The sequence below is a fragment of the Stenotrophomonas sp. STEN014 genome, from assembly GCF_056760315.1.
In genome coordinates, this window is sequence record NZ_JBRREN010000004.1 from 1 (window position 1) to 54417 (window position 54417).

The window sequence follows — 54417 nt, forward strand, 5'->3', positions numbered from 1 at the left end:
GGCGGCGTGCGGCGGCGCGGGCGGCGGCGCCGCCCCCCCCCCCCCCCCCCCCCTCCCCCACCACCACCAACCCCCGCCCCCCCCCCCCCTACCCCCCCCCCCCGCCCCCCCACCCCGGTTTTGTTCCCCACATCGACACCACGCTGAAGGAACCGCGCGCCACCGTGCTGATTCCCGGCAGCCGCGTGCGCTACCTGGCCGAGATCGCCGAGCAGGGCCGCAGCATCAACGCCCGCATCGATTCGCAGGCCGAGATCGCCGAGCGCGCGCAAAGCTGCTGGCAAGCGCTGAAGGAACTGGGCGATGCCGCACTGCCGGCCGCGCTGGATCTGTACGCCGCCGACGCCCTTGTAGGAGCGACATCAGTCGCGACCGGCAGCACCCCGCACGATCAGGTCGCGGCTCACGCCGCTCCTACAGTAAGCGTCGACCGCTCGCTGCTGACCCTGCGCCAGCGCTACAACGATGCGGTGCAGTCACTGGATTCCGAAGCGCTGCGGCTGCTGCGCGAATGGCCGGCGCGGCTGAAATCCATCACCGATGACGTCACCGAATACCAGGTGCGCGGCAAGGCCATCCGCGTGGAGAACTACCGCGAATCGCTGTCCCACCAGCGCATCCCCAAGATCGCCGCGCCCACCTACCGCAGCTGGGGCGAGCTGCTGGTGTTCCTGCAGAAGGAAAACCTGCCCGGCTCCTATCCGTATACCGGCGGCGTCTACCCGTACCGCCGTGCCGGGGAAGATCCGATCCGCATGTTTGCCGGTGAAGGCACGCCCGAGCGCACCAACCGCCGCTTCCATTACCTGAGTGTCGGCCAGCCCGCCGCGCGCCTGTCCACTGCCTTCGATAGCGTCACGCTGTACGGCGAAGACCCGGCGCCGCGTCCGGACATCTACGGCAAGATCGGCAACTCCGGCGTCAACGTCCCCACCCTGGATGACATGAAGAAGCTGTACTCCGGCTTCGACCTGTGCGCGCCCACCACCTCGGTGTCGATGACCATCAACGGCCCGGCGCCGATGATCCTGGCGATGTTCATGAACACCGCCATCGACCAGCAGGTCGAGAAATACCTGAAGGAAGACCCCGCGCGCTGGGCCGAAGCCGAGGCCAAGATCGCCAAGATCTTCGAAGGCCGCACCCGTCCGCAGTACCACGGCGAACTGCCGCCCACCAACAATGGCCTGGGTCTGGCGCTGCTCGGTGTCACCGGCGACCAGCTGGTCGATGCCGACACCTACGCCCGTATCAAGGCGCACACCCTGTCCACCGTGCGCGGCACCGTGCAGGCCGACATCCTCAAGGAAGACCAGGCGCAGAACACCTGCATCTTCTCCACCGAGTTCGCGCTGCGCATGATGGGCGACATCCAGCAGTACTTTGTCGATAACAAGGTGCGCAACTTCTACTCGGTGTCCATCTCCGGCTATCACATCGCCGAGGCCGGCGCGAACCCGATCAGCCAGCTGGCTTTCACCCTGTCCAACGGCTTCACCATCGTCGAGTACTACCTCGCCCGTGGCATGCACATCGACGACTTCGCGCCCAACCTGTCGTTCTTCTTCTCCAACGGCATGGACCCGGAATACACCGTCATCGGCCGCGTCGCCCGCCGTATCTGGGCACGCGCCATGCGTGAGCGCTACGGCGCCAACGAACGCAGCCAGATGATGAAGTACCACATCCAGACCTCGGGCCGTTCCCTGCACGCGCAGGAAATCCAGTTCAACGACATCCGCACCACCTTGCAGGCGCTGTACGCGCTGTTCGACAACTGCAACAGCCTGCACACCAACGCCTATGACGAGGCCATCACCACGCCTACCGAAGAGAGCGTGCGCCGCGCGGTGGCCATCCAGATGATCATCAACAAGGAGCTTGGGCTGAACTTCTGCGAGAACCCGTGGCAGGGCAGCTTCATCGTCGACCAGCTCACCGATATCGTCGAGGAAGCCGTCTACAAGGAGTTCGAGGCCATCAGCGAGCGCGGCGGCGTGCTCGGCGCCATGGACACCATGTACCAGCGCGGCAAGATCCAGGAAGAGTCGCTCTACTACGAGCACAAGAAGCACGACGGCAGCCTGCCGCTGGTCGGCGTCAACATGTTCCTGCCCAAGGAACACGCCGGCGAAGTGGCTACCGAGATCGAACTGATCCGCTCCACCGAAGCCGAAAAGGGCCAGCAGATCGCCAACGTCCACACCTGGCAGCGCAACCGCAACGCGCTGGCGCCCAAGGGCGAAACTTCGCACGCCCATGAAGTGGGGCAGGGCGCATCAAACGACGAAGTCCACGACGGCCACGGCCTGGCCTACCTGCAGAAAACCGCCCGCGACCGTAAGAATGTGTTTGAGGCGTTGATCGAAGCGGTCAAAACCCATAGCCTCGGCCAGATCAGCCACGCGCTGTATGACGTCGGTGGGGAGTATCGGCGGAATATGTGAATTCTATAAAAGCAAAAAGGCCCGCAAATTGCGGGCCTTTAGGGTGCAAAAGAAAACGCTAGTGTGTGCCCGGAAGTCGCACCTTATTTGCTCCGACTGCTCTCGTCGAAACCTTCGATTCCGGTAAAACAAGAAAGCGGCCTCAAGCGTAATTTTGAGCCGCTTGAGGTTTGCAGAGCACGTCAGCCGAAGCTGGTCATGCTAAGGGGCTAGTTTTCCTTGCACTTGCTAATCATCACTATTCATAAGCTGGTGTCAACTCTTTCCTTGCGAGCATGCTCCTAAGGTCGTATGACCCGCTCCAGTCGGTGAAGCTAATCCAGAGGCTAGATTTTATGGCTTGTGACGCTTCATTCTTAGTAAAATTTTTCCCCGATATTTTTTTAAAAATGTCTGGAAGGATGCTTGCCTTTCTGCTTACATCGATATATGGGCACGAAATGTAGTCAGTAAGTAAGTGTGCAGCTTCTGTATCCTGGTCAAACCTGATGTGCGGTTGTGTGATTCTTCGTTCTATCTCGCTAGTCGCAAGATCAAGGACGTTTCGAAATCTGTAGCGTCGGCGGCATAGAAAAAGTAGGCACGTAAGTTGAAACATGCTTGACTTATGTAGTGCTTCTTTATCGGCGGAATAGTCAACTTGCTGGACTAGGTCCGATACCTCTAGGCGACGATCTTCGCTTACTAGGAGGTCAACAGCGCAAATGTGATTTATTCTCGCGATCTGATCTGAGGTGCTGTTGGAAGTGTCTGCCCCGGTATTTCTAAGTCCGTCGAGTATCTGGCCTTCAAGTGGCGCGACGGCGCACTTCGCAATTTTGGCTAAGTCGAGGGTGGTGGTGTATATCTTGGCGAGCTTTACGGAGGTTGTCACTCGTTGATCAATTGAAAATAGAAACTGAGCCACTCGAATCACGGATATAAGCCATGAGATACGAATCAGATGGCTGCTGGAAAGTTCGGATTTTAGTGACTTTGCCGATTCGGCCGCATTCCCAAGTTTTCTATTTAGGATTGATAGGGCGAATGAAGAGAACTGAGAGTATGATATGTCTAGCTCAACAGCTATCCTGCGCATCTTTGCAATAGTGTCGATGCGAGATTTCTCGATTTCCCTTGGTTTTGGGGCTTCTCCTTCGTTCCCGAAAAGCGGTGCAGCGATGTTTGAGAAGGCGTCTAGCGCCTCCGCTATGCGAGAGCGGGCTGCCGAAATTTTTGATGTAAATGGGCGGGCTAATATCTGAGTTTTCGCGCTGTTGAGATGCAGATTTAGCTCCCCCAACGCCTCGCGGACATGTTTTTCTACTTTTTCGAGATCTTCTCTGTTTTCCGCGAAGATATAGTAATCATCAACGTATCGGCGAATCTCTAATTTTTTTTGAAGTTCTCCTAATCGCTCTTTTATGGAGCGGTCGGCGGACTGCATTATTATTTCCGCAAAGATTCTAGAGAACTCTGGGCCGATTATGATTCCGTGAGTTTCATTCCAGTTTGCATGTCGTATTGTAGCGTCGAACTTTGATTCAAAGGTTTCTTTGTCTTTGCCGGGGAGGTGGCGTTTTGCGAAATCCTTTCCTCGCATGCTCCACTCAATGCTGTGTGTGTATATTGAGTCAAAGCACCGAGATACATCTAGCTTCATTAGTAGGCTGAATCGTTGTTCTAGTTTTAGGTGTTCTTCGCTTTCAAAAAATTTGTGGCTAAGGTTGTAGTTCCTATAGCTAAAGTAAGTTGATGCCCATTTGCTTTGGTCACGGAATCCTGCAGGATCTTCGTCAGCTAGGATGATGTCGTTTTGACCATTTGTTGCGTATTTGGGGTCTACGTAATGGGTGGCAACTCTGCTCGGATATCGTAGCGAGTAGTCGCTACGACTACATGCATTACAGATAAAGAACTCGTACTCTTCGTATAGCTGGCACATAAGGTGCTGGCTCCGAGGGTGGGCTAAATCAAGCCTCCTTTCTGATTCAGAGTCTCTTCTTATTTTAAATGAGAGTGGCTTTGTTGCGACCTGCGGGTTCTTGGCAAGTAAATATTTTGCGTGAATGCTATTTTCTTCACTATCGTTTCTTGCGAGTCTGGCTAGTATCGCTAGATTGGAGTTGGTGAATATGAGTGGCAATTCGTATGGGGTTGTGTCGGTAAGAAGGCTTCGCTCAGGATGTTTGATGTCTATTTTTCTTTTTTTACTTGACATTCCAGCAACTCCTAATTGCTATAGCTCTTTTTTTATCAAAAGATACTCGGTGGAATTTTGCATGCCCAGCGGTAAAAGAGTTTCGCAATAGGTTGCGCTTTTCCATGTATGAGATCGCAGGGTTGCCAGAGCAAAGTCTCCTTATTTTTGTTTTTAAGTACTTGTCAAGATCATCGAGAGTGGCGCTCATGAAGTCGTGCGGGCTTGGAGGGGGCGAGTACTGGTCGTAGGTGAAGGCTATTCCTGATTTTAGTCGGTATTTTTTTAACGTTTTATCGACAGTTACGTTCTTTGTTAGCAACTTTATCCGGTCTAGCAATAGGTTGTAGTCTTTGTTGCTGATGTATGACTCAATCGCCAGGGTTATTCTTGTTTTGATTTTTTTTGTTTTTGATGCGGCAATAAGTGTGTGGCAAAATTGTTTGGTTCTTAGAAGCTTTCCCGTTGGGTATACAAACTTGTAGCCAAGATAATCAATTGAATCGTGGTTTGTTTTCGTTATTTCGCAATCGCACTTTGTGGCGCATTTGCACAATCCTGTTGGGTGTTCGCAAAGGAATGCGCACTTGCAGCCAGCGTTCTTGATCGTTACTTTTGTGTTGTTTAGTTTTAGTCCTTGCTCGCGTATGGCTGAAGAAATTTCCTGGAAAAGACCTTCCGCGGGGTTTGCGCATATGGCGAATATGTCATCAACGTACCTTGTGTATACATAAACCCCCTTTGTGTCGGAAATTTTTTTGTCCAAATCTTTTAGGAATAGTTCGGCAAGGGTTGAGGAGATTAGAACTCCCCTTGGAAGACCTTTTGAATATTTGTTTGTTCCAAATTTTTGCGTCTGCTTGAAAAATATCTCGAGCAAGTTTATTGTCTGGTGAGATACTTTTCCGTCGTGCTTTAGTTTGTTTATTACATTTTTAGGTGTGATGGTCTCGAAACATGACTTCAAGTCTACGGATACTATTCCCTTGGGTGTCCATTCCGATAAAGCTTTTTTTACGAGCTTTACCGCGTGAGAGCGCTGCGTCTGCCTAATTCCGTACGCCCGCCTTATATTGTTATTTATTTTTCTTAGGACAAGGGCGTCTGTGGCATCGTGGGTCGAAAGTACTTGCTTCCCTAGTGCGGATGAAGAGAAGAGTCCGCGAAATTTAAATGTCCCGTTTCCAATCTTTTCTTCTGCATTTTTTGCCAGTTCTTCCCATCCCTCCCTGTCGGGCGGGGATGATTTTTTCAGGGATGCGTTAACTTTTCTGCCGCGCATCCAAAGTAGATTCTCTGTGGAAAAGTCCTGTGTTGGTTGCATAATCTTACCGGCAGGTTGGAGATGAATTTTTGTTCGGAGATTTTAAGGCTTAAAAATAGTCGTCGCATTGCGACGTTATTTTTTACCAATAATTTTGGGCTGCATTGGTTTAATACTTGAAGCAATGTTTCCGATGCCAAGATAAATAAGTTGTGTGGGGGCGTTGATGGGCTTCTGCGGGCAGGATCAGCTTGCGCTCCGGCAGGATCAGCTTGTCCAAGCCATCGGGTACGCCGTGGGGGGACAGCAGAATTTGATAGTCGTCGCTGAAGGTCATCAGCCCACGATCAAATAGCCAGTGGGCGGTTCCGGTGAGGGCAATGCCGTTGCGCACGGTGTCCGGGCCATCTTTTTCTACCGAGCGGATATGCGCGGCCTGAACTTCGGGTCGGCCACCGCCATTGATAAGGCGCAGGCCTGTCACCGCACAGGTGTTGTTGTAGGCGTTGCGAACGTGGCGGCGGAAATTGGCATCGCGCACTTTCCGGGTGACCAGCTGTTGCACGATTTCTCGGGGGGAGTACGGAGGGACGGGTTCGGCGACGCGATCTAACTGCGGCTGCTCCCACGGCTCCGGCGCGACGGAAATACCCCGGCGAACAATCTCTAAGAACTCTGCTTCCGGGACGGCCCGCACCGAGCGGCCAAAGGCACCCTTATTGGTCTTGCCATCCTCACGCTGGAGCATGGATTCGCGATAGCCGGTGTCGTCTTTGAACGGAACCGGCTGGTCGAACTCGGTGTAATGACGGATATGGGCGTAGTAGTGGCCGGGTGTATGCGGATCGGGGGTGATGCCGGTTACCTGCGCCATCGCAAAGTAGGCCTGCCTGCCGGTAGCACTATTCGGGCCGGTGGTGCGGCGTGGCTCGTAGTAGAGAATCCAGTGGCCGATGGCTTGCTCGGCCTGCCGCAGATAGGTCTGCGGGAAGTGGTAGTGGGTTTCTATCTGATCGTCGTATGCGGAACTTTCTGACGCGGTAAAGACGGCATTTCCCATTGCATTCCCCCTGTTGCTGATTGCCAGGATACGAAATGCACTGGGACGAAGCGATGGGTTGCGGTACGTGATGCGTGCGTTGCAAGGGAGTCGCAGTCTTTGCGATCACTGCCGTTCAAGCTTCCTGCACTAGCAAGGGAGGCTGTGATGAGCGGACAGGAGTCAGCGGAATTTAGCGTGCTTGAGTATCTGTACCGCGATGCCGGCAACTTCAAGACGCATGGCACGCTGTTGTTGCGCGGCGATCAGGCCGGGGCCGAAGCCGTGATTCTCAGCTGCTTGGAGTGGGGCAAGCAGTTCGTTGCCGAGCAAGTGGGAATTCCCTCGTTGTGTGCTGCGCATTGGGCGGCCGTGGGCGAGGGGCCTTCGGACTTGGATCACGCCTATCACGAGGTATTGCAGCTGCGCCCAGCCAGCGAGCAAGAGCAGGCCATGATCCCCAGCGGCGCCTTGGATGCCCTGCTGGGCAAGATGCAAGCCGCCGCCGGACGCTGGGATGTGCGGCTCTCGCCTAACTGGGACCTGTGATGCTCAGGGCCGGAGGGAGGGTTGGTTACATCGATTTGGTATCGCGGGGCATTGCGGGTGCTGGGTTGATGGGGCCAACCCAGCCTGCCGAGGGGCCAACCCAATCTCAGACGGCGCATCGAGGCGGGTATTTCGTTAACCCGGTCACGTTGCGCTTAGTACAAATTGGCATGACGGGATCGGGCGGTCCGGGCGTCGGAAATGCCGTGCAACACTCGGCGCGCCCTGCTGCCGTGTGTGTCGGCAGGTGTGCGCCACAGGACGGCGGCCGGGCACTCAGCCGGCCCGGCGGCAGACCGCAGCAGCGGGTATCGCCGCCGGGCTCCCACAAGGAATGCAAAGGAGCATGCAGTGCAGAACATTATTTCCGTGCAGTTGAGCGATCAGGATCTGGCCGAGGTGGACCAGGCGTTGGCCACGTTGCAGCGCGTGTTCGCCGCGCTGGTGGTGTTGCAGCCCCAGCAGCGTCGTGAATTGACCAAGATGGGCGACAAGTCCGAGGCGTTCTGCCGGCAGACGCTGGAGCTGCTGGCAGCCAACCCGCAGATCGTGCCGCCCAGCCTGCAGTTGGCCGAGGCACAGGCCGATCTGCAGGCGTTGGACCGTCTGCGTCCGCGCCTGCTGCAGCTGGCGCAGCTGGTGGAGCGTGTCGATGACTCGGTGCTGGCGCTGGGCAGCGACGTGATGACCGCCTCGCTGGAGGGCTACGGCCTGCTCAAGGTGTCGGGCAAGACCGAGGCGCTGAAGGGCGCGCACCGCGAACTGTCCTCACGCTTCAGCCGCCGCCCCCGTGCCGCCGAGCCCGTCCCCAGCTGACCGGCCTGTCCTTCGTTGAGGTAGCACCCGGACCCGGCGCGCGACCCGCGCCGGGTCTTCTTTTGTCCACGGCCGGTGCGGGCGCGACCGCGTCGCATGTCAGACAGGGTGCAGGCGGCGGTGGTCCGCCGGCCGGACAAGCAGCCAGGCATTCCGGGCAGATTTCTCCGCTTTCCGGGCAGGTTGCTCCATCGCCAAAGCAGACAGCCCGGGATTCCGGGCAAGGTGCTCGGCCTTCCAGGCTCCACAGCTCGGCGCGCCGGGCAAAACGCTCGGCGTCACGGAGCAGATTGCTCCATCGTCCGGGCGAACAGCTCGACGTTCCGGGCAACGTGCCCGACCTTCCGGGTCCCATAGCTCGGCGCGCCAGGCAAAACGCTCGGCGTCACGGAGCAGATTGCTCTATCGCCTGAGCGGGCAGCCCGGTGTTCCGAGCTCTACAGCCCGGAGCGCCGAGAAAATTGCTCCGTCGTCCGGGCAAACTGCTCACCGTTCCGGGAAAAGTGCTCGACTTTCCGTGCTCTGCAGCCTGGCGTGCCGAGAAAATTGCGCCATCGCCCGAGTAGATAGCCCGGCGCTACCGGCAAGTTGCTCGACCTTCCCAGCAGACAGCCCGGCGCTTCGGGCGAGGTGCGCGGCCATGGAACATGACCCCAGGTGGGGTTTCACGCGACAATGCGCCGGCGGCACTGCGCTGTCGCGTTTCCCCCGGACCCCTCACGAGCCCCATGCGAACTTTTGTAATGCGCGCGCGCGCCGCGCCCACCGACCGCCAGAAGCTGCTGGCCTCGGTGGGGCAGGACGCCCATACCGAAATCCTGGCGCACACGCTGATGAACGCCATCTTCGTGGCCCAGTCGCACCGCGCCGATGTGGTGGTCTATCTGGTGCTGGAAAGCACCCAGGACTTCTCGCGCACGGTGCGTTTCGAGGTCAATGCCATGCACGAGTTCAACGGCTTCCACGAGGCCGCGCTGCTGGGCAAGGTGGCCAAGGCGCTGGACGTGTCGCAGGGCATGGGCAAGGAACAGAGTCGGCCGGTGGAATCCGGGGTCACGGTGCGCACGCTGAGCTTCGAGCGGCTGATGCAGGAACTGGCCGAAGACCACCAGCTGTTCCTGATGGACCCGAAGGGCACGCCGATCGGCGAGCAGGTGTTCGCCGACAAGCCGTGCTTCGTTCTGACCGACCATATCCCGATGCCGAAGAAGGTCATCCCCAGCCTGGAACGGATGGGCGCCAAGAAGATCACGCTGGGGCCGACGATGCTGTTTGCTTCGCAATGCGTGGTGTTGATCCATCACGCGCTGGACCAGCGCTGAGGCCGGGGCGCCTCAACCAAATGCTTCCCCCGATGTTTCCCAATGGCCACGTCCAGGCGCAGTCCTTTGCGCCTGGCGGTGATGCCGATCCGCTCAGAGATGCACGTCATGACGAAAAGCTACGATCCCCCTCTTACCGTGGGTTTGAACGGTCCTCTCTATCGCGTCGACAAAGCGATAAAGCTGGCCCAGAAACGGCTCGATACCGCGATGGACGCAAAGCGTCTGCACACCAGTCACAGTCTGGCGAACGAGGTGGTCAAAGAGGCGCGCGAAGCGCTGCGCAAGGCGGAGCAGGCGCGGGTGCTCAAGATTGCGGAGCTCGGCGCGGCAGCGGAAAAATACCGGCAGCGGCCGGCGTAATCCGTTGTTGTTGGCTTCCCGGTAATTAAGCGCCCCGCACTGCGGGGCGTTCTGTTTTCAGCGGCCGCGTCGCGCGCGCGGCGCGGTGCAGGCACATATCGCGATGCCGTGCCGGAAAAACACCGGGCCCCCGTGCTGCGTTGCAGGTTGGCGGGCGTTGCGCGGGATTGCTAGGCTGCGGAACGTTTTTCTTTGCGGGTGTGGGCATGGACAGAAGGCGTTTTATCGGCGGGGCGGCACTGGCAGCGGCACTCCCACTGACCGGCCTGCAGGGCGCAATGGCGGCGACGGCCGCGCCGCGCCGGTTGTTGCCACCGGCCTTGAACAAGGGCGACACGGTGGGGCTGGTCAGCCCGTCCGGCGCCACCAGCGAGCGGCTGGGCCTGCAACTGGCGGGCGAGGCGATGGAAGCGCTGGGCTTGAAGGTGAAAACCGGTGCCCACTACGGCGCCCGCCACGGCCATCTGGCCGGCACCGATGCCGAGCGGGCCGGGGACTTGAACGCCATGTTCGGCGACAGGCAGGTCAAGGCCATCGTCTGCGTGCGCGGTGGTTCCGGTGCGGCGCGGCTGCTGCCGATGCTCGACTACGCGCGCATCCGCGCCAACCCGAAGGTGTTGCTGGGCTATTCGGATATCACCGCGCTGCATTGCGCGATCCAGGCCAAAACCGGGCTGGTGACCTTCCACGGCCCGATCGGCGCCGGCAGCTGGCCGCGTTTCAATGTCGACCAGTTCGAGCGGCTGTTCTTCAACCGCGAGCTGATGCAGTACCAGAACACGACCGGCAGCGATGACGAGCTGGTGCCGCGCAAGAACCGTACCGTCACCCTGCGCGGCGGGCGCGCACAGGGCGAGCTGATCGGCGGCAACCTCACCGTGTTGACCGCGCTGGCCGGCTCGCCGTACCTGCCGGACTTCACCGGCAAGATCCTGTTCCTGGAGGACGTGGCCGAGGCGCCGTACCGCATCGACCGGATGTTCAGCACCTTGAAGCTGATGGGCGCGCTGGACAAGATCGCCGGCTTCATCTTCGGTGACTGCAACGACTGCAAGCCGGGCGATGGCTACGGCTCGCTGACGCTGGACCAGATACTGGATGACTACATCCTGCCGCTGAACATCCCGGCCTATACCGGCGCGATGATCGGCCACATCCGCGAGCAGTTCATCGTGCCGGTCGGCGGCAAGGTGGAGATGGACGCCGATGCCGGCACGTTCCGGCTACTGGAGCCGGTGCTCCTGGCGCCGGCGGCCAAGGGCTGAGCCCGGTCGGCCGCGGATGCCAGATGGACAAGGCCCCGCAGTGCGGGGCCTTTGTCGCCTCAGGCGTGCTCAGTCATGCATTTCCCTGCGCCGGCCGCGCGCCTGTCCATCGCCGCCGGGGTCTGGCCGGTGGTCTCAGTCAATAGCCGTCGCTCGTCAGCGCCATGACGTCGATGAAGCGCCCCGTGGCATCGAACCGGCATCTGAATTGCTTGATGCCTTCGCTGCCCTTGTCGACCGTACCGTCGATCGAGGTGCTGCCGTCCTTGGCGCGGGCGACCGGATCGGTCTTCACATAAGCAGGCCGGGTAGCAAACATCCCGGATACCTCGCCACGACAAAACGCCGGCATGTTGCCTGGGGTTACAACGGGGCCACGCGCGGCCGGTGAGGCGGCCACAGTGGGCTGTGCAGCCTGAGACGCACCGCTCACGTCGGCCGTCGTGTGCATCTGGCACACGCCGTTCGCGCCGCCGCGGCCCGTATACGAGGCCGACAGGGTGCCGTCCGGGCTCTTGGACAGCGAGAGGGTCGTGCCGGTCGCCGCATCCCTGGCTTCGTAGTAGTTATCGTTGAATTTCTTCAGTACGGCTTCCTTGCCATTCACGTACACCGGCCCGCCTTCATCACCATGGACCTCCAGTCCAAGAGGACAGGTCGCGTTGAAGAGCGGCAGCCCGCCGCTGGATGCGGCCCATGTTGGCGGACTGATGAGCAGGACCAGGCCCATGGTGATTCCGATACGCATGATGTTGCTCCTGGACAGATAGGTGTGCCGCTGGCGCGGGCGGGAGAGGGGAGCGCCACGTTACGCCGATCCTCGTTGCGATGCCGTCAAGCGCACGGTCCGCCATCTGGCAGATCGTTGCCGTTGGGTGAGATCCAGCGGGTCCACTCGGGTTGGTGCTGGTGCCCTGCCGGTTTGGCGGTAAGGTCCCGTTGATCTGGCAGTGGTGCCCGACTCGATGGCCGTAGATACAACCTGGGGGTAAGAGATGAGTTTCAACCGATGGCAGCGTGCTGCGCTGCTGATGTGTGTGATGGCATCGCCTGTGCTGGCGGGCGCGGCCGAGGGCACGCCGGCGCCGGCGCCGGCCAAGGTGCTGATGCTGGGGGCTTTCCACTTCGCCAATCCGGGCTTGGATATGGTCAAGTCCGGCGTCATCGACGTGATGACCCCGGCCAACCAGGACTATCTGGACGGGCTGGCCACGCGGCTGGCGGCCTTCGCGCCCACCGATGTGCTGGTGGAGTGCGAGCCGTCGGCGCAGCCCCGGCTGGATGCGGAGTTTGACGGTTACCGGAAAGGCACCTTCGCGCTGAAGTCCAACGAGACCTACCAGATCGGATTCCGCGTGGCCAAGGCGGCTGGGTTGGACGGGGTCACCTGCTTTGACGAAGGGCAGGTGGGCTGGGAGTCCGAGCCGATGTTCAATTACATCAAGGCACACGATCCGGCGCTGCAGGCGGCAATGGAGGCGACGTTCAAGGCCTTGTCCGCGCGCAGCGGGCGCGAGCAGTCCACGTTGTCACTGCCGCAATTGCTGCAGCTGAGCAACGATGCGGCGCGTGATCGCGAGAACAAGGATCTGTATATCCGCACCAATGCGGTGGATGCCGGCGGCGGCTTTGCCGGCGCCGATGCCTCGGCCAGCTGGTGGCACCGCAACTTCCGCATGTATGCAAACGTGCAGAAGGCGGCCGCGCCGGGCCATCGGGTGCTGGTGATCGCCGGCTCCGGGCATACGGCGATCCTCAAGGACCTGCTGGCCATCGACAGCCAGCGGCAGGCCGAGGAGGTGAGCGGGTACCTGACGCCGTGATACCGGCGGGACAGTGCCGGATTCATTGGCCGGGCGAGCAGGGTGCCGGTCCGCGCCGGGATGGTGCATGGCTGGCACGAATGCGGTGTGGCCGCCGGCGCAGTCGCGGTAGCGCCGGGGCGGCGCCTGTCCTGTTCAACAGGGACGTCGAGCAGACGGTGTTGCCAGAGAGCGGTCCGTGCCGCCGGGGTGTGTGGTGCGGGCGTCGTTTGCGCGCCCGTCGCCGCGACGGACAACGTCACGGCGACACCGCTTGCCTTACTTGGCTTTCTTTTCCCGCTTCTCGGCCTTCTTTTCCTTCATCGTCTTGGCCGGTTTCTTCTTCTGGTCCTTCTTCTGGTCCATACCCTTGCTCATCATTTTCTCCTGGAGGTCGGGGGCGCCGTCCGGCAGCAGCCGTCGGCGGCGCAACAAGCGCACGCCAGCATAGCCGGTTGAGCGCCCCTGAAAATGGACTCACGCAGGAACCGGCGGCTTTTCCGGCAACGCCCCGATAAAACCCGGCGGGCGGTTGCCTCGACCTGCACCGGAATTGAAAAAGCCCCGCATGGCGGGGCTTCTTTTTTCAGCGGGCGATCCGGCGCGTGCCGGTGCTCAGATGTCCTGGTAGGAGGTGGCGGCGGCGATCACGCTGCGCAGGCGTTCGATTTCCGCGCTGGGGTCTTCGGGCAGGTAGTGGCGGTCGCCGAAGTCCTGCACGCTGGTGGCCAGCGGTTCGAGCACCACCCGGGTGCGTTTTGCATTGCGGATTTCCAGCGTGGTCCAGGTCTCGTCGCCGCGCACAAAGCCGATGGCGAACTCGCGCTTGTGCCGGCCGCCCGGGACCAGGCCCCCCCGGTCGCGGTAGTTGTCGGTCAGGGTGGTGGTCACTACCGGCGTTTCGGCGTCGTCCAGATACAGCGCGGCGTTCCACTCCAACGCGCTGATAGGCAGCGGGCTGTTGTTCTCGATGGTGGCGCTGATCTTCGGTGCCAGACCGAAGAAGTCCTTCTCGATCCGGAAGGCGGTCTGCACGGCGGTGACCTGCGCCAGTTGCGCACGCATCTGTGCGGCCTGCAGGGCCTGCGGCTCCAGCGCGGCGATCCGCGCCGGATAGGTTTCCAGCACCTGCGCCACTTCACCGCGGATGATCTGACGCGGACTGTTGCCGGGGTAGCGGCTGTGCAGGCGGTCCAGATCCAGATCCGACACGGCCCAGTTGAAGCCCTGCTGCTCGTGTTCGCTCATCTTGGCAAAGACCGGGTTGAGCGAGGCGAAGTACGGATCGGCGCCGTTGCCGGTCACCAGGGCGGTATCCATCGGGCCACCACAGGCGGCAAGGACCAGCATCAGTGGCACAGCCGCGAGCAGGCGCAGGCGGGAGAGGGAAAACGGCATCACAGGGCTCCTGGTGGAAACGGCGGTCACATCGACGACGAAGCAGGGATATCGGCCGCAGCGGCGTGTGCTTGAGGCCGGTCGTCTGTTGCGCGGGTTGCCGTCCACCAACGAAGAAGGCCACGCAATGCGGGGCCTTCCGGAGACGGGGCGCGAGGATGCCGCGCCCTGTGCTGGCGGCGTTACGCCTTGGCCGCCTCGGGGGCGGCGGCCTTCTTGCGCTCGGTGTTGCCCTTGGAGCGGAAGGCGGTGACGTTCACGCGCATCGGCGTGTTGCCCAGCACCTCGACCTTGCCACCTTGCTTGCGGAATGCGGCCAGGTCCGAGGCGATGCTTTCGCTGGTGATATCGAAGCTCATGCTCTTGCTGGCACTGGCCTGCTTCAACTTCGAGGACGTGCTGCTGCGGGGGGTTGTAGCCTTGCGGGGCATCGGATTTCCTTCTGTCGATTCGCCGTTGGCAGGCGCATTGCCGCCCGGCGGAACGGCAACGCTGCCGCTGACGGCGTCGTTGCCACGATCGTGACTTCCCGTGGAGGTGGCGCGGAATGAGCGCCGGTACGCCCCCGGTAGTGGGGTGCGCGAAGGAGGGCGGGGAAGCGCGGACATCCTGCACAACCGTCGCTGAACTTGATGTTATTTCGCCGGAATCCGCAAAAGCCGATGTGATAGGGCAGCGGTGCGTCTGCTGCCGCGGGCCGGGCGCCGTTGCCGGGCCTCAAGCGCCCGCCCGCGTCTACCCCTTTGGTCGGGCAGGGTAACGGTGGCGGTTTTGCTACCCTGTGGCACTTTCCTGATTTTCGGGGTTGCCCCGGTGCTCTTATGAAGTGGCTGCGCGTTGCTCCCATCCTGTTGCTGATCACCCTCAATACGCTGGCCCATTGCCTGCCGCTGTTCGTGGTGGCGCTGGTCAAGGCGGTACTGCCGTTCGAGCGGGTGCGGCTGGCCTGCAATCCGTTGCTGACCGGTCTGGCCGAGAGCTGGGTGGCGGTCAACAGCGCGATGCTGGCGCTGTTCACCCGCACCCGTTTCAGCGTGGAAGGCCAGGCCGACCTGCAGCGTGACGGGCACTACCTGGTGCTGGCCAACCACCAGAGCTGGGTGGACATCGTGGTACTGCAGAAGGTGTTCAACCGTCGCATTCCGCTGCTGCGCTTTTTCCTGAAGCGTTCGCTGTTCTGGGTGCCGGTGCTGGGCCTGGCCTGGTGGGCGCTGGATTTCCCGTTCATGGGCCGCTACACGCGCAAGCAGATCGTCAGGAACCCCGAGCTGGGCCGTCGCGATATGGAAGTCACCCGCAAGGCCTGCGAGAAGTTCCAGAGCATTCCGGTGGCGGTGATGAACTTCGTCGAGGGCACGCGTTTCACCGCTGAAAAGCACGCCGCGCAGTCCTCGCCGTTCCAGCACCTGCTCAAGCCCAAGTCCGGCGGGGTGGCCTTCGTGCTCGATGCGATGGGCAAGGGGCTGAACGCGCTGCTGGATGTGACCATCGTCTATCCCAAGGGCATCCCGTCGATGATGGATCTGATGAGCAACCGGGTTCCGGAGATCAAGGTGCTGATCCGCCAGCATCCGATTCCGGCCGAGTTGATCGGCGGCAACTACCAGGACGACCGCACCTTCCGCGCGCAGTTCCAGCAATGGATGAACGGCCTGTGGCTGCAGAAGGATGCCGACATCAGCGCGCTGCTGGCCGGCAGGAACTGAGCATCGTAGAGAGTTAAAGCAAAGGCCCCGACAGGGGCCTTTGTTGTATGCGGTGCTGGCTGTTCAAGGGCGGTGCTGTGCCGTCACACCATTGCGTATCCGTGATGGGCTTTGGAAAAGCCATACGGTGCGATGAGTCGCGGGCAGCGCATCACTGGAAGTGTGATGACAGTCCTGTTCGATTAACCCGTCATTGACGGTGAGGTTGCTACATCTCCGCCTGCAGGGGCCATCAGGGATGGAGGCAGCATGGAAAGAGCGACAGATCCGGCGGTGCAGACGACTCCGATGTCGTTACGGGAGCAATTGCAGGGGGCCGTCTCCGGGCTTGAGCTTGGCACGGTGGTGGAGCAGCGCTTGCTCGAAGCGCTGCATGCCGAAGTGAAGCGAAATCCGGTAATGGCGCGCGTGGATCAGGTGCTGCTCAATGAAGATCGCGTGTTCGCGATATACCGCCCCCATGGTGAGCAACCGCCGGTCCATCACGTGAATGTGCCGTTGCGGGTGATGCAGCAGACAAGCGCCACAGGGCCGGTGGTGGGAGCCGACGGTTACCTCACCGATCAGGCGGTCACCCGGCATGAAGTGCCGGGACTGGGGCGTTCGTCCATGGGCGAGCCTGTTGCGCTGGTGATGCATCGGACCGATTCGGCAAGTGCCGCGAGCGCTTTGAAGAGCTTTGCCAGCGGCCGCGATGGGGTCCAGTACGGCACCCACTTCCTGATCGACAAGGACGGGACGATCTACCAGACCGCGTCCCTTGGCCAAAAGACCCTGCATGTGGGCAAGATCAAATCCCGCTGCGTGGAGGAGGGAACCTGTTCGGTGGAGGAATCCCGGCTGGCGGAAAAGCGCGGCTTCAATCCGACGGCGACCCACAATCATGAAAAAGCCAAGCAGTACCCGCAGCGCTATCCCCTCAATGAAGACAGTGTCGGAATCGAGGTGGTGGCGCGACATGTCGATGGCAGTTGGGAGGCCCCTACCGCGGCCCAGACCGTCGCAATCAACCGTCTGGTTGGAATTCTTCAACAGCAGTACGGATTGGGAGAACAGGACGTCTATGCGCACGATGTCGTTTCATACAAGACCCTCGGGGAGGGGGCTGGCCTGTATCAGCCTGCTGCTGTTGTCGACAATGAGCGGGTGCAGCAAGGGGGACCCTCGCGCTGAGCAGGAGCGCATGGATCTGCCGCAGGTGCTGAGTATCCAGGGTGCCCGCCTGGCGGACGAACCGGCAGCTGGCGGCGTCCAGTTGCCCAGGGCGTGCAGCGAATGGAGGCTGGATGCCGATGCGGCCGGCCGGTTCTTCGCGCTTGCCACCGAGTACCCGCAGATGCCGACGCAAGGGTTCTATCAGCTGCCCTGCAGCATCGAAGGCGTGGTGCAGGCCGATGGCAAGCGTTGGGATTTCAGTATCAATGCCGCCGGAACTGCGGTGTGGAAAAGTGGCGATGTCACCCGCTATTTCGGCTGCAGCACGGCGGCCTGCGCACCGCTGGTACTGCTGATGCCCGACAACGGTGAGCCCTGAGCGCAGCGGCTGTGGCAGTGGCTTCCCTTCGATAACAAAGGCCCCGACAGGGGCCTTTGTTGTTTGCGGGGACGGAAGATCAGCGATAGACCCGTTCGCAGCGGGTTTGGACCACGCGCTGGCCGTTGCGCTCCTGGTTGCGGCCCTGCACGTTGCGGCCGACCAGGCCGCCGGCCACTGCGCCGCCGACAGTGGCGAGCTCGCGGCCATTGCCCTTGCCGACCTGGTTGCCGAGCAGGCCACCGATCACCGCGCCGGTGGCGGTGCCGGCGACGCGGTTCTGGTCGCGTGCGTTGTTGGCCACTTCCACGTCGTGGCAGACCACACGGCTGCCATCGTCGAAGCGGCGGCCTTCATCGCGCGGGCCATAGGTCTGTGCGTGCGCGCCACTGGCGACCAGCATGCCCGCAGCGAGCAGGGTCGCTGCCAGCGGGAAGGAAACAATGCGCATAAGAGGCTCCTTGGCGTATTGGAAACAGCGTGTTGCAGCCTGCCTGTGCAGGCCGAAACGGAAAATGAAACGGCGCGATCGCGGTTGCGTTGCGGTTCATGCAAACGCCCATGCCCGGCATGAACCGGCGCGTGGCTTGGGTGTAGAGTTCGGCCCTGTCTTCGACCTTTGACGAGTGTGTGTATGAATACCGCTGCCGCTTTCTATCCCGTGGGCACGCCCGGCCAGCCGTGGGGCGCGCCCGAACGGGCGCAGTGGCTGGCGCGGCAGACCGTGCAGCGCAGCTACGCCGCGGAAGTGGTGAGCAAGATCGACGCGCTGCGCGAGCGCTTTGATGTGTCGCAGTACGGGGAGCTGGACTATCCGTCCGGTCGCTATCCGCTGTTTGCGATCCGCAGCCGCAACTGGGACGAGACGTTGCCGGTGATGCTGGTGACCGGGGGTGTGCACGGCTATGAGACCAGCGGCGTGCAGGGCGCACTGCAGTTCGTGGACCAGCATGCGGCCGACTACGCCGGTCGCTGCAATCTGCTCATCGCGCCGTGCGTGAGCCCGTGGGGTTATGAGCGCATCCAGCGCTGGAACGCGATGGCACTGGATCCGAACCGCTCGTTCGTGCCCGACAGCCCGGCGCAGGAATCGGCCGCACTGATGGCGCTGGTGGCTCCGCTGCAGGGCCGCTTCCTGGTGCATATCGATCTGCATGAGACCACCGACAGCGACGAATCCGAATTCCGTCCGGCGCTGGCCGCGCGCGACGGCAAGCCGTTCGAGCCGGATGAGATTCCCGATGGTTTCTATCTTTGCGCCGATTCGCTCAACCCGCAGCCGGCATTCCAGCAGGCGGTCAACGCCGAAGTGGCCAAGGTGACGCATATCGCCCCGGCCGATGCGCAAGGGCAGATCATCGGTTCGCCGGTGGTGGCGCCGGGCGTCATCGAGTATCCGCTCAAGGCGCTGGGACTGTGCGCCAGCATCACCGATGCCCGCTACACCACCACCACCGAGGTCTACCCGGACAGCCCCAAGGCCACGCCGCAGCAATGCGATCTGGCACAGGTGGCGGCAGTGCGCGGCGCACTGGACTACGCGCTGGCCCATCGCTGAGTGCGGGGGGCGCGACGCGGAGCCGGCCCATCCGGGTGACCCGGGTGGGCTTTCTGCTGCATTGCAGGCTTGCCGGTGAGGGCGCGCAAGGCGTTACCTGCGCTTGCGCACCAGCATCGCCGAAGCCTGCAGGATGGCGCGGGTCAGCAGCGCCATCGAGTTCACCTCGCCCTTCCAGTGCTGCCAGTACAGCGGCACGTCCTCCCATGCGCGGGCTTTGACGTAGACCAGCCGGCCGCTTTCCAGATGGCGGCGCACCAGTGGCAGCGGGTTCATGGTCCAGCCCAGTCCGCCGAGGTTGGCATGGACGAAGGCGCGGGTGGAGGGAATCCACCAGGTGGGCGCATCGAGCGGGTGGTCGACGCCGGCCAGACGCCGGGCGTAGCGGGCCTGCATGTCGTCCTTGCGGTTGAACACCAGCACTGGCGCCTGCGCCAGCGACTGCGCGTTCACGCCCTTGGCGAAATGGCGGGCGTGGAATTCCGGGGTGCAGGTGGCGGCGTAGCGGATGCTGCCCAGCGCGTGGATCTGGCAGCCCTGCACCGGTTCGGACAGGGTGGTCACCGCGCCGAGCACCGCGCCCTGGCGGAGCAGGGCCACGGTGTGGTCCTGGTCTTCGGTGTGCAGATCCAGCGTGGTGGAGGTGTGCTGCGAGAAGGTCTGCACCGCCTCGGGGAACCAGGTTTCCATGCTGTCGTGGTTGACCGCCACGGCGATGCTGGCGCGCGGCAGTTCGTTGTCGGAGATGCCGATGCGCTCGAAGGCATCGCGTTCGAGCAGGGCGGTCTGCTCGGCCAGCTGCACCAGGATCTGTCCTTCGGCGGTGGCCACGGTCGGGCTGGAGCGCTTGACCAGCAGCTTGCCGACCCGGTCCTCCAGCGCCTTGATCCGCTGCGATACCGCCGAGGCGGTGACATTGAGCGACAGCGCGGCGCGCTCGAAACTGCCTTCGCGGATCACCGCGGCCAAGGCCCGCAGCTGGGCGTGATCGATGCGCATCGATTAAGTTCCGCTAAAGATGGTTAACGAAGTTTAGCTCCACTTTTTGATGCTGCATTGCGACAATTGCGTCGTTCAGTCGTGGCGGTGATTCCCCCCGCTGCGGCGCTCCCCCTCGCAACAAGGCAGTTTCCCCATGTTTTCGGTTATCTCCACCCAGGCTGCCGGCAGCGCCTGGCTCAGTGGCGCCGGTATCGGTATCGGTCTGTTTGCCATCGTCGGCGCGCAGAGCGCCTTCATCCTGCGCCAGGGCATCATGCGTCAGCACGTGGTCCCGATCATCGCCACCTGCTTCGCCATCGACGCCAGTTTCATCTTCGCCAGCGTCGCCGGGCTGCGCACGCTCACCGCCCAGCTGCCGTGGCTGACCACGGTCCTGCTGTGGGGCGGCGTGGCGTTCCTGGCTTGGTATGCGCTGCAATCGGCACGCCGCGCGCTCAGCGGGGGCGGCGGCATGCAGCTGGACGATGACGCCGAGCAGTCGCTGCGCACCGCGCTGATGGCGGCGGCGGGTTTTTCGATCATCAATCCGCACTTCTGGTTGGACATGATGGTCATCGGCTCGATCGCCGACAATTTCGGCAACAACCGCATGGCCTTCGCCGCCGGTGTGGTGACCGCCAGCGCGGCCTGGCTGACCATGCAGGGACTGGGCGCGCGCCTGCTGGCGCCGCTGTTCACCAAGCCCTCCACCTGGCGCGTGCTTGACGGCACGATCGCGGTGATCCTGAGCGTGCTGGCGCTGACCCTGGCGATCCGCGGCGTCGGCTGAGCCGCGCATCGCGCCGGTGAGCCGGCACGGCGCGCGCGCCGCTCAGGGACGCCGCTGCTGGAACAGCCACGCCCACATCGCCGGATCGCGGTAGGTCGGATCCCAGGCGTTGTGGCCGACACCGGGCAGTTCGGTGTAGCGCAGGTCGGCGCCGACCCGCTGTGCGGCCTGCGCGATCAGGCGCGCATCGGTCGGTGGCACCACGGTGTCATCGGCGCCGTGGAACATCCACACCGGTACCCCGCGCAGCCGTGTGGCCACGGCGGTGTAGGGATCGGTCTCATCGGCCACCTGATCCACCCGCAGTGTGGTGCGTCCGATGCGCGGGGCGGTGATCGCCGCACACACCGGCACCAGCGCGGCGAAGCGCTGGGGCTGCATCAAGGCCAGTTCCCAGGTGCCGTAGCCGCCCATCGACATGCCGGTGAGATAGGTGCGCTGCGGATCGGCGTGGAACTCGGTACTGGCCGCATCCAGCGCGGCCAGCGCCATGCGCGCGTTGCGGCCCAGCCACTCCTCGTCCTTGGGCACCTGCGGCAGTACCACCAGCGCCGGGAAGCTGTCGGCGTTCTTTTCCAGCCACGGGCCGAGCCCTGCCAGCAACTGGCGGCGGCCATCGTCGCCGCGCTCGCCCGAGCCATGCAGGAACAGCACGACCGGTGTACCGGACGGATCCTGGCGGGCCGGAACGAAGACCTGGTAGCGGAACAGGCGGCCTTCGAACGACAGCTCGCGCGCTTCGAAATGACCGCGGCCGGCGGCCGCCGTACTCGTGCGCGCAAGGGTGCAGGCGGTAGACATCAGCAGCATCGACAGCACGATCAGCAGGCGGGTCATGGGCGGCTCCAGCAGCGCGGTGGCGGCCAGCTTAAGCGCAGCGGCGGTGCGCCGTCATCGTTTCGGGCAGCCCGCGCAGGGCGTTCGGCGGCAGGTCATGCGCCGCTGGCTAGACTGGCTGCAATATGACCGAGCTCAAACCTGTCCTGTGGACGCCGGGTTTCCTGCTGGCGTGCCTGGCCAACTTCCTGATGGGCCTGTCGTTCTACGTGTTGATGCCGACGTTGCCGTTCCACCTGGTGGAGCAGCTGCAGATCGGTGAAGCGACGGTGGGCGGCATTCTTTCCAGCTATGTGATCGCCGCGCTGCTGGTGCGGCCGTTTTCCGGCTTCATCGTCGACCGTTTCAATGCCAAACATGCCTACCTGGCGGCGCTGGCCGGGTATGTGCTGCTCACGTCCGGCTATCTGCTGGCGCATACCGTCCTGGCCTTCGTGATCGTGCGGCTGGGCATCGGCGTGACCTTCGCGGTGCTCAGCACGGCGGCGGCGACCCAGGCGATCGACATCATTCCCTCGGTGCGCCGCGGGGAGGGCATCGGCTTTTTCGGTCTGATGAGCAGTCTGGCGATGGCGCTGGGGCCGATGGTGGGGCTGTGGCTGATGGACCACTATCCGTTCGAGCTGATCTTCAAGGTGTCCATCGGCGCCGGTATTGGCGGATTGCTGGTGGCCACCCGCGTGCGTTCGTCACACAAGCAGCGCCGGGGCACGGCAACGGTGCTGTCGCTGGACCGGTTCCTGCTGGTGCGCGGTCTGCCGCTGGCGTTGAATCTGGCGGTGATCGGGCTGGGCTACGGCATGCTGCTGGCGTTCGCGGCGATCTATGGCAAGCAGCTGGGCGCGGCCAACACCGGGATCTTCTTCACCCTGATGGCGGTGGGAATGATGGTTTCGCGTGCGTTCTCCGGGCGGCTGATCGATGGCGGCAACGTGGTGCGGGCCACCCATGGCGGCACCGCCGCGATTGTGGCCGGGCTGGGGATGATGGCCATGGCGCCGGGGCCGGGGCTGTATTACGCCGCCGGCGTGCTGGTCGGCTTCGGCTTTGGCGTGGTCTATCCGGCCTACCAGACGATGATGGTCAATCTGGGCGGGCATGCGCAGCGCGGTACCGCGGTGGCCACCTATTTCTCGGCGCTGGATGTCGGTATCGGACTGGGCATGGTGGTGGCCGGGTTGATTGCCTCGCAGGTCGGCCTGGCCAGCGCGTTCGCCACCGGTGCGGTGCTGACCATCGGTGCGGGGCTGACATTCGCGCTGGTGCTGGTGCGCCGCGTTGCTCCCACCGCCGCCACGCAAACACCGGTAACGACGGGCGCCAGCGAGCGTTGATGTGCCAGAATCGCCGGCGCCGGAAGCGGCGTATGGAAGCGCGGTATCTACACATCACAGGGGAAAACAATGAAAAAGCTTTTTGGCGTGGCACTGCTGTGCCTGTTGTCTGCATGTAGCCAGGGTTTGAACGGCACCTATGGCGATCAGATGGGGATCACCCGTTATGCCTTCCAGTCCAATGGCGAGGTGACGGTTGAAGCCATGGGCGTGTCACAGAAGATGAGCTATGAACGCGACGGCCAGTCGCTGAAAGTGCAGTTGCCGCAGGGCAATGCCCAATTGAACTTCACCATCAAGGAAGACGGTTCGCTGGAAGGCCCGATGGGGATCGTCCTGGAAAAGGTCGAAGAGTAAGCAACACCGCGTCACGCCGGCCCTGTCCGGGGCCGGTTGCCTGGGCGCCGGGCGTTGTTCGGCGCTCTGCTCAACTCGCTGCCGCCACGGCCGATAGGGATGGTGGGGTTCTGCACGGATGGCGCATACGTTGAACATGGTGATTCTGGCGGCCATCGCGGCTGCATTGGCAGTGGTTCTGATCGCGCGTCTGGCCGGAGGCCGGAAGCCGCCTGCGCGCTGGTCGTCGCGGCCACCTTCCGACACCGGCCCGCAGGCGTCATTGCCGCAGGTGCAACCCATTGCACTGAGCGCATTGCGCCAGCAGTTCCATGTGCTGGCACTGGGCCTGCCCGCGCTGCCCGCGCTGCCCGAGGAAACGCCGGGGCCGGAACATCAGGCCCTGCTCACCGAGGTCAGCACCACGCTGGGACGGGCGGACCTGTCGCCGCGCTACACGCCGCGCCGTCCCCAACTGCTGCCCCAGCTGATCCAGAGCGTCAATGACAGCACCGCTTCGGCACGTTCGATCAGCCGCATTATCGGTAGTGATCCGGTGCTGGCGGTCAATCTGCTGCGGATCGCCAACAGCCCGCTGTACCGCTTCCAGCGCCGCGAGGTGCAGAGCATCGAGCGGGCGGTGACGCTGGTGGGCAACGACGGCATCCGCCAGATCATCTCGGCGGCACTGATCCAGCCGGTGATGAATCCCTCCGACCGCGACGGCGGCCGCTTCTCGCGGCTGTTGTGGGATCACACCCTGCGCATGTCGCTGGCCGCGGCCGACCATGCCCGCAGCATGGAGCGCGAGGACGGCTTCGCCGCGCAGCTGGCCGCGTTGCTGCGCGGGCTGAGTGTGGCGATGGTGGTGCAGGCCACCGCCGATGCCTACGCGCGGCGGCCGTTGCTGCAACCCTCGGCGGTGGTGCTGCTGCAGCTGATCGAGCGCTGTGCGGCCGAAACCGCCGCGCGCATCGCCCGGCACTGGGAGCTGGCGCCGGCCATCGTGCAGGCGCTGCAGGACAGCGACGGCGCCGGCAGTGGGTTGGGGCGCTCGCTGCAGCTGGGGGAGCTGGCCGCCTCGCTGTCGATGCTGTGCAATGCCGGGGCGCTGCCGGCCGACGAGGCCGAGGCGCAACTGGCGCTGCAGCTGCCGGCGCATGTGGCCGGCTGGCTGTGGAAGCGGGTCAGTGCCGATGCCGCCGAGGGCGCCGACAGCGCGGCCTAGAGCTGCGATTCCAGCGGCAGCCAGCTGATCAGGCGGGCGGTGGCCCGTTGCAGCAGCGAGGCGTCCGGTTCGGTGGTCAGCACCTCCGGCGGCGAGGACGCCCATTCCAGCCAGCGCAGGTCGTGCTGGCGATCCAGATAGACCCAGTAGCTCAAGGCCGGGCTGGCCAGACGCAGGTATTCGCTGCGCAGGCGCGCGGCCAGCACCGGATCGTCGAACACCGCGCCCATCTCGGTGTTGAGATAGGCCGAGCGCGGGTCCAAGTTGAACGAGCCGACAAAGCCGCGCCGGTCATCGACCACGAACGCCTTGGTGTGCAGGCTGGCGCCGGAGCTGCCGAAGGTGGACGCTTTGTGGCGGTCCTGGGCCTTGAGTTCGTACAGGCGCACGCCGCCGGCCAGCAGCGGTTTGCGGTAGCGCATGTAGCCGCTGTGCACGGCGGCGACATCGTTGGCGGCCAGCGAATTGGTGACGATGCCGACCTGTACGCCGTGGGCGACCTGCGCGGTCAGCCCGGCGGTGCCGGCCTCGCCGGGGACGAAATACGGGGAAATCAGCAGCGCCTTGTGCCGCGCGCTGGCCAGTTCGCCGGTCAGCCGGGTGACCAGCCAGTCGCTGCGGTCGGCGCCGCGCAGCTTCTGCGGTGGATCGGAGTGGATCTGCACGCCATCGGTCCAGTGCAGCCCCAGTTGTGCGCCCACGTAGGAATCGCTCAGGCGGGTGCGGACCCGCTGCAGATAGGGCCCGCTCTGGCGCTGGCCCGCTTCCTGCCCGGACTGGTTGATGAACCGGGCCAGGTCACGCTCGGATGTGCCGTGCAGGGCGGCGATCGGCACCACCGCCTTGCTGTTCCAGAAACTGTCGAAGATCGTGCTGGCCTGAGCGGCTACGGGACCTGCCAGCAGCAGGTCCAGATCGCGGAAGTTCACATCGGGCTTGGCGTTGAAATACTCCGCGCCGATGTTGCGGCCGCCGACGATGGCCACGCGGCCGTCGGCGATCCACGCCTTGTTGTGCATGCGGTGGTTGATGCTGAAGACCCGCTGCACCATTTCCACCAGCCGCCACAGGCCCTCCCGGTTGCGGAACGGGTTGTACAGGCGGATCTCGATATTGGGATGGGCATCGAGCGCCATCATCAGCGGGTCGAGCCCGACCGCGTTCATGTCATCGAGCAGCAGCCGTACCCGCACCCCGCGCTCGGCGGCGTCATAGACATCGCGCGCCAGCAGGTGGCCGACCATGTCGTCGTGCCACATGTAGTACTGCAGGTCCAGGCTGCGCCCGGCCTGGCGGGTGATGATGGAGCGGGCGGCAAAGGCTTCCAGGCCATCGCTCAGGAACACCGTGCCGCTCTGCCCGGGATGGGCGGCGAGCAGCGGTTGCAGCTGGCGGTCGAGCAGGGTCTGCGCCGGCTGGACCGGCAGTGCGCTCGACGGCGCACCGACCGCCTTGGGGGTGAGCCGGTCGCCCAGCAGCAGGCCGCTGATGACCAGCAGCACCAGGATGCCGAGCACATGGCCGGCCAGGCGCAGCAGGCGCCGGCGCAGCGGGCGGGGAGGCGGTGTGTGCATGGACACCATCCTAGCGGAGTTTACGGGGTTGCCGTCGCCGATCCTCCATCCATGACGTTAAGGGGATGCAGTGGCGGCCATCGCTGGGGGAGAATCGGCGTTTGCCCTGTGCCGAGTCCTGCGATGACCGACCGTTCCTCCTCCTTCCGCGCGCCCAGTCTGGTGGTGCAGATCGTCATCGGTCTGGCGGCCGGCATCGTGTTGTCGATGCTCTGGCCGGCCGGAGCGAAGGCGGTCGGGCTGCTGGGGACGGTGTTCATCTCCGCGTTGAAGGCGGTGGCGCCGATCCTGGTGCTGGTGCTGGTGGCCGCGTCCATCGCCAACCACCGCCAGGGCCAGAAGACCCATATCCGCATGATCCTGCTGCTGTATGTGATCGGCACCCTGATCGCGGCGCTGGTGGGGGTGGCAGCCAGCTTCCTGTTCCCCAGCACGTTGCAGCTCGCGGCCGCGGCCGACGCCGGGCTCAGCGCGCCCGGTGGCATCGGCGAGGTGCTCAAGACGCTGCTGATGCAGGTGGTCGACAACCCGGTGCATGCGCTGCTCAATGCCAACTACATCGGCCTGCTGGCTTGGGCGGTGGGCCTGGGGCTGGCCTTGCGCCAGGCCAGCGCCGCCACCCGCACGCTGCTGGGCGAGCTGGCTGACGCCATCACCTGGCTGGTGCGGATGGTGATCAAGCTGGCGCCGCTGGGCGTGTTCGGCATCGTCGCCTCGCTGCTGGCCGAGTCCGGGCTGGGCGCGCTGACCGACTACCTGCATCTGCTGGCCGTGCTGGTCGGCGCGATGCTGTTCATGGCCTTCATCGGCAACCCGCTGATCGTGGCGGTGGTGACCCGCCGCAATCCGTATCCGCTGGTGCTGCGCTGCCTGCGCGAGAGCGGCCTGACCGCGTTCTTCACCCGTTCCTCGGCGGCCAACATCCCGGTGAACATGGAGCTGTGCCGCAAGCTGGGGCTGCACGAGGAAACCTACTCGGTGGCGATCCCGCTGGGGGCGACGATCAACATGGCCGGCGCGGCGATCACCATCTCGGTGCTGACACTGGCCGCGGTGCATACACTGGGCATCGCCGTGGATCTTCCCACCGCGCTGCTGCTGAGCGTGCTGGCGGCGGTCGGTGCCTGCGGCGCGTCCGGGGTGCCGGGCGGCTCGCTGCTGCTGATTCCGCTGGCCTGCGGGCTGTTCGGCATTTCCAACGACGTGGCCATGCAGGTGGTGGCGGTGGGCTTCATCGTCGGCGTGGTGCAGGACTCGGCCGAAACCGCGTTGAACTCCTCCACCGACGTGGTGTTCGTGGCCGCGGCCGAACAGGCGCGCACGCGCCGCTGATGCGGCGATGCCGCGGGTGCGCCCGGTACCGGGCCGCGCGCCCTCTCATCGGGGGGATCGGTAGCCGGACGCCGGCGTTGCGACTGCCTTTCTGGTGGTGCCGGCGCGGCGGCTGCGATGCGGTTGCTGGGCCCGCCGCTGCTGCCGGCGACGCCGCCTCAGAAGCGTCGGGTCGCCGGGAGGTAGCGCCACTGGCCTTCGGGCATCTTGCTCAGGCCGATCTGGCCGATGCGCAGGCGGCGGATCTGTTCGGCCTTCAGCCCGACCTGGGCGCACATCCACGCCAGCTGGCCCGGTCGCACGTCCTTGATCGCAAGCCGCAGGCGCTGCTCGCTCTGCCAGCTTACCTTGCAGCCGGGCAGGCTGCGGTTCTGGTAGATCAGCCCCTGGGTCAGCTTGGGCATCGCCCACGGCGTCGGCTCGCCACTGACCTCCACCACGTATTCCTGTTCCAGGGTGTGCCCGGTTTCGAGCAGATGGCGGCGGATACGCCAGTCCTGGGTGAACACGACCAGGCCGCTGGCGGCGTCATCCAGCGGCATCAGTGCCTCCAGACGCAGGAAATGACGGCGCAGCGGGCGGATGCCCGAGTAATCGCCCTCGAAGTGGTTGGCCTCGGTCAGCAGCGCCGGCAGGTCGGCGCTGCTGGCGCCGGCCGGTTTGTTGAGCAGCAAGGTCGCCGGTTCGGCGGCCTCGGCACTGGCTTCGCTGGCCACGGTGACGGTTTCCCCGGTCACCATCGTCTGCGGGGTTTCCACCACCACACCATCGACGCTGACCCAGCCGCCTTCGATGTACTGCTGGGCCTGCGCGCGCGAGCACTGCAGCAGCGCGCAGACGCGCTTGTCGAGACGGATCGGGGTGGTCATGGCGGCGGGAAGATCAACGACGGCCGGCGAGTGTAGCGCCGCAGGCCCCTCGCCGCGATGGCCGGCTCAGGCGCTTTCGTGTTCCAGCGCGGTCAGATACAGGCGCAGATCGAACTCGAACTGGTGGTAATCCGGCTCCATGTGCAGGCACAGCTGGTAGAAGGCCTTGTTGTGGTCGGCTTCCTTCATGTGCGCCAGCTCATGCACCACGATCATCCGCAGGAACTCGGCCGGGGCGTCGCGGAACACGCTGGCGATGCGGATTTCGCGGCTGGCCTTGAGCTTGCCGCCATGGTTGCGGGAAATGGTGGTGTGGGTGCCCAGCGCGTGCTTGATCACCTGCAGCTTGCCGTCGTAGAGCACCTTGCCCAGCGGCTGCGACTGGCGCAGGTGGCGGTCTTTGAGCGCCTGCACGTAGTCATAGAGCTGGCGGTCGTTGCGCACGGCATGGGGTTGCGCATAGCGCTTGCGCACGGCCTCGGCGAGCTTGCCGGCGTCCAGCAGCTCGCGGGCGCGCTGTTGCAGGTGCTCGGGATAGCCGTTCAGGTACTTCAGGGGGAGCATGGGGGCATCGGCAGTACATGGGGCAGGCCGGTATCATGGCAGGCCACAGCAACAGAACCGCGAATCACGAAGATGGCAAAGGCGAATCCGCTGCAGGAACAGCTGCTCAAGGCCGGGCTGGTCAAGAAATCCCAGGTGTCGCAGGTCGCGCGCGAGCAGGTCAAGGCGCGGCATGGCAAAGGCCCGGCGGCCCCCACCGAAAGCCAGCGTGAGGCCGAACGCGCCCGCGCCGAAAAGGCCGAGGCCGATCGCCTGCTGGCGGCCGAGCGCAATGCCCAGCGCCGTGCCGAGGAGCTGCGCGCGCAGGCCCGGCAGATCATCACCGACCGCAAGCTGCCGCGCGCCGGCGAGCAGGAATACCGTTTCAACGACGGCACGCTGATCCGCACGCTGCTGGTCGATGATGCGCAGCGCAAGCAGCTGTCCGCGGGTGCGCTGGTGATCGTCCGTCATGCCGACGGTTTTGCGTTGCTGCCGCGGGTGGCGGCGGAGAAGGTGCGTGAACGCGCGGCCGAACTGATCGTGCTCGACCACGGCCAGAGCGCGGATACCCCGGTGTCCACCGGCAATGCCGAGGATGACGCCTATTACGCGCAGTTCCAGGTACCCGACGATTTGATGTGGTGAGTCGCCGCGGCGGCGTTGTCCCGTCGTTCAAGCAACTGCGCTAGGCTGCGGTCACGTCATTTCCACTTCGGAGCTGGCAACCATGGCCACCGGTTGGGCGGGCGATACCGCCGTTCAGGATCAGATCGACGCGACGGTCGAAGACGCGATCAAGCGCGCCCGCAGCCGCCTGCCCAGCGGCTCCGGGCTGGAGCATTGCGAAGAATGTGACGCGCCGATTCCCGAGGCGCGCCGCAAGGCCGTGCCCGGCGTGCGGTTGTGTATCGCCTGCCAGCAGGCGCGGGACGAGGACGAAGCGTTCAGTGGCTACAACCGCCGCGGCAGCAAGGACAGCCAGCTGCGGTAGCCGCTGCCGGCGCCGGCCTCAGTGCCGCCCGGAGCGCAGCTGGAAGCTGCCGCGCCAGCGCAGCAGCGCGAACAGGCACCACAGCCAGCCGGCGCTGGCGATCAGCCCGCCGACCAGACCGATGTGCTGCATGCCCAGATGCAGACTGACCTGGCTGCCGATCAACGCGCCGGCACCGATGCCGATGTTGAAGATGCCCGAAAACAGCGCCATCGCCACGTCGGTCGCATCCGAAGCCAGGTTCAGCACCTTGGACTGCATCGACAGCGCGAAGCTGATCATCGCCACACCCCAGATCGACACCAGCAGGTACAGCAGCCAGGCGTTGCCCAGGCCGGTACGCAGCAGCAACAGGCAGGCGGCAAGGGTGCCGATTGCGGCCAGCAGAAAGCCGCGTGGCCAGCGCGTGCCGAAGCGGGCGAACAGCACGCTGCCGACAAAGCCCATGCCGCCAAACAGCAGCAGCACCAGCGTGGTGACATGCGCATCGAAGCCGCCGATGGCCTGTACGAACGGCTCGATATAGCTGTAGCCGGTGAACTGCGCCGAGATCACCACCATCACCAGCACGTACAGCGAAACCAGCACCGGGCGTCGCAGCAGCAGCGGCAGGCTGCTGGCCGAGCCACTGTTCTGGCTGGGCAGGGCCGGCAGCAGGCGGGCCAGCACCAGCATCACCAGCAGCGCGACGCCACCGATGGCCAGGAAGGTGATGCGCCAGCCCAGCCATTCGCCGACGATGCGGCCCAGCGGAATACCCAGCACCATCGCCACCGAGGTGCCGGTGGCCAGCAGCCCCAGCGCCTGCGGACGCTTGCCTTCCGGTGCCACACGTACCGCCAGCGAGGCGGTGATCGACCAGAACACCGCATGCGCCAGGGCGATGCCGATACGGCTGGCCATCAGGACCGGGTAACTCCAGGCCACGCCGGAGAGCACGTGGCTGGCGATGAACAGCGCGAACACGCCCAGCAGCAGCCGGCGCCGGTCGAAGTTGCGGGTCAGCAGCATGCACGGCAGCGAGGTCAGTGCGACCACCCAGGCGTAGATCGTCAGCATCAGCCCGACCTGCTCGATCGGTTTGCCGAAGCTGCCGCCGATATCGCTCAGCAGCCCGACCGGGACGAATTCGCTGGTGTTGAACACAAACGCGGCCAGTGCCAGGGCAATGACGCTGAGCCAGCGCTGGCGGTCGCTGCGCGGGACGTGGAGCTGGGCAACGGCAAAAGCGTCGCCTGCCTGCGGGGCAGGGCAAGAGGAAACGGGGGAGGACATCGTTGACTGGAGCGGCGACCGGTGGGGACGGTCAGTGGCGGCAATTTTCGCACGGACGGGAGGCACGCGCGTGAACCGCGCCGGTGGTGGGCGACCGGTGCAGACAGAAAGGCCGGCAATTGCCGGCCTTTTTCATCAACCATCCCCCTGGATCGGTGCGGGCAAGGCGTCGGTGCCCCGCCAGCGGCGCAGACCCCGCTGGAAGAACAGGCTGTTGGGGATCTGCATCAGCGTGCCCTCGACCGGGCCGCCGATCTCGGACAGGGTGGTGTAGATCAGGTTGATGTCCGTGACCACCCCCTTCAGGCCGGGTTTTTCGCCGTTCTCCAGCAGTTCGATCTGGTCGCCCAGCCGGAACGGCCGGGTGGTGAAGATCAGGAACGTGCAGAAGATGTTGGACAGCACACTCCATGCGGCAAAGAACGCCACCGCGCCGACCGCGGCAAAACCGGTGAAGGCGGTCCACAGCACCGACGGGGCGACGCCGACCTGGTTGAGCAGGGCCAGCGCGGTGGCGGTCCAGATGACGAAGTTGGACAGTCGCCGGATCGCCAGCTCGATCGGCGCCGGCAAGGTGTAATGGCGGCCGAGGCGGGCCAGCAGGTGCCGGGTGAACAGACGAAACAGCCAGGCGACAAGCAGGATCAAGGCGATCATGAGCCCGGTGTTGATCGGTTCGAGCCACTGCTGCAGCGAGGGCGGGAGGTAGTGCTTCATCCGGGAAATCCTTGTGTTGCGTGACGCGCTGCCGTGGCTGCAACGCCACGGGAATACGTGATGCGATGAGGGCTGATTGTCGATGACCCCGGACCGGGCCGCCAGCACGGGACGCGGGTGCCGCGCTGTTCGCCTAGCGCAGGGTTGCCGCCAGCGCCAGCCCCTGCACGACACCGAACGAGGGGTCGCCGTGGACCACGGTCGCAGCCGGGAACGCCGCCGCAGCGGCGTGCTGGATGTAGCCGGCGCGTGACATGCCGCCGGTCAGGAACACCGCCGTCGGGTCGTGGCCGATGTCGGTGCGGACCTGCTGCAGCAGGGCGTCCAGTTCACCCAGATAGCCGCGCGCGGCGCTGGCCAGTTGCGGCGCATCGGTTTCCACGCTCAGCCCCGGTTCGATGAAATCCAGTGCGCTGGCATGGTGTGCCGCGCCACTGAGCGCGATCTTGCAGCGCTCCACCTCACGGTACAGGCGCGCGGTGTTACCGGTGTCCTGCAATGCCTGCAGGCGCGGGCCGTAGGGCGCCTCCACCGCGTCGTAGTTGTGCTGGCGGAAATCGCGCTGGCGGGTCATGTCCTGCACCATCGCCGCTTCGACGTAATGATGGGTGGGTACCCGGGTGATGCCGCGGCCGAATAGCGGCATGTAGCTGGCCAGGCTCAGCGCCAGATCGATATCGGTACCGCCGCGGGCGATACCCCAGGCGCGATGGATCCGCGGGGCGGCATCGCCGCCGACGCTGGCGTGGGCGATATCGGTGGTGCCGCCACCGACGTCCACGATCACCGCCTCATGCCGCTGCGCACTGACTGCGTGGTAGTGCATGGCCGCGGCGGCGGGTTCTTCGAGGAAATCGACCTCATCGAAGCCGGCCGCCAACGCAGCGCTGCGCAGGATCTCCAGCGCCTGGTCGTTGCCCGCCTCGCCGATCGAGCTGCGGAACTGCACCGGGCGGCCGAGCAGGGCGCTGCGCACATTCTGGCCGAGCTGCCGGGAGGCGGTCAGGCGGATGTGTTCGAGGATGTGGGTGGCGATGCCGGTGATGGTCTGCCGGGCGCGCGGATGCAGGTTGTAGCCGAGCATGGATTTGGGGCTCTGCACCAGATTGCCTTCGTTCTCCTCGAAGTAGGCTTCCAGCGCATCGTCGCCATAGAGCGCGTTCTGCAGCAGCGCGGTGGAGCTGCGCGGCTCGCGGATGCGTTCTTCCATCCACTGCCGGCGCACGACGCGGATCGCATCACTGCGCAGCTGCTCGAAACCGCGCTCGCGGCCGGCCGCGCGGGCATCGCGCCGGCCGGATTCGATCAGCTCATCGAGCTGCTGCTCCAGCTGGGGCGTCAGCTCGAAATCGTTGGGGTCGCGCATCACCTCGGGGAAATACACCGTGGTGCGGAACTGCTGGGCCTGGCCAAAGCTGACCTGCACGACCTTGCCGTCGATCAGCGCGGCGGCGGCGGAATTGCTGGTGCCGAAATCGATACCGAGTTTCATGAAGCGTGAAGGCTGGCGGACAAAACGGCCGCGCACTTTACTACGCGGCCGGCAGCGCGGCGTGAGCGGCTACAATGAACGGTCTTTCATGTTGTCCGGGAGTCGCCATGTCCACCTCATCCTGCCCGCAGTGTTCGCTGGAAAATATCTATCAAGACGGCGCGCTGTGGATCTGCGCCGATTGCGGCCACGAATGGGTGCCGGGCGAAGCGGCTGCCAGCGCGCTGGTGGTGCGCGACAGCAACGGCAATGTGCTGGTGGCCGGTGACACCGTCACCGTGATCAAGGACCTGAAGGTCAAGGGCTCCTCGATCCCGCTCAAGCAGGGCACGGTCATCCGCAATATCCGTCTGGTCGAGGATGACGCCGAGCACATCGAAGGCAACTCGGAAAAGATCAAGGGACTGGTGCTGAAGACCTGCTTCCTGCGCAAGGCCTGAGCTCCCGTTTCAGTGTGAGACGCGACGGGCCTGCAGCCGTCGCAGGCTGTCCAGCTTGGCCTGGTAGATCGCGCGTTGCCGGTCGTTGTCACCCAGCTGCCGCGCCCGTTCCATCTCGCGTTCGGCCAGCCGGTTGTCGCCACTGAGGAAATACGCGCGCGCCAGCCCGAAATGGAACTGGTGCGCGTTGTCGTACAGCTTCAGGGCGTTGCGGTAGTAGTGGATCGCCTGCGCATAGTCGCCGCTGCGCTCGGCCTGGGTGGCCTGCATGAACTGGTAGAACGGATCGCGTGCGCGGGCGCGGTCCAGCTTTTTCTGCAGGCGTGCGGCATGGGGAATGTCGCCGGTGCGCGTGTACAGCGCCACCGCATTGGACAACGCCGGTGCATGTTCGCCGTTGATCGCCAGCGCCGATTCCAGGTCACGGGCCGCGGCGGCGTTGTCGCCCACCCGCGATTCCAGTACGCCGAGGTTGTTCCAGGTGGCGACAAAGCGCGGGTCCATCTGCAACGCCGCATCGAAGTAGGCGCGCGCGGCGGGATAGTCGCCCGCAGCCAGATGCTCGACTCCCCGGTTGTTGTAGAAGTGCGCGATCGCACGCCGGTCAGAGATCGGGCGCGGACCGCGCCGGTCGTACAGCACGTTCTGGTCCAGATCCAGGGTGGCGTGGCGTCCGCCCACGCGCAGGCCGACATTCACGTGGCCAGCGGTGAAGATCAGTCCCTGGTCCTGGTACCACGACACCACCTGGCCGACCTCCTGCATCCGCGCATCCAGCCCGATCTCCCGCGCCAGCGCCACGAACAGCAGGGTGAAGGACAGGCAATTGGCGCGCCGCTGCTGCCAGACCTCGGCCACGCTCAGCGTCGCCCCGGTGTCGTATTGAAGGGCCAGCCCCTCCGGCTGGAACACCAGTTCGACCAGCCGTTGCAGCCGCAGCTCCGGTGAGTGCGTGGTGTCGATCACCCGGGTCTGCAGCTGCGCGCGCAGCTCCGCCGGGATGGCCATCAGCTGGGTGGGTGTGGGAAGTTCGGGGGGCGCGGTGGCAGGGGCCGGCGACAGGCTCGAGCCGGCAAGCAGGATCAAGGCATTCCAACCGATCATGGCGATCACCCGGGGGCTGCTGTTGCGCGACCAGTGTAGGCCTGTGAGAGGCGGGCCGGCGGGTTTTCACACAATCCACAACCGGTGTGGACCAGCCCTTGGCAAAGGTGTGGATAACCACCGGCAGGCCTTGTGCCACCTGCATTGCCGAAGGTTGGTCAAAAATTGATCAGGGGCGGGTCGGGGGTGGTGGGGTCTGCTAGTATCCGCGGCCCCAGACAGTATTGACCCGCCGCGAGGGCTCGGCCCGGGCCGGCAGGCTTTCTACGCCAGATCATGACGAAGTATCTTCCTTCTACCGAGGCCCAGCTGTCGCTGGGTCTTGGCAGCGACATTCCCACCGAGCGCCTGTTCTTCGCGGTGTTGCCGGACCCGGCCACGGCCGCGCGGATTGCCGAGCTGGCCGAGGGGTTGCGCGAGGAACATGGTCTGACCGGGCACCCGCTGGCGCGCGAGCGCCTGCATATCACCCTGCATCATCTGGGCGACTATGCGGGCCTGCCGCCGAGCCTGCTGGCCAAGGTGCAGCAGGCCGCTTTGCGGGTGCGGATGCCCGAGTTCGAAGTGTGCTTCGACCAGGTCGGCAGCTTTGCCGGCAACCGGCAGAATCCGTTCGTACTGCGCAGCGACTACGGCGCCGAACTGCTGCACGGGCTGCATCAGGAACTGGCGCGCTGCCTGCAGGGCGTGGGCGGGAAGCCGGACCCGCGTTTCACCCCGCACATCACCCTGCTGTACGACAAACGGCGGATGCCGATCCAGCCGGTGCAGCCGCAGCGCTGGTTCGTGCGCGAATTCGTGTTGGTCCGCAGTTTCCTGGGGCAGACCCGCTATCAGCTGGAAGGCTGCTGGCCGCTGGGCTGAGCCCGCATCACTACTGGACTGCAGGCCAGGGCTTGCAGGCGGGCGTGGGCCTGCGAAGATGCCGTCATGGAAGAGCTGCCGCTGTCATTGCCGCCACCGCTGCTGGCCGAGGTCAAAGTCGCCTACGCGCAGCCGCCGCGGGCGTATCACAACTTCGGCCATGTGCAGGCGCTGCTGCACCACTACCGCGACGTCGCCGCCGGGCCCGGCTGGCAGCAGCCGCTGGAGGTGCTGCTGGCGGTGCTGTACCACGATGCGATCTACGAGGCCGGGCGTGGCGACAACGAGCTGCGCTCGGCGCAACTGGCGCAGCTGGCGATCGGCCGCTGGCTGGCCGATCACGATGTCGATGTGGCGCGGGTGATGGCGCTGATCGAACTGACCGCGCGCCATGGCAGCGTGCGCAGCGCAGATCTCGATCACGATGCCGCGCTGTTCCTGGACAGTGACATGGCCATCCTCGGTGCCCCGGAGGCGGTGTTCGACGCCTACGACCGCGGCATCGCCGAGGAATACCGCGGCAAGGTGCCCGGCTTCCTGTTCCGGCTCAACCGCCGCCGTTTTCTGAAAGGGGTGCTGGCGCAGCCGCGCATCTTCTTCAGCGAATTCTTCCATGCCCGCTACGACGCGGCCGCGCGCGCCAACCTGCGCCGGGTCACGGCCTGAGCGCGGCCACTGGCTAGAATGCGCGTTGACGAATTGCCGGTGCGGTCCCCGTGGTCGATGTAATGAACGTGCAGCCCCTTCCCGATCCGGACCCGCGTCCGCAGCCTCCGCAGGCGCCCGGTCCGAACGAGTGTTGTGACAGCGGTTGTCCGCTGTGCGTGCTGGACCTGTATGCCGATGAGCTGAACCAGTACCGGCAGGCGCTGGCGGCCTGGAAGCTGCGCCACCCCGACGCGCTGGACTGAGCCGCCGCCTCGACAGCCGGTTCCGCGGCGCAGGGGTACGCTGCGCATTCCGGTGATGGGAGTGGCTCATGACGCACGCGCGGCGGTTTGTCTGGGGGATGCTGCTGTGCCTGCTGGTGGTGCCGGCGATGGCGCAGCAGCACGTCAGCCACGGCCGTTTCGAGCAGGTGCCGGTGTGGTTGCCCGCCGGCCCGGTGCAGCGCGTGGTGCTGTGGTTCTCAGGCGATGGCGATCGTGCGCAGCGTGAGGCGCGGCGGCAGGCGCTGCGCCAAGACGGGGCGATGGTGGTGGAGGTCGATACCGGCCGCCTGTACCGGCGGGTTGCCAGCGAGGGCGGCGACTGTGGTTTCTCCGCCGGCGATGTGGAGAATTTTTCCCGCTACGTGCAGGCGTTCTTCCACGTGCCGACCTACCGTCTGCCGATTCTGGGCGGTGATGGCGACGGTGCGGCACTGGCCTATGCCATCGCCACCCAAGCCGACTCCGCGATCTTTGCCGGTCTGCTGACCGAGGACTTCTGCCCGCGACTGCATATCGCCACGATGATCTGCGGCGATGCGATCCATCGCGCGGAACTTGTGCCGCAGGCGTTGCGGTTTCCGTGGTTGAACGCCGCCCACCGCAACGGTGCCTGCCCGGCGGCGGCGCTGACCGGCTTTCGCACGGCGATACCGCTGTACCGCGATTTCGCGCGCACCCGCAGCGGCAGCGCGATTCCCGGCGAGGTGGCCGCGGCCCGGGTGCTGGGCGCACAGCGTGGCGTCAGCCTGCCGCCGGTGCCGTCCGATCTGAGCGGGCTGCCGCTGGTCGAGGTTCCCGCCCACGGGCAGGACGATACGTTCGCGGTGTTCGTCTCCGGGGATGGTGGCTGGGCCGGGTTGGACAAGGACGTGGCCGGTGCGCTGGCGGCGGCGGGAATCCCGGTGGTGGGACTGGATTCGCTGCGCTACTTCTGGAGCCGGCGCACGCCGGCCGGTTTCGCCACGGATCTGGACCGGATCGCGCAGCACTACGCGCGGCAGTGGAAGCGGCCGCGGCTGCTGCTGATCGGCTTTTCGCAAGGGGCCGACGTGTTGCCGGCGGCGATCAACCACCTGCCTCCGGCCTCGCAGGCGATGCTGGAGATGACCGTGTTGATGTCGCCGGGCAGCACCGCCTCCTACGAGTTCCATGTCAGCAACTGGCTGGGCGGCGATGATGACGCCGGTCTGCCCATCGCGCCGGAAATGCGCGCCTTGCCGGCCGCTCGTACGCTGTGCCTCTACGGGCAGGAGGACGCCGGGGCGCTGTGCCCGAAGCTGCCGGCCAACAGCATCAGCGTGGTGAAATTGCCCGGCGATCACCATTTCGAAGGGGATTACGAAGGACTGGCCAAGGTGATCCTGCAGCGTCTGGCGGCACTCACTTCTGGCGCTGCGGATCCAGCGAAATAAGCCGGGTCACATCCAGCAAGGCGGCCGGCAGGTGCATGCCGCCGGGCGCGGCCAGATAGCGGGGACGCCACTCCGGTGCGAACTTGGCCTTGAACCGGCGCAGGCCACCAAAGCCATAGAAGCGCTCGCCATGGCGGGCGACCAGGTTGGCAAAGCGGTTCCAGCGGCCGGCGAGGCGATGCTCGGCCAGCCCGGTCAGCGGCGCCATGCCCAGCGAGAAGCGGCGGTAGCCGTTGGCCGCCCCCCACAGGAACAGCTCGATGAACAGGAAGTCCATCGTGCCTTTGGGCGCATCGGGATGGTGCCGCATCAGGTCCACCGACAGTTCCCGTCCAGCGGGCGCCTGCCAGAGGTTGGCGAAGGCCACCGCCCGGCCGTCGGCTTCCACCACCGCCAGCGGGAAGCGCAGCAGGTAAGCCGGGTCGAAACTGCCCAGCGAGAAGCCTTTCTCCTCGCCGGCTTTTTCCTCGAGCCAGCGCTCGGAAATATCGGCCAGTACCGGCAGCAAGCCCGCCACCTCCGGCGCGGGCACCAGCCGGAAGCACAGACCGGCCCGCTTGCCCTTGTTCCAGGCCTGGCGCAGCTCGGCCCGTTCGCTGCCGGCCAGGCTGAAGTCCTGCAGCGGGACCATGGCTTCCTCGCCCAGTTTGACCAGCGTCAGCCCCAGATCGAGGTAGGTCTGCCAGTAGCGTTCGCCGGTCTGGTAGAACACCGGACGCAGACCCAGGCGGTCGGCGGTTTCGCGGAATCGCCAGACCAGTTTCCGGGCGACTTCCGGTGGTCCCACCGGATCGCCCATCGCCACCAGCGAGCCGCCGTAGCGCTGCATCATCACAAAGCCATCGCCGGCCTCGCTGCGCAGGACCGCCTTGTCGCCGGTCATCACCAGGCAGGCCTGGGTGTCCTGGGCCTGGGCCAGGACGTCGCGCAGTTGCTCCAGCGCATCGGGGTCGGGCAGCGGGAGCGGGGCGCGGGTGCTGTGCAGCAGTCGCGCCAGCCCGAACACGATCACCGCCAGGCACACCAGCAGCAGCGCCCGCAGCGCCCGCGGCGCGTTGCCGGAGGTGGCGAACTGCCACCACAGCTCGTTCCGGTATTCCACATGGCTGTAGACGAAGAACAGCAGCCAGAGGGTGGCCGCCAGCACCAGCGCCACATTGCGCAGCCATGGCCATGACCAGGCTTCATCAAGCAGGGCGCCCTGCCGGTAGAACTCGCGGCGCGCGGTCCACAGCGCGAGCGCGGCCAGCGGCAGCAGCAGTGCCACCAGCAGATGCCCGCCGCGCAGCCACACCGGCAGCGGCAGTACGGTGCACAACGCGAACGCCAGCAGCCATGCCGAATGGCTGCGGCGCTGCAGGCCCTGACCGATGAGCAGCAATGCCACGCCGCCCAGGCTGCCCAGCAGGTGCGAGGTTTCGATCACCGGCAGCGAGGCGGACAGCTGCCGGTGGCGTGGTAGCGGCAAGGTCCCGTCGATCACCAGCAAGCTGCCCACCGCGAACACCGCCAGCGCGAGCAGATTGGGCAGCCACGGACGCACCACCGCCCAGGCGCTGCCAGCGCCGCTGCGCAGGGGCCGGCGCGCGCTGGCCAGCCCCGCCAGCAGGGCCGACAGCAGCAGCGGCAGCAGGTAATAGGTGAGGCGGTAGGCCACGGCCGCCGCAAGGATGGCCGCCGGCGGCACCTGCGGCAGCAGTTTGAGCAGGCTCCACTCGAACACGCCCAGTCCCGCCGGAACGGTGGATATCAGCCCGGCCACTGCGGCCACCAGGTACACCCCGACAAATCCGATGAAACCCGGTTCCTGCGGTGGCGGCAACAACACGTAGAACGCCGCCGAGGCCAGGCACAGTTCGACCACGCTCAGCGCGGTGATCTCCAGCACCGTGCGGCGGTCGGGAATCCACAACGGGTGCTGCCGCCACCCAATCCGGCGGCCGCTGCGTCCGACCAGCACCAGCAGGGCGGCAAAGGCCAGCAGCATGGCGATGCCCAGGCCGGACACGGTGGCGGTGGTCAGTGGCAGCACCCGCATCGCTGCCCCCGGTTCCAGCCACAGAGCCAATCCCAACAACAGCCACGCACCGAATCCGAAGCCCAGCGTGCTCATCAGCACCACTTGCCCGATCTCGGCCAGGCTCAGGCCCGCGGCGCCGTAGCTGCGCAGACGCACCGCGCCGCCGGTGAGTGCGGCAAACCCCAGCGTCTGCCCGGTGGTATGGGCCAGGAAGGCGGTGATGCCGATGCGTGAGGCGGGCAACCGGTGTGGGGCGTGGTGCAGGCCGATGGCGTCAAAGCCGATCAGGCAGCCATAGCTGGCCAGGCCCAGCAACGTGGTCAGCGCCAGCTGTGGCCACGTCAGCCCGCGTAGGGCGCTGCGGATCTGGTGATAGCCGTGTCCACCGAACTCGCCGGCCAGCGCATGCAGGGCCAGGGCCATGATGACCAGGGTGGCGGCGATGGCGGCAGCGCGGCGCCAGCCTTCGAGCGCGGGTCCCGGGGTGGCAGCTGATTCACTCATGCAGGTCTGGTCGGGCTGATGCACCGGGGCCGGTGCGGGCGCACCAGACTATCGGGTGGGTGTTAGGACGGTGGCAAACCTGTCCATCGACGTGTCGTCATGCCTCGGCCCGGGGTAATAGACTGCCGGGTCTTTCCCAACCGGCGGCATATTCCCGCGGAGCGATGGACGGCGAACAGGACCAGCCCGCACCCGTGCAGCGTGCGGCGATGGCGACGGTAGTGATCGGCCTGGCGGTGTTTGCCGGCGTCGGGGTGTGGCTGCAGTTCGTCCGTACCGATCTTGACTGGCTGCATGCCACCTTGAGTCTGTACCTGCACGGTCCCTACGGCCTGTGGTTGCGCAGCGCCTATTGCCTGCTGGCGTTGGCGATCACGCTGCTGGGCTGGATGTTGTACCGGCAGATGGATGGTGCGGCACGTCGCGGCCTGCCGGCGGTGCTGTTCGGCGTCGCCGGACTGGGCCTGGCCGGCGTGGCGATCGGTGACAGCTGGTTGCCCGGCAATGCGCCCACGCTTGCGCCGTTCGTGCATGCGCTGTCGGCGCAGACGGCGTTCCTGTGCGTGACCGTGGCGATGCTCCTGCAGGCCTGGTGCTTCGGTCGCGATCGGCGCTGGCAATGGCTGCATCGACGGGCGTGGGAATGGGCGTGGCTGACCTTTGCCCTACTGTGGCTGCACGTGCTGTGGCGGGCCAGCCCGCGCGGGCTGGGTCAGAAGCTGGTCATCGCGCTGGTGGTGGGCTGGCTGTTGGGGATCGCCCTCGCGCTGTGGCGGGCCGGGCGCAAAGAACCAGCTGAAACTTCCGGTTCGGGTCACAATGGCGCGCACACTCACAGCAAGGAATCCCCCCCATGATCCAGCGCTTCGATACCGGCCCGCGCATGTCGGAAATGACCATCCACAACAACGTGGCCTACCTGGCCGGGCAGGTGCCGGAAGACACCAGCGCCGACATCGTCGGCCAGACCCAGCAGGTGCTGGCCGCCATCGACGAGCTGCTGCGCACGGCGGTGACCGACAAGTCCCACATCCTGCGCGCGGAAATCTTCCTGGCCGATATGGCCGACTTCGCCGGCATGAACCAGGCGTGGGATGCGTGGGTGCCCAAGGATGCCGCCCCGGCCCGTGCCACCGTGCAGGCCAAGCTGGCCCGGCCGGACTGGAAGATCGAGATCGTGATCACCGCCGTGGTGCCGTAGACCTGCGGGCGTATTTCCTGCGTGCAAACGAAAACGCCGGCGGAATCCGGCGTTTTTGCTGCCTGCTCAGCGGGCGGGCTTCAGCTCGATGCAGTCCACCGGGCACGGCGGGATGCACAGCTCGCAGCCGGTGCACAGGTCCGCCAGCACCGTGTGCATGTACTTGGCGCCGCCGACGATGGCGTCCACCGGGCAGGCCTGGATGCACTTGGTGCAGCCGATGCAATCGGCCTCGACGATGACGGCGACCTGGGCCGGTTTGTGTTCGCCGCGGCTGCGGTCAAACGGCATCGCCGGCACGCCGAGAAGGTGCGCCAGGGCCCGCGCGCCGGCATCGCCCCCCGGGGGGCAGTGATCCACGCCGGCTTGGCCGCGCGCCATCGCCTCGGCATACGGACGGCAGCCTTCATAGCCACACTGGCCGCACTGGGTCTGTGGCAGCAGGCGGTCGAGGCGTTCGATCAGGGTGATATCGGTGTCGTGCATGCGGGGCATCGGGCTGCGCGGAAAGGATGGATCAGGAAACCGGCTTGCCGCGGTACCAGCGCTCATGGGCCAGCGCGAGCATCGGCCGGTCTTCGCGGCTGTCACCGTAGGCATGGATGCGCTGGTATTTGCCCAGGTCAAAACGTGTGCGGATCAGGGCGGCCTTGCGCGGACCACAATCGTGGCCGGCATAACGCCCGGTGAGGCGGTTGTCCTGCACTTCCAGCCGGTTGCAGATCATCTGCAGGCCCAGCGCGTCGCACCAGGGCTGCAGATACAGATCGATGGAGGCCGACACCACCGCGACCGTGTGGCCCTGCGCCTTGTGCCACTGGATCTGCTCCAGCATCTCCGGGCGCACCATCTCGTGCAGGTGATCGCGCGCATAGTCCTGGGCCATCCGGGTGATCTCGCCGGCGTGACGGCCGCTGAACACCTGCGCGGTGACGCGGCGGCGGATACGCGCGGCCGAGATCAGCTTCAACCGGTAGGCCAGCAGCCACGGGCCGATCCGCCACCAGGCCTGCGCGCGCTGTTCGGGCGTGGCCACACGGCGCAGGAACCGGCTGTAGGTGTCACAGACTGTGAGGGTGTGGTCGAAGTCGAACAGGGCCAGTTGCATGGTCCGCTCCGGTCGGGAGGGGCACGCCGGGTAAGCGCGCCCGCTGCCCTCAACGTACCGGCATGCCCGGCTGCGCGCCGGCATCGGCGTCCAGCAGCGACAGCGCGCCGCCGTCGAAACCGGCCGACAGGATCATGCCCTCGCTCAGGCCGAAGCGCATCTTGCGCGGGGCCAGGTTGGCGATGAACACCACGTTGCGGCCGACCAGCGCTTCCGGCTCGGCGTAGCTGCCGCGGATGCCGGAGAAGATCTGCCGCTGGCCGAGGTCGCCGGCATCGAGCAGGAAGCGCAGCAGCTTGTCCGAGCCGTCGACGAAGCCGCATTCGATCACCTTGCCGATGCGCAGGTCGAGCTTGGCGAAATCATCGATGCCGATATACGCCGAGGCTTCACCCTCGGCCTTGGCCTCGGTCTTCACTTCCGCCTTGGTGGGCTTCTCGGCCTTGGCCGGCTTGGCCTCGGTCGTGGGCTGGGCGGTGAGGGTGTCCTTGGAGGCGTCGGTCATGGCGTCAATCATCTTGGGGTCGATACGGGTGAACAGCGGCACGTAGGCGGCGATGGTGTGGGCGGTGAGCGGGGTGGCGATATCGCCCCAGCCGCGCATCGGTGCGTTGAGGAAGCCCTCGGCCTGCTGTGCGGTGGCCGGCAGCACCGGCTTGAGCGCGGCCACCAGCACGCGGAACAGGTTCAGGCCCTGGGTGCAGACCGCCTGCAGTTCGGCATCGGCGCCGTCCTGCTTGGCGATCACCCACGGCTTGGTGTCGTCGATGTACTTGTTGGCTTCATCGGCCAGGGCCATGGTCAGGCGGATCGCGGCGGCCGGGTCGTTGCGCTCATAGGCCTCGCGCACCGGCGCCAGGGCGGCGACAAAACGGTCGTACTGGGCCGGGTCGGGCAGCGCCTCGGCCAGCTTGCCGTCAAAGCGCTTGGCGATGAAGCCGGCGCAGCGGCTGGCCAGGTTGACGAACTTGCCGACCAGATCGGCGTTCACGCGGGCGGTGAAGTCGCTCAGATTCAGGTCCAGATCGTCGACACCGCCGGAGGACTTGGCGGCGAAGTAGTAGCGCAGCGCTTCCGGGGCCAGGCCCACGTCCAGATAGGTGCGGGCCATCACGAAGGTGCCGCGCGACTTGCTCATCTTGGCGCCGTCCACGGTCAGGTAGCCGTTGACGTGCAGCCTGGTCGGCGCGCGCAGGCCGGTGCCGTGCAGCACCGCCGGCCAGAACAGGCCGTGGAAGTTGACGATGTCCTTGCCGAGGAAGTGGTGCAGCTCGGTGGTGCTGTCGGCGGCCAGCACAGCATCGAAGTCGTCGCCGGTCTTGGCGCACAGGTTCTTGAAGCTGGACAGGTAGCCGATCGGCGCGTCCAGCCACACATAGAAGTACTTGCCCGGGGCGCCCGGGATCTCGAAACCGAAATAGGGCGCATCGCGCGAGATGTCCCACGCGCGCAGGCCGCCTTCGGCATCCAGCCACTCGGCCAGCTTGGCCTTCACACCCGGCAGGGCCACGTCACCGGCCAGCCACTGCCGCAGGAAGTCCTGGAAGCGGCCGACCTCGAAGAAGTAGTGCTCCGAATCGCGGATCTCGGGCGTGGCGCCGGAGACCACCGACTTGGGCTCGATCAGGTCGGTCGGGCCGTAGGTGGCGCCGCAGACTTCGCAGTTGTCGCCGTACTGGTCGGCCGACTTGCACTTCGGGCAGGTGCCCTTGATGTAGCGGTCCGGCAGGAACATGCCCTTGGCCGGGTCGTAGAACTGGGCGACCGAGCGGCGGCTGATGTGGCCGGCGGCGTCGAGTTTGGCGTACAGCGCTTCGGTCAGCTCGCGGTTGGCGGCCGAGTTGGTCGAGTCGTAGTGATCGAAATCCACGCCGAAGGCCGCGAAGTCGCGCTCATGGCCGGCCTGGATGTTGGCGATGAAGGTTTCCGGGCTCACCCCGGCCTTCTCGGCGGCCAGCATGATCGGCGTGCCATGGGTGTCGTCGGCGCAGACATACCAGACCTTCTCGCCCAGCAGCCGCCGCGCGCGCACCCAGATATCGGCCTGGATGTAACCCACCAGATGGCCGAGGTGGAGCGGGCCGTTGGCATAGGGCAGGGCATTGGTGACGAGCGCGGTACGGGTCATGGCCATCGTTTGCAGCAGGGGAACGCGGGATTATCGCATGACACAAACGAACAACCCGGCCGCAGCCGGGTTGTTCACAGGTGCCGGGGTGGGGGCTTACTCGCGCAGCCAGGTCTGGGTGCGGCAGATGAAGGCGATGCAGCCGGAGACTTCAAGCTTGCGGCCGTTCTCGACCAGCTCGACCTTGGAGCTGTAGGTCTTGCCCTTGGCCGGGTCCAGGATGGTGCCGCGGGCCCACTTGTTGGTGCCGTCCGGGCGCAGGTTCCAGAGGATGGTCATGCCTTCGATCGGCTTGCCCTTGTTGGTGCCCTCGCACTTGTCGCAGACCGGGTGCGGGCCCTGCGCCGATTGCAGCACCTGCAACACCTTGCCGGTGAGCGCGCCATTGCTGGCCTGGGTGATCTCGACGATGGACTTCACCTTGCCGGTTTCGTCGTCGATGGTTTTCCAGCGCCCGGCGGCGCTGTTGGACGCACCGGCGGAAAAAGCGGCAGCCATCAGCGGCAGGGCCAGCAACAGGGTTTTGAACGTGGTGCGCATGTATCCCCTCCCAGGGTTCGTCTGAACGTCCGGCGCTGCCGGCGTGGGAGCGAATGTAACCGCATTCGGCGCCGTACGGAATCCGCGCCGCAACACGTTCAGCGCCCGGGCGGTCGCGTTCCGATGGCGGGGACTGCTGCGCCGTGCCGGGGGCCGGCGGCAGCCCGGTTCAGGCGGTTTCTTACAGTTCCAGCGGCAGGTTGTCCGGATCGGCGAAGAAGGTGAAACGGTGCCCGGTGTACTCGTCCACGCGGACCGGCTCGCAGTCGATGCCTTCGGCCTGCAGATGGGCGACGACATCGTCCAGCGCCGTCACACGGAACGCCAGATGGCGCAGGCCGCAAGCTTCCGGGCGGCTCGGGCGCTTGGGCGGCGCGGGGAAGGAGAACAGCTCCAGCTGGCTGCCATCGGGCAGGCGCAGGTCCAGCTTCCACGACTGGCGCGGCTCGCGGAAATGCTCGGCGAGCACCTCCAGACCGAGGATGCGGGTGTAGAAATCGCGCGAGCGGGCGTAGTCCGAAGCGATGATCGCCACATGGTGGATGCCGGACAGCCGCTTCATTGCGTGGTCTCCTGCCAGCGGCGGGCGATGGCCAGCGCCAGCGGATAGGGTTCGGGTTCGTTGCGGTTGCTCAGCACGATCACGGTCAACTTCTGCGCCGGGTAACGCACGATCACGTTGCGGAAACCGATGCTCTCGCCGCTGTGCCACAGCGCATCGCCATTGATGCGCCAGCCGAAGCCGTAGTGCGGCACGTCCGGCTCGCTGGTCTTCGTGGCCGGGCTGAAGGCCAGTTGCAGCGAGCTCGCCTTCAGCAGGCGCTCGTCGTACAACGCCGCATCCCACTTGGCCAGATCGTCGAGGGAGGAATAGATGCCGCCATCGCCGAGCACCGCGCTGGTGGTGCTCTGGTCGGTGCGCTGCCAGCGGCCGTCGATCTGGCTGTAGCCGTAGGCGCGGTTGGGGATGTCGTCCACGCCGTCCTGGTGGGCCCAGGTGTTGCGCATGCCCAGCGGCAAGAAGATGCGCTGGCGCAGGAAACTGGCGAAATCGCTGCCTGAGGCCTTGCCGACCACCAGGGCCAACAGCGCATAACCGCTGTTGCTGTAGCGGTAGTCGCTGCCCGGTGTGAAATAGGTGCGGTTCTCTTTCTGCAGCAACGCAAGCACATCGCTGTCATGCACCTGGCGGGTGTCGGCCGGATCCATCAGGTCTTCGTAGTCGAGCAGACCGCTGGTATGGCTGAGCAGCTGGCGCAGGGTCATCATGTCGGCCACCGCCGGCAGGCCGGGCAGCCATTTCTTCAGCGGATCGTCGATGGACAGCTTGCCGTCCTCGGCCAGCAGCAGGATCGCCGCGGCGGTGAACTGCTTGCTCACCGAGGCCAGCCGGTAGTTGCTGGCCGGTGTGGCCGGCGTGCCGTCTTCAAGCACCGCCAGCCCGTAGCTGCGGCGGAAGACGGGCTGACCGTCCTTCAGTACCAGCACCGAGGCGCCGGGCACCTGGCCGTCATAGCGCTGCATCAAGCCATCGATGCCCGGATCGGCGGGCAGGCGCGGGGGCGCGGCGACTGTCAGGGTGGAAAACGCGGACAGGCAAAGCGGGGCGAGTCGGTATATCCACCGGGACATGGCAGCTCCTTGCAGGGTTGTCAGATTTTCTTGCTGGCGATCCAGCGCTCGATCTTGCTGTCCAGGATCTCCAGCGGCATCGAGCCGTCTTTCAGGATCTCATGGTGGAACTCGCGCGGATCGAAGCGTTCGCCCAGCTCGGCTTTGGCCTTGTCGCGCAGCAGGCGGATCTTGACCTCGCCCACGCGCGGGGCCAACGACTGTCCCGGCAGTGCCATGAAACGTTCGACTTCGGCGGCGGCATCGCTGGCGGAAATGTCGGCGTTCTTGACCATATAGTCGATGGTCTGCGCGCGGCTCCAGCCTTGGGTGTTGAGGCCCGTATCGGCCACCAGGCGGACCGTACGCAGCAAGGTGGTCTGCAGGTAGCCCAGATGCTCATAGGGATCGCTGTACAGGCCCAGCTCCTGTCCCAGCGATTCGGCATACAGGCTCCAGCCTTCGACAAACGCCACATCTCCGCCCAGGCGGCGGAAGCGCGGCAGCGCGGTCAGCTCCTGCTGCGCGCCGAGCTGGAAATGATGGCCAGGAATGCCTTCGTGCAGGTATTGCATGGTCACCGCCCAGCGCTTGCGCGACGGCAGGTCGGCCGTGTTGACGTACAGCACGCCGGGCTGTTGGCCATCGGCGCTGCCGGGCTGGTAGCTGGCAGCGCTGCTGGTCAGGGCCCGTCCGGGCTCGACCGGTCTGATTTCCAGTGCGGTCTTGGGGCGGTGGTTGAACAGCGCCGGCACGGCGGCATCGACCTGTTGTCCGACCTCGGCATAGCGTGCCAGCAGGGCGTTGGCGTCATTGAAGACGAACTGGCGATCGCTACGCATCGCCTTGAAGGTCCTCTGCATCGAGCCGCGGATCTTCGAGGCTTTCATCAGCGCGGTGATGCGCTGTTGCAGATCCTTGACCTCCTGTTCGCCCAGCGCATGGATTTCCGCCGGCGAGCGCACCGGAGTGGTGGTGCTGGCCACGTTGTAGGCATACCAGGCCTGGCCATCGGGCAAGGCGCCCATGCCGTCGGTAGTGCGCGCAGCGGGGAGGTACTCGGTGGCGATGAAGCCGCGCAGCGAGCGGTAGGCCGGCATCAGCCGGTACTCGATCATGCGTTTGTATTCGGCAGTCAGGCGCGCCTTGTCCTCGGCGGAGAAGTCATCTGGCAGGTTGCGGATCGGTCCCCAGAAAATGCTTTCTTCGGCGCTGGGCCTGATCACCGCATCAAGCTGCGGCAACACCTTTTCCATCAATGCGCGCGGCTGCACGACGCCGGCGGCCATGCCTTCACGCATGTTGGCGATGGCCTGGTCGAACAGGGCGGGCACCGCGAGCGAGCGCTTGGACCAGTTCTCGTAGTCCTTCACGGTGCGGAACGGCTGGGCGCCGGCACCGGAGCCGAGCACGGCGACCAGGCTGGAGACGTTGTTGTAAGGATTGATCGGCAGCATCCAGCTCGGGTACTGCTCGGCCTTCAGTGAATTCTGCGCATCGCGCAGGAAGATCTGGTAACTGAGCAGGTCCTGGCCCTGCAGGCCGTCGGGATTGATCGCTTCGACCTTGCCCCGCCACTGCACCATGAAATCGTGCGATTGCTGGCGCCAGGCGGCGGACAGGAAATTCGGCAGCTGGTCGTTGAAGCGCGGGTCGCCCTGGAAGGTGGCCTGCAGCGGGTTGAGCCGCATCGAGGCATCCCAGTATTCGTCGTAGATGCGGTTGAGTTGCGCGGCCTTGTCCTGCTTGACCGGCAGCGGTGCCGGCCGGCGTGCGGGCGCGCGCGGTGCGCTGCGGGGCTTGGCCTTTGCGCTGCGGCTTTGCGCGGTGGGCGTGCGCTGGCTCTTCTTCTTGGCCGCGTCGGCAGGGGCCGCCGCGGAGATGGTCACGAGGGCGGCGATGGCAAGCGCGAGCAGGCGCGATGGGCTGGAGGGCATCAGCAGTTCCAAGAACACTCAAGCAGGCGAGCTTGCCCCATTCCGCCGGCAACGACCAGACGGAACAACGCTCGCACGGTTGCGGTACAGCTGTGGTTGTTCTTGCGTTTGCCGCGCGGAAGCCGGGTTGCTTCCGCGCGTTGCCGGCCTCGCCGGTTCAGCGGTCGCCGGCGCGGGTGAACGGCACGGTTTCAGGCGCCACCGCGCCACCGGAGATGATGAAGCTCATCGCCTGGTCCACGCTCCAGTCGGTCGGGGTCAGTAGTTCCACCGGCACGATTTCCAGATAGCCCGAGGTCGGGTTGGGGGTGGTTGGCACATATACCGCCGCCAGCTCGCGGCCGGTGCCGGTTTCGCGGATGACGCGGGTGACCAGTCCGACCGATTTCATGTCGCGGTGCGGGAAGTCGATCAGCACCACGCGCTGGGTGCTGCCGGGCTTGGTCTGCAGGATGTCCAGCAGCTTCCTGGCGCTGTCATAGATGATGCTGGCCAGCGGAATACGCTGGATGACCGCGCCGAACCAGCGCAGCAGCTGCTGCCCGACCACGCGGCGGCTGAGGATGCCCACCAGCAGGATCACCAGCAGCGTGGCCAGCAGGGCGATGGTGTCCTGCACCCATTCGGCCTTCACCCAGCCCAGATAGTCCGGGAAGGAGGCGGCGATGCGTTCGGACACTGGGATTACCAGCGGGCTGCTGATGCCGGACAACATGACAAAGACAAACTTGACGACCACCCAGGTCAGCCAGATTGGCAGCAGCGTGAGCAGGCCGGTCAGAAACAGGCGTTGCAGGGAGGGGCGAGGGGCGACGGGGGAGGCGGCTTCGGGCGACATGCGGCTATTGTACCGGCGGGCACGGGCCGGCCAGGCTCGGTGATTGTTCTGTCATGGATACACAGCAGGGGCAGGGATGATGCGCAAGACGTTGAAATGGCTGGGCGGGGGGCTTTTGGGGCTGGTGCTGGTGGTCGGCGGGCTGTTGCTGGTGTCGCGGTTCTGGCCGTCAACGACCTTGCAGGAGGAGGCATTGGCGGCGCTGGAGACCGGGCCGCAGCGACCCGGCAGCAATGCGTATGTGGCGTTGATGACGTTGCATCACGAATCGCTGGATGCAGCCGCGCGCCGCGCACTGGTGGATGCACTGGCCAGCGACTATGGGCAATGGCAGCAGCGGTTCGAGGCCCACTGGCTGGAAAATGGCGGGGGGATGCCGACCGCGCCGGCGCCGCAACTGGGCGGTGAGCCGGTGGCCTGGGTGCACGACGATGCGCTGTGCCGGATCAACGAGGGTGGGGCGTGTCTGGACAAGGTGCGTGCCGCACCCGAGGCGGTGGCTGATGCCCTGGCCGCGCATGCCGGCCTGCTGGAGCGGATTGCCGCGTTGTCGACGCATGGTCATCTGCGCAGCGAGCTGCCCCTGGGGCCCTACGTGCCGCTGCCACCCCTGCAGAGTCTGGGGCTGCCGCTGGCGGCCCATGCGCTGGCGCATGTGCAGGGCGACAGCGCCGGCGCGCTGGCCGGGGTCTGCCGCGACGCCGGCACCGCGCGGATGCTGGTCACCCGCAGCGACACGCTGGTCTCGACCATGATCGGCGCGCGCCTGTTGCAGGCCCATGCCCGGTTGCTGGCCGCGATGCTGGAAGAAATGCCGGTGGATGTGGCCTTGCCGGCGCAATGCGCAGCGGCATTCGCCCCGCTGTCGGCTGCGGAGATGAGCGGTTGCAATGCCTTGCGTGGGGAATTTGAAATGGCCGATTCATTGCTGGCGCTGGAGGCCAGGCGGATCGGACGGTACCCGGGCGGCTCGTGGGTCTTCAATGCGCCGCGGACGCGCGCCCTGCAGGCGGTCAACCTCGGTCAGAGCTGCCTGCCGGCGGCGCAGGCGCGGATCGCACAGGACTTGCCCTTCCAGGCCAGTCAGGCGCAGGCGTCCGTCTGGCGTCTGGAGTGCGCGACCAATGCAATCGGTTGCATCCTGGGCAGTGTGGCGGCTCCCGCCTATGAGCAGTACACGCGCCAGTTGCAGGATGTCGGTGCCGAGCTGGGCCTGCTCAACGCGCTGCTATGGCTGCGTGGACAACCGTTGCAGGGTTCTCTGGCGACACGCCTTCAGGCCATGCCCTCCGGCTACGCCAGTGCGCAGCGGCCGGTCCTGCTGGCGGCTGATGGACGGGGGCTGGAAACGGTGCTTTATGCCCCGCGTGGCGGGGAAAACCGGGTGCGTCTGCCACTGCCAGCGGCATTGTGGGAGCCGGCGCCCTGACGCTCGCGGACCGGATGAAAACGCCGGCCGGTACCGCGCCGGCTTGAACTCAGCGCGCGCGGGGCTTCAGCCGCACGTAGACCTGCTTGCGGACGCGTGCGACGAGCTCGCCGCGCTCATCCCGGATCTCGTTCTCGAACCAGCGCAGGTGCTTGCCGCCCTCGGCGGTGGCCACTTTGATCTCCTCCACCAGCCCATCGTCGAGATCGAATTCGGTGGCCACCACGCCACGGCCGGGCCTGATGAACTCCACCTCGCCGGCTTTGTCCCAGACAACATAGTCCCGCCCAAGTTTCTGCAGCAGGCACAGCATCCAGAACGGGTCGGTCATCGCGAACAGGCTGCCGCCGAAATGGGTGCGCACGTAATTCATGTTCCACAGCCGTTGCCGCAGCTCGACCCGCACGCGGCGGTAATCGTCATCGATGGCGGTGACGTGGATGCCGGAAAACAGGAACGGCGGCCACAGGTTGATGCCGTGGCGGAACAGGCTGGCTTTCATCGGACGGACAAGCGGCGCGGGGAGCAACAGTCTAACATTCGCGCCCGTATGGATAAGGCCGGGGCGAGTCGTGGCCCCGGCCGGGTGTTTCAGCAACGGGCTGCCATCAGAACAGCAGCGAGGCCATCCGCCGGCGGTAACGGCCGACCAGGTCCTCATCCTCGATGACGCGGAAGGCGTCGATCAGCGCCTTCTTGGGCAGGTTCTCGTGGAAGGCGCGGTCGATGCGCAGCATCTCGATGAACTGTTCCAGCGCCGCTTCATCCTCGCCGCCGAGCAGGTGGTGGATGCCCAGCAGGTGGCGGGCTTCCAGGTCATTGCCATCGGCCTGCACGCGAGCCGCCAGCACGTCGGCGGCCGGTGCACCCTGCAGCGCGAGGCCGAAATCCAGGCGGGCACGGGCACGCACGGCGCGGTCATCGGTGGCCAGGTTGGCCGGCAGCGCGTCGAGCAGTTGCCCGGCCTCGGGGGTGGCGCCGGTCTTGAGCAGGGCCAGCGCCAGCTCCAGCTTCAGCTCGTCCTTGTCCGGTTCGGCGGCGATGGACTCGCGCAGGGCGGCAATCTGGGCCTGCGGGTCCAGCGGCAGCGGAGCGTCCTCTTCGGCGGGGTCCGTGGCGTCCAGTGGGGTGACGCCATGCTGGGTCAGGAATTCGCGCAGCTGGCCTTCGGGCATCGCGCCCGGGAAGCCATCGACGATCTGGCCGTCCCTGATCAGGAACACGGTCGGTACCGAGCGGATCTGGAAGGCCGCGGCGACCTGCTGCTCCTTGTCCACATCGACCTTGGCCAGCTCGAAGGCCCCGTTGTATTCCCCGGCCAGCTTTTCCAGCAGCGGGCCCAGGGTCTTGCACGGACCGCACCACGTCGCCCAGAAATCCACCAGCACCGGGGTCTGCATCGATTTCTGCAGGACGTCGGCTTCGAAGGTGGCGGTGGTGGCGTCGAAAACGTGGGGAAGTTCGCTCATGGCTGGATTCATCGCTGGCGGGAGCTTCCTTTATGGCGACGACCGGGCGCTATCTCAACCTCGGTGGCGACGGATTGCTGCCCCGAGGCGCCCGGGTGACCCCGTCGTATCGGTCCGGCCCGCCAGCACAGTTTCAACAAGTATGTTCCAGGATGCGGCCCCGGCCGCCGGGAAGTGGCCCGGCTGATCGCAGCGCCGGATGGAGCCGATGCCAAGCCCGGGCGCAGCCTGCACAATGTCGGCCGTAGCCGGGCGCCCTGTTCCGGCCAGCGTGGCAAGGTGCGTGGTGGCGTCAGTGTGGAAACGAATGCAAATCTGGGCCGGTCCGCTGGCTGTGGTCATCGGCGTGGCCAGCGTCATCGGGTTCGGCGCGCAGCTGGACGGGTATGACCAGCTGTGCCATCCAGTGTCGTTGCTGGGGGCACGCGGGGTGCCGGGAGGCGCCGCGTTCAGTGTGCTCGGGTTCGTGGTTCCGGGGCTGCTGGCCGCAGTGGTGGCGCTGGCGCTGATCCTGAGGATGCCAGCCTCGACACCGCGGATCCTGAGGGTTGGCGGCCAGATGCTGTTGCTGGCGACGGTGGCCTTCACGGCGATGGGATTGCTGCCGCTGGACGTGGACGACATCGAGAGCCGGGCCAGCCAGTACCACGCCAGTGCCTGGCTGCTGTGGCTGGTGGCGTTCAGTGCCGGTGCCGTTGCACTGCGGCTGGGGGCGGGCAGGGACAGTGCCTGGCGGCCACTGGCGGTGCTGACGCTGGGCTGTGTGGTGTGGAGCCTGTGCAGCGCGTTCGTGTTCCAGAGCGTCATGCCGGTGGCCATGGCCCAGCGGCTGGCTTTCCTTGGCTGGCTGGTCTGGCTGCTGGCGGCGGCGCGACTGGCTCCGGCGCGCGGCTGAGCGGGAAACGACGCGGATGGACCGGTTGCGGTGACGCGCAGCGGTTGGATGGAGGGCTGAAACCGTCGCCATATCAATGATCTGCGGTGAGCAGGGGGATTTGGCCGGGGGGCGGTTTGGAGTGCCATGATGCACTGCGGTACCCTGTCACGCTTTGCCGTTGCCCAGCGTTGCCATGTCCAGCGTCGAACCCAATATCTACGATCCCCAGCAGGTTGAAACCGCCGCCCAGAAATTCTGGGAGGCCGAGAAAGCATTCGAGGTGAACGAAACCTCGGACAAGCCCAAGTACTACTGCCTGTCGATGCTGCCGTATCCGTCCGGTGCGCTGCACATGGGCCACGTGCGCAACTACACCATTGGCGATGTCATCAGCCGCTACAAGCGCATGACCGGCCACAACGTGCTGCAGCCGATGGGCTGGGACGCGTTCGGCCTGCC

General features: G+C 65.3%; 55 protein-coding genes (1 of these 55 only partly in view). 28 read left to right on the plus strand and 27 right to left on the minus strand.

The features are described 5' to 3' along the window. The coding region (locus tag ACVOMC_RS06645) for a methylmalonyl-CoA mutase family protein (RefSeq protein WP_481523336.1) at positions 1 to 2447 on the plus strand (2447 nt) is incomplete at its 5' end. A 238-nt stretch (positions 2448 to 2685) separates the two neighbouring features. Here the strand turns inward: ACVOMC_RS06645 and drt3b are convergent. The 3 genes from drt3b to ACVOMC_RS06660 form a co-directional block, all read right to left on the minus strand. Next, complete coding sequence (drt3b, locus tag ACVOMC_RS06650; RefSeq protein ID WP_481523337.1) at positions 2686 to 4647, minus strand: antiviral reverse transcriptase Drt3b; 1962 nt, start codon at positions 4645 to 4647, stop codon at positions 2686 to 2688. Then, positions 4637 to 5950, minus strand: coding sequence for an antiviral reverse transcriptase Drt3a (gene drt3a, locus ACVOMC_RS06655; protein WP_481523338.1), 1314 nt, complete (start codon positions 5948 to 5950; stop codon positions 4637 to 4639). The genes drt3b and drt3a overlap by 11 nt, the downstream gene beginning before the upstream one ends. Positions 5951 to 6059: 109 nt before the next feature. Further along, positions 6060 to 6950, minus strand: coding sequence for an HNH endonuclease (locus ACVOMC_RS06660; RefSeq protein ID WP_481523339.1), 891 nt, complete (start codon positions 6948 to 6950; stop codon positions 6060 to 6062). 147 nt (positions 6951 to 7097) lie between these two features. Between ACVOMC_RS06660 and ACVOMC_RS06665 the strand changes: the two genes are divergently transcribed. The 5 genes from ACVOMC_RS06665 to ACVOMC_RS06685 all read left to right on the plus strand — a co-directional run bounded on the left by ACVOMC_RS06665 (position 7098) and on the right by ACVOMC_RS06685 (position 11244). Further along, a complete protein-coding gene (locus tag ACVOMC_RS06665) occupies positions 7098 to 7478 on the plus strand; it encodes a hypothetical protein (protein ID WP_481523340.1) in 381 nt (126 codons plus the stop codon). Between the two features lie 351 nt (positions 7479 to 7829). Continuing rightward, positions 7830 to 8294, plus strand: a complete 465-nt coding sequence (locus ACVOMC_RS06670; protein ID WP_481523341.1) for a hypothetical protein — start codon at positions 7830 to 7832, stop codon at positions 8292 to 8294. Positions 8295 to 9022: 728 nt separating this feature from the next. Then, a complete protein-coding gene (gene trmY / locus ACVOMC_RS06675) occupies positions 9023 to 9616 on the plus strand; it encodes a tRNA (pseudouridine(54)-N(1))-methyltransferase TrmY (RefSeq protein ID WP_054659711.1) in 594 nt (197 codons plus the stop codon). Positions 9617 to 9724: 108 nt separating this feature from the next. Beyond that, the gene (locus ACVOMC_RS06680) at positions 9725 to 9979 is read left to right on the plus strand and encodes a hypothetical protein (protein ID WP_054659717.1); all 255 of its coding nucleotides are present in this window, start codon (positions 9725 to 9727) and stop codon (positions 9977 to 9979) included. A 206-nt stretch (positions 9980 to 10185) separates the two neighbouring features. Beyond that, complete coding sequence (locus ACVOMC_RS06685) at positions 10186 to 11244, plus strand: S66 peptidase family protein (protein WP_481523342.1); 1059 nt, start codon at positions 10186 to 10188, stop codon at positions 11242 to 11244. Between the two features lie 139 nt (positions 11245 to 11383). On the opposite strand, the gene ACVOMC_RS06690 is transcribed toward ACVOMC_RS06685, so the two are convergent. Next, a complete protein-coding gene (locus tag ACVOMC_RS06690) occupies positions 11384 to 11992 on the minus strand; it encodes a hypothetical protein (RefSeq protein WP_481523343.1) in 609 nt (202 codons plus the stop codon). Positions 11993 to 12239: 247 nt separating this feature from the next. Between ACVOMC_RS06690 and ACVOMC_RS06695 the strand changes: the two genes are divergently transcribed. Beyond that, the gene (locus ACVOMC_RS06695; protein WP_481523344.1) at positions 12240 to 13067 is read left to right on the plus strand and encodes a DUF5694 domain-containing protein; all 828 of its coding nucleotides are present in this window, start codon (positions 12240 to 12242) and stop codon (positions 13065 to 13067) included. A gap of 594 nt (positions 13068 to 13661) precedes the next feature. On the opposite strand, the gene ACVOMC_RS06700 is transcribed toward ACVOMC_RS06695, so the two are convergent. Together ACVOMC_RS06700 and ACVOMC_RS06705 are read right to left on the minus strand one after the other, a co-directional pair. Next, positions 13662 to 14444, minus strand: a complete 783-nt coding sequence (locus ACVOMC_RS06700; protein ID WP_481523345.1) for a hypothetical protein — start codon at positions 14442 to 14444, stop codon at positions 13662 to 13664. Between the two features lie 182 nt (positions 14445 to 14626). Further along, entirely contained in the window at positions 14627 to 14875 is a 249-nt protein-coding gene (locus tag ACVOMC_RS06705; protein WP_481523346.1) for a hypothetical protein, read from the minus strand. A gap of 390 nt (positions 14876 to 15265) precedes the next feature. Here ACVOMC_RS06705 and ACVOMC_RS06710 point away from each other — a divergent pair, with 390 nt between their 5' ends. From ACVOMC_RS06710 to ACVOMC_RS06720, 3 genes are all read left to right on the plus strand, one after another. After that, positions 15266 to 16150 carry an acyltransferase gene (locus ACVOMC_RS06710; protein WP_481523347.1) on the plus strand — a complete coding sequence of 295 codons (885 nt, stop codon included), beginning with the start codon at positions 15266 to 15268 and terminating at the stop codon, positions 16148 to 16150. Between the two features lie 249 nt (positions 16151 to 16399). Beyond that, positions 16400 to 17323 carry a peptidoglycan recognition protein family protein gene (locus ACVOMC_RS06715; protein ID WP_481523348.1) on the plus strand — a complete coding sequence of 308 codons (924 nt, stop codon included), beginning with the start codon at positions 16400 to 16402 and terminating at the stop codon, positions 17321 to 17323. A gap of 10 nt (positions 17324 to 17333) precedes the next feature. Then, entirely contained in the window at positions 17334 to 17684 is a 351-nt protein-coding gene (locus ACVOMC_RS06720) for a hypothetical protein (protein ID WP_057506143.1), read from the plus strand. Positions 17685 to 17763: 79 nt separating this feature from the next. Here ACVOMC_RS06720 and ACVOMC_RS06725 read toward each other — a convergent pair whose 3' ends face one another. Further along, positions 17764 to 18135 carry a glycine zipper 2TM domain-containing protein gene (locus ACVOMC_RS06725; RefSeq protein WP_481523349.1) on the minus strand — a complete coding sequence of 124 codons (372 nt, stop codon included), beginning with the start codon at positions 18133 to 18135 and terminating at the stop codon, positions 17764 to 17766. A 183-nt stretch (positions 18136 to 18318) separates the two neighbouring features. On the opposite strand from ACVOMC_RS06725, the gene ACVOMC_RS06730 reads away from it, so the two are divergent. Next, a complete protein-coding gene (locus ACVOMC_RS06730; RefSeq protein WP_481523350.1) occupies positions 18319 to 19242 on the plus strand; it encodes a M14 family metallopeptidase in 924 nt (307 codons plus the stop codon). A gap of 93 nt (positions 19243 to 19335) precedes the next feature. Here the strand turns inward: ACVOMC_RS06730 and ACVOMC_RS06735 are convergent, their stop codons facing one another. Beyond that, positions 19336 to 20241 (minus strand): LysR family transcriptional regulator ArgP, encoded by a 906-nt coding sequence (locus ACVOMC_RS06735; protein WP_057506141.1) that lies wholly within the window; start codon positions 20239 to 20241, stop codon positions 19336 to 19338. Between the two features lie 136 nt (positions 20242 to 20377). Here ACVOMC_RS06735 and ACVOMC_RS06740 point away from each other — a divergent pair, with 136 nt between their 5' ends. After that, positions 20378 to 21013, plus strand: a complete 636-nt coding sequence (locus tag ACVOMC_RS06740; RefSeq protein ID WP_481523351.1) for a LysE/ArgO family amino acid transporter — start codon at positions 20378 to 20380, stop codon at positions 21011 to 21013. A 42-nt stretch (positions 21014 to 21055) separates the two neighbouring features. Here the strand turns inward: ACVOMC_RS06740 and ACVOMC_RS06745 are convergent, their stop codons facing one another. Continuing rightward, on the minus strand, positions 21056 to 21850 hold the full coding sequence (locus ACVOMC_RS06745; protein ID WP_481523352.1) for a carboxylesterase family protein: 795 nt from the start codon (positions 21848 to 21850) through the stop codon (positions 21056 to 21058). Between the two features lie 125 nt (positions 21851 to 21975). Between ACVOMC_RS06745 and ACVOMC_RS06750 the strand changes: the two genes are divergently transcribed. From ACVOMC_RS06750 to ACVOMC_RS06760, 3 genes are all read left to right on the plus strand, one after another. Then, positions 21976 to 23184, plus strand: a complete 1209-nt coding sequence (locus ACVOMC_RS06750; RefSeq protein WP_481523353.1) for an MFS transporter — start codon at positions 21976 to 21978, stop codon at positions 23182 to 23184. Between the two features lie 69 nt (positions 23185 to 23253). After that, entirely contained in the window at positions 23254 to 23541 is a 288-nt protein-coding gene (locus ACVOMC_RS06755) for a hypothetical protein (protein WP_481523354.1), read from the plus strand. 136 nt (positions 23542 to 23677) lie between these two features. Next, the gene (locus tag ACVOMC_RS06760; protein WP_481523570.1) at positions 23678 to 24748 is read left to right on the plus strand and encodes an HDOD domain-containing protein; all 1071 of its coding nucleotides are present in this window, start codon (positions 23678 to 23680) and stop codon (positions 24746 to 24748) included. Here ACVOMC_RS06760 and ACVOMC_RS06765 read toward each other — a convergent pair. After that, positions 24745 to 26322, minus strand: coding sequence for a phospholipase D family protein (locus ACVOMC_RS06765; RefSeq protein WP_481523355.1), 1578 nt, complete (start codon positions 26320 to 26322; stop codon positions 24745 to 24747). The genes ACVOMC_RS06760 and ACVOMC_RS06765 overlap by 4 nt on opposite strands. 123 nt (positions 26323 to 26445) lie before the next feature. Between ACVOMC_RS06765 and sstT the strand changes: the two genes are divergently transcribed. Next, positions 26446 to 27654, plus strand: coding sequence for a serine/threonine transporter SstT (gene sstT / locus ACVOMC_RS06770; RefSeq protein WP_481523356.1), 1209 nt, complete (start codon positions 26446 to 26448; stop codon positions 27652 to 27654). Between the two features lie 158 nt (positions 27655 to 27812). Here sstT and ACVOMC_RS06775 read toward each other — a convergent pair whose 3' ends face one another. Together ACVOMC_RS06775 and ACVOMC_RS06780 are read right to left on the minus strand one after the other, a co-directional pair. After that, positions 27813 to 28523 (minus strand): rRNA pseudouridine synthase, encoded by a 711-nt coding sequence (locus ACVOMC_RS06775; protein WP_057506136.1) that lies wholly within the window; start codon positions 28521 to 28523, stop codon positions 27813 to 27815. 66 nt (positions 28524 to 28589) lie between these two features. After that, complete coding sequence (locus ACVOMC_RS06780; RefSeq protein WP_481523357.1) at positions 28590 to 29087, minus strand: M48 metallopeptidase family protein; 498 nt, start codon at positions 29085 to 29087, stop codon at positions 28590 to 28592. Positions 29088 to 29159: 72 nt separating this feature from the next. Between ACVOMC_RS06780 and ACVOMC_RS06785 the strand changes: the two genes are divergently transcribed. Together ACVOMC_RS06785 and ACVOMC_RS06790 are read left to right on the plus strand one after the other, a co-directional pair. Next, a complete protein-coding gene (locus tag ACVOMC_RS06785; RefSeq protein WP_481523358.1) occupies positions 29160 to 29714 on the plus strand; it encodes a DUF2058 domain-containing protein in 555 nt (184 codons plus the stop codon). Between the two features lie 82 nt (positions 29715 to 29796). After that, complete coding sequence (locus ACVOMC_RS06790) at positions 29797 to 30060, plus strand: DksA/TraR family C4-type zinc finger protein (protein ID WP_481523359.1); 264 nt, start codon at positions 29797 to 29799, stop codon at positions 30058 to 30060. Positions 30061 to 30078: 18 nt separating this feature from the next. Here the strand turns inward: ACVOMC_RS06790 and ACVOMC_RS06795 are convergent, their stop codons facing one another. The 3 genes from ACVOMC_RS06795 to ACVOMC_RS06805 all read right to left on the minus strand — a co-directional run bounded on the left by ACVOMC_RS06795 (position 30079) and on the right by ACVOMC_RS06805 (position 33544). After that, positions 30079 to 31335 carry a sugar transporter gene (locus ACVOMC_RS06795; RefSeq protein ID WP_481523360.1) on the minus strand — a complete coding sequence of 419 codons (1257 nt, stop codon included), beginning with the start codon at positions 31333 to 31335 and terminating at the stop codon, positions 30079 to 30081. 135 nt (positions 31336 to 31470) lie between these two features. After that, on the minus strand, positions 31471 to 32052 hold the full coding sequence (locus ACVOMC_RS06800; RefSeq protein WP_057506133.1) for a mechanosensitive ion channel family protein: 582 nt from the start codon (positions 32050 to 32052) through the stop codon (positions 31471 to 31473). Positions 32053 to 32185: 133 nt separating this feature from the next. Further along, positions 32186 to 33544 carry an Hsp70 family protein gene (locus ACVOMC_RS06805; RefSeq protein WP_481523361.1) on the minus strand — a complete coding sequence of 453 codons (1359 nt, stop codon included), beginning with the start codon at positions 33542 to 33544 and terminating at the stop codon, positions 32186 to 32188. Positions 33545 to 33651: 107 nt separating this feature from the next. On the opposite strand from ACVOMC_RS06805, the gene ACVOMC_RS06810 reads away from it, so the two are divergent. Further along, complete coding sequence (locus ACVOMC_RS06810; RefSeq protein ID WP_054658790.1) at positions 33652 to 33984, plus strand: zinc ribbon domain-containing protein YjdM; 333 nt, start codon at positions 33652 to 33654, stop codon at positions 33982 to 33984. A 9-nt stretch (positions 33985 to 33993) separates the two neighbouring features. On the opposite strand, the gene ACVOMC_RS06815 is transcribed toward ACVOMC_RS06810, so the two are convergent. After that, positions 33994 to 35088 (minus strand): tetratricopeptide repeat protein, encoded by a 1095-nt coding sequence (locus ACVOMC_RS06815; RefSeq protein ID WP_481523362.1) that lies wholly within the window; start codon positions 35086 to 35088, stop codon positions 33994 to 33996. Positions 35089 to 35364: 276 nt separating this feature from the next. Here ACVOMC_RS06815 and thpR point away from each other — a divergent pair, with 276 nt between their 5' ends. From thpR to ACVOMC_RS06835, 4 genes are all read left to right on the plus strand, one after another. Beyond that, on the plus strand, positions 35365 to 35952 hold the full coding sequence (gene thpR, locus ACVOMC_RS06820; protein WP_057506132.1) for an RNA 2',3'-cyclic phosphodiesterase: 588 nt from the start codon (positions 35365 to 35367) through the stop codon (positions 35950 to 35952). Positions 35953 to 36018: 66 nt separating this feature from the next. Next, on the plus strand, positions 36019 to 36618 hold the full coding sequence (locus ACVOMC_RS06825) for an HD domain-containing protein (RefSeq protein WP_481523363.1): 600 nt from the start codon (positions 36019 to 36021) through the stop codon (positions 36616 to 36618). 62 nt (positions 36619 to 36680) lie between these two features. After that, complete coding sequence (locus ACVOMC_RS06830) at positions 36681 to 36863, plus strand: oxidoreductase-like domain-containing protein (protein WP_054658784.1); 183 nt, start codon at positions 36681 to 36683, stop codon at positions 36861 to 36863. A 68-nt stretch (positions 36864 to 36931) separates the two neighbouring features. After that, positions 36932 to 38296 carry a virulence factor family protein gene (locus ACVOMC_RS06835; RefSeq protein WP_481523364.1) on the plus strand — a complete coding sequence of 455 codons (1365 nt, stop codon included), beginning with the start codon at positions 36932 to 36934 and terminating at the stop codon, positions 38294 to 38296. Here ACVOMC_RS06835 and mprF read toward each other — a convergent pair. Beyond that, the gene (gene mprF, locus ACVOMC_RS06840) at positions 38265 to 40820 is read right to left on the minus strand and encodes a bifunctional lysylphosphatidylglycerol flippase/synthetase MprF (protein ID WP_481523365.1); all 2556 of its coding nucleotides are present in this window, start codon (positions 40818 to 40820) and stop codon (positions 38265 to 38267) included. The two genes, ACVOMC_RS06835 and mprF, sit on opposite strands and share 32 nt — an antisense overlap. A 164-nt stretch (positions 40821 to 40984) precedes the next feature. Here mprF and ACVOMC_RS06845 point away from each other — a divergent pair, with 164 nt between their 5' ends. Together ACVOMC_RS06845 and ACVOMC_RS06850 are read left to right on the plus strand one after the other, a co-directional pair. Continuing rightward, the gene (locus tag ACVOMC_RS06845; protein WP_481523366.1) at positions 40985 to 41677 is read left to right on the plus strand and encodes a DUF998 domain-containing protein; all 693 of its coding nucleotides are present in this window, start codon (positions 40985 to 40987) and stop codon (positions 41675 to 41677) included. Next, on the plus strand, positions 41674 to 42021 hold the full coding sequence (locus tag ACVOMC_RS06850; RefSeq protein ID WP_054660472.1) for a RidA family protein: 348 nt from the start codon (positions 41674 to 41676) through the stop codon (positions 42019 to 42021). Before ACVOMC_RS06845 ends, ACVOMC_RS06850 begins: the two co-directional genes overlap by 4 nt. A 66-nt stretch (positions 42022 to 42087) precedes the next feature. On the opposite strand, the gene rnfB is transcribed toward ACVOMC_RS06850, so the two are convergent. From rnfB to ACVOMC_RS06890, 8 genes are all read right to left on the minus strand, one after another. After that, a complete protein-coding gene (gene rnfB, locus ACVOMC_RS06855; protein WP_481523367.1) occupies positions 42088 to 42507 on the minus strand; it encodes an Rnf electron transport complex subunit RnfB in 420 nt (139 codons plus the stop codon). 31 nt (positions 42508 to 42538) lie between these two features. After that, positions 42539 to 43129: an HAD family hydrolase gene (locus ACVOMC_RS06860; RefSeq protein WP_054659099.1), complete on the minus strand. Its 591-nt coding sequence runs from the start codon at positions 43127 to 43129 to the stop codon at positions 42539 to 42541. Positions 43130 to 43178: 49 nt separating this feature from the next. Next, a complete protein-coding gene (gene metG, locus ACVOMC_RS06865) occupies positions 43179 to 45257 on the minus strand; it encodes a methionine--tRNA ligase (RefSeq protein WP_481523368.1) in 2079 nt (692 codons plus the stop codon). Positions 45258 to 45353: 96 nt separating this feature from the next. Next, positions 45354 to 45797: a DUF2147 domain-containing protein gene (locus ACVOMC_RS06870; RefSeq protein ID WP_054659101.1), complete on the minus strand. Its 444-nt coding sequence runs from the start codon at positions 45795 to 45797 to the stop codon at positions 45354 to 45356. 181 nt (positions 45798 to 45978) lie between these two features. After that, the gene (gene gloA2, locus ACVOMC_RS06875; RefSeq protein WP_481523369.1) at positions 45979 to 46359 is read right to left on the minus strand and encodes an SMU1112c/YaeR family gloxylase I-like metalloprotein; all 381 of its coding nucleotides are present in this window, start codon (positions 46357 to 46359) and stop codon (positions 45979 to 45981) included. Then, positions 46356 to 47429, minus strand: a complete 1074-nt coding sequence (locus ACVOMC_RS06880; protein WP_481523370.1) for a serine hydrolase domain-containing protein — start codon at positions 47427 to 47429, stop codon at positions 46356 to 46358. The genes gloA2 and ACVOMC_RS06880 overlap by 4 nt, the downstream gene beginning before the upstream one ends. Positions 47430 to 47449: 20 nt before the next feature. Next, positions 47450 to 49345, minus strand: a complete 1896-nt coding sequence (locus ACVOMC_RS06885) for a DUF885 domain-containing protein (RefSeq protein ID WP_481523371.1) — start codon at positions 49343 to 49345, stop codon at positions 47450 to 47452. A gap of 157 nt (positions 49346 to 49502) precedes the next feature. Beyond that, positions 49503 to 50183, minus strand: coding sequence for a DUF502 domain-containing protein (locus tag ACVOMC_RS06890; RefSeq protein WP_481523372.1), 681 nt, complete (start codon positions 50181 to 50183; stop codon positions 49503 to 49505). A 79-nt stretch (positions 50184 to 50262) separates the two neighbouring features. On the opposite strand from ACVOMC_RS06890, the gene ACVOMC_RS06895 reads away from it, so the two are divergent. Further along, positions 50263 to 51612, plus strand: a complete 1350-nt coding sequence (locus ACVOMC_RS06895) for a hypothetical protein (protein ID WP_481523373.1) — start codon at positions 50263 to 50265, stop codon at positions 51610 to 51612. Positions 51613 to 51661: 49 nt separating this feature from the next. Here the strand turns inward: ACVOMC_RS06895 and ACVOMC_RS06900 are convergent, their stop codons facing one another. Next, entirely contained in the window at positions 51662 to 52114 is a 453-nt protein-coding gene (locus tag ACVOMC_RS06900) for a DUF4442 domain-containing protein (protein WP_481523374.1), read from the minus strand. A gap of 106 nt (positions 52115 to 52220) precedes the next feature. After that, positions 52221 to 53081, minus strand: coding sequence for a thioredoxin (gene trxA, locus ACVOMC_RS06905; protein WP_481523375.1), 861 nt, complete (start codon positions 53079 to 53081; stop codon positions 52221 to 52223). 307 nt (positions 53082 to 53388) lie between these two features. Between trxA and ACVOMC_RS06910 the strand changes: the two genes are divergently transcribed. After that, positions 53389 to 53976 carry a DUF998 domain-containing protein gene (locus ACVOMC_RS06910; protein ID WP_481523376.1) on the plus strand — a complete coding sequence of 196 codons (588 nt, stop codon included), beginning with the start codon at positions 53389 to 53391 and terminating at the stop codon, positions 53974 to 53976. A gap of 175 nt (positions 53977 to 54151) precedes the next feature. Continuing rightward, on the plus strand, positions 54152 to 54417 hold the beginning of the coding sequence (gene leuS / locus ACVOMC_RS06915; RefSeq protein WP_481523377.1) for a leucine--tRNA ligase. The gene runs 2377 nt beyond the window's last position; 266 of the gene's 2643 nt are visible here — the first part of the coding sequence; it begins with the start codon at positions 54152 to 54154; its stop codon lies off the right edge, out of view.

Excerpts from the sequence above, each read along its gene's own strand:
- drt3b (WP_481523337.1), bottom strand. The coding sequence starts at position 4,647 with ATGTCAAGTAAAAAAAGAAAAATAGACATCAAACATCCTGAGCGAAGC.
- drt3a (WP_481523338.1), bottom strand. The coding sequence starts at position 5,950 with ATGCAACCAACACAGGACTTTTCCACAGAGAATCTACTTTGGATGCGC.
- ACVOMC_RS06660 (WP_481523339.1), bottom strand. The coding sequence starts at position 6,950 with ATGGGAAATGCCGTCTTTACCGCGTCAGAAAGTTCCGCATACGACGAT.
- ACVOMC_RS06665 (WP_481523340.1), top strand. The coding sequence starts at position 7,098 with ATGAGCGGACAGGAGTCAGCGGAATTTAGCGTGCTTGAGTATCTGTAC.
- trmY (WP_054659711.1), top strand. The coding sequence starts at position 9,023 with ATGCGAACTTTTGTAATGCGCGCGCGCGCCGCGCCCACCGACCGCCAG.
- ACVOMC_RS06680 (WP_054659717.1), top strand. The coding sequence starts at position 9,725 with ATGACGAAAAGCTACGATCCCCCTCTTACCGTGGGTTTGAACGGTCCT.
- ACVOMC_RS06685 (WP_481523342.1), top strand. The coding sequence starts at position 10,186 with ATGGACAGAAGGCGTTTTATCGGCGGGGCGGCACTGGCAGCGGCACTC.
- ACVOMC_RS06690 (WP_481523343.1), bottom strand. The coding sequence starts at position 11,992 with ATGCGTATCGGAATCACCATGGGCCTGGTCCTGCTCATCAGTCCGCCA.
- ACVOMC_RS06695 (WP_481523344.1), top strand. The coding sequence starts at position 12,240 with ATGAGTTTCAACCGATGGCAGCGTGCTGCGCTGCTGATGTGTGTGATG.
- ACVOMC_RS06700 (WP_481523345.1), bottom strand. The coding sequence starts at position 14,444 with ATGCCGTTTTCCCTCTCCCGCCTGCGCCTGCTCGCGGCTGTGCCACTG.
- ACVOMC_RS06705 (WP_481523346.1), bottom strand. The coding sequence starts at position 14,875 with ATGCCCCGCAAGGCTACAACCCCCCGCAGCAGCACGTCCTCGAAGTTG.
- ACVOMC_RS06710 (WP_481523347.1), top strand. The coding sequence starts at position 15,266 with ATGAAGTGGCTGCGCGTTGCTCCCATCCTGTTGCTGATCACCCTCAAT.
- ACVOMC_RS06715 (WP_481523348.1), top strand. The coding sequence starts at position 16,400 with ATGGAAAGAGCGACAGATCCGGCGGTGCAGACGACTCCGATGTCGTTA.
- ACVOMC_RS06720 (WP_057506143.1), top strand. The coding sequence starts at position 17,334 with ATGGATCTGCCGCAGGTGCTGAGTATCCAGGGTGCCCGCCTGGCGGAC.
- ACVOMC_RS06725 (WP_481523349.1), bottom strand. The coding sequence starts at position 18,135 with ATGCGCATTGTTTCCTTCCCGCTGGCAGCGACCCTGCTCGCTGCGGGC.
- ACVOMC_RS06730 (WP_481523350.1), top strand. The coding sequence starts at position 18,319 with ATGAATACCGCTGCCGCTTTCTATCCCGTGGGCACGCCCGGCCAGCCG.
- ACVOMC_RS06735 (WP_057506141.1), bottom strand. The coding sequence starts at position 20,241 with ATGCGCATCGATCACGCCCAGCTGCGGGCCTTGGCCGCGGTGATCCGC.
- ACVOMC_RS06740 (WP_481523351.1), top strand. The coding sequence starts at position 20,378 with ATGTTTTCGGTTATCTCCACCCAGGCTGCCGGCAGCGCCTGGCTCAGT.
- ACVOMC_RS06745 (WP_481523352.1), bottom strand. The coding sequence starts at position 21,850 with ATGACCCGCCTGCTGATCGTGCTGTCGATGCTGCTGATGTCTACCGCC.
- ACVOMC_RS06750 (WP_481523353.1), top strand. The coding sequence starts at position 21,976 with ATGACCGAGCTCAAACCTGTCCTGTGGACGCCGGGTTTCCTGCTGGCG.
- ACVOMC_RS06755 (WP_481523354.1), top strand. The coding sequence starts at position 23,254 with ATGAAAAAGCTTTTTGGCGTGGCACTGCTGTGCCTGTTGTCTGCATGT.
- ACVOMC_RS06760 (WP_481523570.1), top strand. The coding sequence starts at position 23,678 with ATGGTGATTCTGGCGGCCATCGCGGCTGCATTGGCAGTGGTTCTGATC.
- ACVOMC_RS06765 (WP_481523355.1), bottom strand. The coding sequence starts at position 26,322 with ATGCACACACCGCCTCCCCGCCCGCTGCGCCGGCGCCTGCTGCGCCTG.
- sstT (WP_481523356.1), top strand. The coding sequence starts at position 26,446 with ATGACCGACCGTTCCTCCTCCTTCCGCGCGCCCAGTCTGGTGGTGCAG.
- ACVOMC_RS06775 (WP_057506136.1), bottom strand. The coding sequence starts at position 28,523 with ATGACCACCCCGATCCGTCTCGACAAGCGCGTCTGCGCGCTGCTGCAG.
- ACVOMC_RS06780 (WP_481523357.1), bottom strand. The coding sequence starts at position 29,087 with ATGCTCCCCCTGAAGTACCTGAACGGCTATCCCGAGCACCTGCAACAG.
- ACVOMC_RS06785 (WP_481523358.1), top strand. The coding sequence starts at position 29,160 with ATGGCAAAGGCGAATCCGCTGCAGGAACAGCTGCTCAAGGCCGGGCTG.
- ACVOMC_RS06790 (WP_481523359.1), top strand. The coding sequence starts at position 29,797 with ATGGCCACCGGTTGGGCGGGCGATACCGCCGTTCAGGATCAGATCGAC.
- ACVOMC_RS06795 (WP_481523360.1), bottom strand. The coding sequence starts at position 31,335 with ATGTCCTCCCCCGTTTCCTCTTGCCCTGCCCCGCAGGCAGGCGACGCT.
- ACVOMC_RS06800 (WP_057506133.1), bottom strand. The coding sequence starts at position 32,052 with ATGAAGCACTACCTCCCGCCCTCGCTGCAGCAGTGGCTCGAACCGATC.
- ACVOMC_RS06805 (WP_481523361.1), bottom strand. The coding sequence starts at position 33,544 with ATGAAACTCGGTATCGATTTCGGCACCAGCAATTCCGCCGCCGCCGCG.
- ACVOMC_RS06810 (WP_054658790.1), top strand. The coding sequence starts at position 33,652 with ATGTCCACCTCATCCTGCCCGCAGTGTTCGCTGGAAAATATCTATCAA.
- ACVOMC_RS06815 (WP_481523362.1), bottom strand. The coding sequence starts at position 35,088 with ATGATCGGTTGGAATGCCTTGATCCTGCTTGCCGGCTCGAGCCTGTCG.
- thpR (WP_057506132.1), top strand. The coding sequence starts at position 35,365 with ATGACGAAGTATCTTCCTTCTACCGAGGCCCAGCTGTCGCTGGGTCTT.
- ACVOMC_RS06825 (WP_481523363.1), top strand. The coding sequence starts at position 36,019 with ATGGAAGAGCTGCCGCTGTCATTGCCGCCACCGCTGCTGGCCGAGGTC.
- ACVOMC_RS06830 (WP_054658784.1), top strand. The coding sequence starts at position 36,681 with ATGAACGTGCAGCCCCTTCCCGATCCGGACCCGCGTCCGCAGCCTCCG.
- ACVOMC_RS06835 (WP_481523364.1), top strand. The coding sequence starts at position 36,932 with ATGACGCACGCGCGGCGGTTTGTCTGGGGGATGCTGCTGTGCCTGCTG.
- mprF (WP_481523365.1), bottom strand. The coding sequence starts at position 40,820 with ATGAGTGAATCAGCTGCCACCCCGGGACCCGCGCTCGAAGGCTGGCGC.
- ACVOMC_RS06845 (WP_481523366.1), top strand. The coding sequence starts at position 40,985 with ATGGACGGCGAACAGGACCAGCCCGCACCCGTGCAGCGTGCGGCGATG.
- ACVOMC_RS06850 (WP_054660472.1), top strand. The coding sequence starts at position 41,674 with ATGATCCAGCGCTTCGATACCGGCCCGCGCATGTCGGAAATGACCATC.
- rnfB (WP_481523367.1), bottom strand. The coding sequence starts at position 42,507 with ATGCACGACACCGATATCACCCTGATCGAACGCCTCGACCGCCTGCTG.
- ACVOMC_RS06860 (WP_054659099.1), bottom strand. The coding sequence starts at position 43,129 with ATGCAACTGGCCCTGTTCGACTTCGACCACACCCTCACAGTCTGTGAC.
- metG (WP_481523368.1), bottom strand. The coding sequence starts at position 45,257 with ATGACCCGTACCGCGCTCGTCACCAATGCCCTGCCCTATGCCAACGGC.
- ACVOMC_RS06870 (WP_054659101.1), bottom strand. The coding sequence starts at position 45,797 with ATGCGCACCACGTTCAAAACCCTGTTGCTGGCCCTGCCGCTGATGGCT.
- gloA2 (WP_481523369.1), bottom strand. The coding sequence starts at position 46,359 with ATGAAGCGGCTGTCCGGCATCCACCATGTGGCGATCATCGCTTCGGAC.
- ACVOMC_RS06880 (WP_481523370.1), bottom strand. The coding sequence starts at position 47,429 with ATGTCCCGGTGGATATACCGACTCGCCCCGCTTTGCCTGTCCGCGTTT.
- ACVOMC_RS06885 (WP_481523371.1), bottom strand. The coding sequence starts at position 49,345 with ATGCCCTCCAGCCCATCGCGCCTGCTCGCGCTTGCCATCGCCGCCCTC.
- ACVOMC_RS06890 (WP_481523372.1), bottom strand. The coding sequence starts at position 50,183 with ATGTCGCCCGAAGCCGCCTCCCCCGTCGCCCCTCGCCCCTCCCTGCAA.
- ACVOMC_RS06895 (WP_481523373.1), top strand. The coding sequence starts at position 50,263 with ATGCGCAAGACGTTGAAATGGCTGGGCGGGGGGCTTTTGGGGCTGGTG.
- ACVOMC_RS06900 (WP_481523374.1), bottom strand. The coding sequence starts at position 52,114 with ATGAAAGCCAGCCTGTTCCGCCACGGCATCAACCTGTGGCCGCCGTTC.
- trxA (WP_481523375.1), bottom strand. The coding sequence starts at position 53,081 with ATGAGCGAACTTCCCCACGTTTTCGACGCCACCACCGCCACCTTCGAA.
- ACVOMC_RS06910 (WP_481523376.1), top strand. The coding sequence starts at position 53,389 with ATGCAAATCTGGGCCGGTCCGCTGGCTGTGGTCATCGGCGTGGCCAGC.